Consider the following 57,671-nt stretch of genomic DNA (forward strand, 5'->3'; position numbering starts at 1 on the left):
GACGCTGCGCGAGCCGATGAAGGAGGTGAGCAAGTTGTCGGCGCCGATGGAGGAGATCAGCCAGCTCGGGGGCGATGCGTCGCGCCAGACCGGCCTCATCGCCGTCGGCCTGCTCGGCTGGGGCGTCGTGACGTTCCTCGGCGTCTACTTCGGCGTACAGGCCGGCACCCGCCGCCAGCAGCGCCTGGCGCAGGGAGACAGGGACTCGAGCGCGGGGCCGGCGCCTGCCGAGCCCGCGCCGCGCGTCCTCACCGAGAGCCGGAGCTTCGAGCGCCGGGCCCAGATCAAGTCGATGTGATCGATCTCTGCCGGACGCCTGTCCGGCCGGCGAGCGGCGGAGTCGCCCGCCGCCCGCCGTCACATCACCCACCGATCAACGATACGTATCCCAGTGAGCCGACATGCGATCGGCCTGCCCTGCAGTGAACCCATCCATGCAGGAGTCGTCGGTGTAATCCATGAAGTTCTGGACCGGGTCGAGCCCACCTCCGCGGCAGCTGTCCCTGTTCAGCGGGCAGCCATACGCGGCGCTGCGCTCCGACGCCGTGTCCGCAACGCCATCACCGCTCTTGTGGCAACCGCCTTCGAACGTGTGGAAGAGGCCGAGCCAGTGACCGACCTCATGTGTACCCGTATCTCCCTCGTTGTACGGCGCCGCATTGCCGCCGGGTAACGTGGAATGGAGCAGGACGACGCCGTCGTCGGTCGGACGGGCCGCGTAGCTCGAGGGGAACGTCGCCCAGCCCAGCAGACCGCCGCCCGGATTGGCCGTGTAGAGATTGAGGTGGTCTGGCCCACCAATGCGGAGCGCTGCCTTGGCCTGCCGCTCGGCCGAAGAGCCCGACGACATGGTGTACCAGGTCGCGTTCCTCGTCCGATCGACGGAGGCCAGCGTGAAGCTGAAGCGGGTGTTCGCGTACGCCTCGTTGAGCACCTCGATCTGCTCCGCGATCATCCGGTCCGTCACGTCGCCGTTCGAAACGCCGATGCCCTTGTTGATGACGTGGACGTGCACGGGGATCTCGACCGCCGCGCCCACCGAGAACCCGAGCGCCATCTGTCTGCGGACGGACTGCTCGACGGCTTCCTTCTCAACGTCGCTCAGCTCGACGGTCGCGCAGCCGCGCCGCAGGGGCGCCGGCGCCGCCTCGACCTGCTCGGGCTCGACGTCGACGACGGCCGGCGCATCCTCCGCGGGGGTCGAGGGGTCGGCGCCGCACGCGACGCCCAAGGCAGCGATCAAGACTAAGGCAAATACTTCCGCGCACGTCCGAGCTCGCATGGACACTCTCCTTGGTTCATTTCCCCGCAAAGGAAGCATGAATATATATCCGCGATCACAATCGGTTCAATTCCAAAAGGGCTGATTCCACTCGCGACGACCAAGGAAGATTCCATGTCTTGGTCGTTCTGGTCGTTCTGGTCGTTCTGGTCGTCTTACGAGTCTTGCGCTCTCTCGCCGAACGCCGACAGGCCCCCGGACACGCAGAGCGTTGACGAGGCGCAGCGGCCCGTGTGGAACGGACACGCCGATTGCTCCAACGTGGATCGATCGCTCCATGAGGGAGCACACGTCGAGAGCGGCGCGGACCGAGGGAGCGCCCCTCGACTCGAGATCAGACGATGACGGGGACCTGGCTGTTCCGCCTGTTCCATGTCCTCCGCGCCTTCGGGATCAGGGCCCGCGGAGCTCACCCCGATTTCGAGGCGCTTTCCCGAGGAGCGCCGCGCCGCGCGCCCATCCGCCTGGTCTGTGCAGCTCGAGCGACGCTCGAAGCCAGGTGCACGACGTTATCCAAACTCTCCGCCTGCCACATCCTCTCGGAGCCGGGTCGGCGCTCGCCGCCGCCAGCCCTCTCGTCGGAGCCGCGCCGGGCACGCGCACACGCGGTCCGAGCGAGGGCAGACGCTGCGTCTCGCTGGCGGTGGCGCGACGAGTTCGGCGGCGTTCCTGCGATCTCGCTCACACTGGCGCGCGGCCGACCCGGGCGCTGCGCGGCCGACGGCGCGATGCATCGTGATTGCGGTACTCTCCTGGCGACGGTAGATGTCTGGCATGGCGCGTACGAAAGCAGGTCAGTCCGCGGAGGAGCTCCGTGAGCAGATCCGGGCGGCCGGCCTGCGGGCCACCTCGCCGCGCATCGCGGTGCTGCAGAGCCTCGGCCGCTCGCGGACGCCCGTCAGCCACGCGGAGCTCGCTGCTGAGCTCGCCCCCAAAGGGTGGGATCGCGCCACCATCTACCGGAACCTGATCGACTTGACCAACGCCGGGCTCGTGCGCCGCACCGACATGGGCGACCACCTCTGGCGGTTCGAGCTGCGGGAGTCCACCGGAGCCCACACGGCGGACGAGCACCCGCACTTCATGTGCGACACATGTGGCGATGTGCTCTGCCTCCCTGACGAGAGCATCGAAATCAAGGCGGCGCGCGGCGCGCCGCGCGCGTTGCGGCGCAAGGGACTCCAGATCCAGATCAAGGGCCGCTGCGATCGGTGCGTGCAGGCCTGAGCGGCGGAGCAGCCCCGGGCCACCGGCGGCCCCCGGCCAACGGGAGCCCCGTGCCGCGTGAATGACGCGGCGCTCGGCGGCCGCAGGCGGCTGTCCGCATCCTGGTTGCAACACCAATTTGATATTGATTAGGCTACGCGGCTCGGGCATAGCCCACCGCGCCCATGCTCGCGCTCGTCGTCGTCCTGTCGATCGCCGGCCTCGCCGCGGGGCCGCTCCTCGTGGCGCTCGGCCGGCGCCAGGCGCTGCCGACGTCGGCGCTCGACGGGCTGACGCTCGGCCTCGTGCCCGCGCTCATCCTCACGCGCCACCTGCCGCACGTCGTCGAGGAGATCGGGGCGCAGGCGCTCCTCTGGGCGGCGCTCGGGTACGCGGCGCTCGGGCTCACGGAGCACCGGCGGCGCGACACCGGCGAGGTGCTGGGGCGGGAGATCGCGTTCTCGGCGCTCGCCGTGCACGGGCTGCTCGACGGCGCCGGGCTCGCGCTGGCCGTGGCCGCGGCCGACAGCGGCGCGGACGGGGTGCTCTTCGCGAGCGCCGTCCTCGTGCACCGGCTGCCCGAGGGGCTGTCGCTCGCGGCGCGCTTCCTGCCCGCCTGGGGCTGGCGGCAGCTCGCCGCGCGCCTCGGGCTCCTCGGGCTGCTCACCGTCCTCGGCGCCCTCCTCGGCCAGGGCGCTGTGGAGAGCCTCCCCCACGAGTCGTTCGAGGTGTTCATCGCGTTCGGCCTCGGCGTCCTCCTGCGGCTCGTGGTCCACACGCACGAGGCGCCGCCCCGGGGGGCGCGCGCGCGGACGGCGAGCGCGATCGCCTTCGCCTCGGGGCTCTGCGTCGCGCTCGCGCTCCCCAGCCCGGAGAGCTCCTTCACGAGCGCGCACGCGTCCGAGCTGTCGTTCGCCGAGTCGCTCGGTCCGCTGTTCATCGAGACGGCGCCCGCCGTGCTCGCCGGGCTCGCCGTGGCGGGGCTCCTGCGCGCGCTGTCTCCGATCGTCCTGCATCGCTCGACCGGCTCGCTGCGCGGCGGCGCGGCGCTGCCCCGGGCCGCCCGCAGCCTGGCGTCCGGGCCGGCGCTGCCCCTCTGCGCCTGCGGCGTTGCGCCGCGCATGCAGCGGCTCTCGCGCGCGAGCGCGCCGGTCGCCGCGGTCGTCGCCGTCGTCCTCTGCGCGCCGGCGCTCGATCCTGCCGGCGCGCTGCTCTCGCTGCGGCTGCTCGGCCTGCCGTTCACCGCGGCGCGCGTCGCGGGCGGCGCGCTCCTCGCCGTGCTGGTCGCGCTCCTCGTCGCCAGGGTGGCCAGGACGCCTGGCTCGAGCGCTGCGCCCTCCGGCGGCGCGCCGCCCGTCGTCGCCCGGACCGTGGCATCGCCGGGCGCGCGGCTCCGCGCCGCCGTCGCCGAGGCCGTCGGTCCAGCGCTCGATCACATGGCCGCCTGGTACGTCGCGGGCCTCCTGCTCGCCGCCGTCCTCGAGGCGGCCATCGCGCCGGCCGCAGCGCGCGCGCTCGGCGCGCCGGACGACGTCCTCGTGAGCGCGCTCCTCGCGGTGCCCGCTCACGTGTGCGCGCACGGCGCGGCGCCGCTCGCCGCGGTGATGATCCACAAGGGGCTCCCGGTCGGCGCCGCGCTCGCGTTCCTCGTGGCGGGGCCGGCGACCCACATCGCGGCGCTCGGCGGCCTGCGTCGGGCGTTCGGAGCGCGCGCCGCCGCGGCCGCCGCGCTCTTCAGCGTCGCCTTCGCCGTCGCGCTCGGCCTCGTCGCGAACGCCTTCGTCCCCCTCGCGGCGATCCCGGACCTCCACGACCTCGCGCCCCAGGAGCACTCCACCGTCGCGTGGGTCTGCGCGGCCGCGCTCGGCGCGCTCCTGCTCTCGAGCTTCATGAGGCTCGGCCCTCGCGCATGGCTCGGCGGCATGCGCGGCGCCGGCGACATCGGTGCGTCCGGGCCGGAGGAGCCGCATGCGCCCTGCGCAGGCGCACATCGCTGCAGCGCGAGCGGCGCACCGGGCGACCACGGCGCGCCGCCCGCGTGACGCCGGGCTCCCCGGAACGTCGTTCCAGGAGCTCACGCTCGCCGCTCTCCCTCGCGCGTCGTCCCGCGGCCTCCACCTCACGCGCCGGAGCTCCGGCGCGGGGCGGCGCGGCGATCACCCTAGCTGGACCGAGCCGTGGTGATCGCAGTGATCGCCGTGCGGATGGTGCAGGTGCGCCCCCACGAGGTAATCGAAATGATCGCCGTGGGGCACGGCCTGATGGCCGCAGCCTGCCCCGTGCGTGTGCGCCTTCTCGTGATCGGCGCATGCATGGCTCGGCGTGCACGCGTCAGGGTTCTCCTTGTCGACCGAGAGCACGTGCTCATCGAAGTGATCGCCGTGCGGGTGATGCAGGTGTCCGTCGTGCAGGTAATCGACATGGTCCTCATGCCGCAACGCCTGATGTCCACATCCCTGCCCATGAACATGGGCGTGCGCTTCATGCGTCTGGTGGTCGTCCATCGACTTGCATCCTTTCCATCAATGCTCGCTTCGAGCTCGGGTGACGGCTCGACGTGGGGCCAACATGGGGCCCCGACGCGCACCGCCGCAAGGAGCAACCTGGCGCGCATGCCGTGGGCGAGCCGACCACGCTCGCTCGCCCTGCGGCGCCGCGGCGCTCAGCGGATCCAGTACCTGCCGATGAGCACGAGCGCCATTGCCCAGAGCACCACCCCGATGCCCGCCGCGACGAGCATGGCCTTTGGCAGGCGCCTGCCGTGCTGCACGAGCCGTCCCAGCGTCCCGGCGGCGTCGCCGCCCCGCGCCGCCGCGCTCTCCGGCGCGAGGCCGACGTCGCCGCTGAGGCCGATATCCGAGGCGCGCCGCCCCTTCTGTCCCCGGAAGCGCTCGGCGCGCAGCTCGCGGAGAACGGCCTCGAGCTCCTTCGCGAGCGCGTCCGCCGAGGCGATCCGTTCGTCGCGCTCGCGGCGGAGGCACGCTTCGACGAGCTGGCAGAGGTGCTGCGGGAGCCCTGGCCTGCGCGCGGCGATCGGATCGCAGTCCTTGCTCAGGATCCGGACCATCAGCGCGTTGTAGTTCGGCGCCTGATGCGGGGTCGTCCCGGTCAACGCCTCGTACATGACGACGCCCAGCGACCAGATGTCGGCGCGAGCGTCCACGTCCTCGCGCCCCGCGGCCTGCTCGGGCGACATGTACGCCGGCGAGCCGACGACGCAGCCCGTGCGGGTCAGCGAGAAGTTGTGCTCCTTCTCCAGGACCTTGCTGATCCCGAAGTCAAGGATCTTCCCCACGAGCTCGCCCAGGTGGTTGCGATGCACATAGATGTTCGCGGGCTTCAGATCGCGGTGGATGATCCCCTGCTGATGGGCCATGTCGAGCGCCCGCGCGAGGCCGAGGAAGAGCTCGACCAGCACCTCCGGCTCGATGGTGCCCTCGCGCCGCAGCCACTCGTCGAGCCCCTCGCCGACGAGCAGCTCGAACACGAGGAACGGAGAGCCGTCCTCGGCCTGACCGAGGTCGAGGATCTCGACGATGCTCGGGCTCCGCAGGCGCCCGCTCGCCTTCGCCTCGTTGAAGAAGCGCTGGAGCGCGACGGCGTCCCCGGCCACCTCGGGGCTCATCACCTTGAGCGCCACGTCGCGGTCGATGAGCACGTTCTTCGCGGCCCACACCGACCCGCTGGCGCCTTGGCCCAGGAGCTTCACGAGCCGGTAGCGAGACTGGATGAGATCGCCGGGGTTCACTGCTGCGCCGAGGTGTCGCTGGGGAGCTGAAGGAACTGAGGGAACCGAGGATAGGGACGAACCGGCGGGCCAGAGGACCGCGGAACCGAGGAACCGAGGAGGAGCTGGCTTTACGCCGCCCCCGTCGGATCCGGACCGCAGGATAACCCGAGCCATGGACGAGCGGTACCGCGGTGCGGCGCGCTCCAGCAGGAAGCAAAAGTTCGCGGCGCGAGGGGCGACAACCCGCCTCGCCACCCCCGGGGGCGCAGAGATCCGTGGATTTCCGATACCGCGACGCTTCGACTCGGCGTCATCGGCGCTCGCCGAGCACGACGGCGAGCGATGAAGAGGCTGGGCAGCGAGGGGCACAGCGCAATTTTCTTGTGCGCCGGCCCCTGCGCTGCCCTCGGGGTGGGCGATCAGACGTCGTAGTAGAGGAAGAACTCGTGCGGGACCGGGCGGAGCCGGACCGCGTCGACCTCGCGCTCGCGCTTGTAGTCGAGCCAGGTCTTGAGGATGTCGCGGGTGAAGACGTCGCCGCGGAGCAGGAACTCGTGGTCGCGCTCGAGGGCGCCGAGGGCCTCGTCGAGCGAACCCGGCATGTGCGGCACTTCCTTGAGCTCCTCGGGCGAGAGCGCGTAGATGTCCTTGTCGAGCGGGTCGCCCGGATCGATCCGGTTCTGGACGCCGTCGAGGCCGGCCATCATCATGGCGGCGAAGGCGAGGTACGGATTGCAGCTCGCGTCCGGGAAGCGGACCTCGATGCGGCGGCCCTTCGGGCTATTGCCTGGGGCCAGCGGGATGCGGATCGACGCCGAGCGGTTGCGGCTCGAGTACGCGAGGTTCACGGGCGCCTCGTAACCCGGGACGAGCCGGCGATAGCTGTTCGTCGTCGGGTTGGTGAGCGCGGCGAGCGCCTTCGCGTGCTTCAGGATGCCGCCGATGTACCAGAGGCCCGTGTCGGACATCCCGGCATAGCCGTCGCCGGCGAAGAGCGGCTTGCCCTCCTTCCAGAGCGACTGGTGGCAGTGCATGCCGCTGCCGTTGTCGCCGAAGAGCGGCTTCGGCATGAACGTCACCGACTTGCCGTTCTTGCGGCCGACGTTCTTGATGACGTACTTGAACCACATGAGGTTGTCGGCCATCGCCGTCAGCGTCGAGAACTTGATGCCGATCTCGCACTGGCCGGCCGACGCCACCTCGTGGTGGCCGACCTCGACCCCGATGCCGGTCTCGATCAGCGTGGACATCATCTGCCCGCGCAGATCGCCGAGCGTGTCGGTCGGCGCGACGGGGAAGTAGCCCTCCTTCGACCGGATCTTGTGCCCGAGGTTCGGGCCGGCCTTGCCGGAGTTCCAGACCGCTTCGTCGCTGTCGATCTCGTAGAAGGCGCCGCGCTGCGAGCTCTCGTAGCGGACCGAGTCGAAGACGAAGAACTCGGCCTCGGGCCCGAAGTAGGAGGTGTCGGCGATGCCGCTCGCGCGGAGGTGGTTCTCGGCCTTCTGGGCGATGTAGCGCGGGTCGCGGCCGTAGGGCTGGCCGGTCACCGGATCGCTGATCTTACAGATCATGCTCAGCGTCTTCTGGGCATGGAACGGGTCGAGCTTCGCCGTCGACGGATCGGGCGTCATCAGCATGTCGCTCGCGTTGATCGGCTGCCATCCGCGCACCGACGAGCCGTCGAAGCCGATCCCCTCCTCGAAGAGATCCTCGTTCAGGCGGGACGCCGGGATGGTCGTGTGCTGCCAGATGCCGGGCAGATCGATGAACTTGAGATCGACAAATTTTACGTCGTTTTCCTTCGCAAACGCGACGACATCTTTCGCCTTCATGATCTTCTCTACCTCGCTGACTCGCTGCTCTCGCTGTATGTGACTCGACGGTGCGCGGGCTCGTGCTCGCTTCTCGGTTGTCGGTTGCCGATCTGTCGATGCTGTCGATCCTCGAGCCTGTGACCCGCCGCGAATGCCCTGTGACGCTCTGCCGGCGGCGTGCCTCCTAGATGGCGTCCTCGCCGCGCTCCCCCGTGCGGATCCGCACGGCCTCCTCGACGGGGACGACGAAGATCTTGCCGTCGCCGATCCGACCCGTCTTGGCGCTCTTCTCGATGGCGTCGATCACGTCGCTGACCATGCTGTCCGGCACGACGATGTCGACCTTCACCTTCGGCACGAAGTCGACGACATACGCCGACCCTCGATAGACCTCTTTCTTGCCGCCGGTCCGACCGAAGCCCTTTACCTCGGTCACCGTCATGCCCTGAATCCCGACCTCGGCGAGGGCGTCCTTGACCTCGTCGAGCTTGAACGGCTTGATGATCGCCTCGACCTTTTTCATTGCGCACGCCTGTGGTGACCGGGTGCCCGCCAGGGTGGAAGACCCGAGCGCTCACCCGAAAGGCCCCGCCGGAGCAGAGCTGGTAAAGGGGGGACACCTCCGCCGGCGGCCTCCCATCGATGTGCCGGGCGCCGCCCGGCTTCCGATCCGTGACGGGGTCGGCCCGATCCACCGAGCCTTGCCCGCCACTGTCAACGACTCAGGGACCCATCCAGCGGAGCCGGATCGGCGACCCTTCACCCCGGACGCTGGCGCGCGACCGAAGGTCCAGGCTGGTGTACCCAAGCTCATGTTTCCGGAATGTTTCGCGCACCGCGCGAGCGTGAGAAAAGTGCATCGGACGTCAGGAAATCGGAGCCCGCTTACTTTTTTCACAGCTCCACCTGGGCAAGGCAGAGCTCGCTTGCGCGGCGGCGCGCCGGGGGGTGAGAATTCGCTTACGCACCGCGACGCCGGAGGTGGGGCCCCGCCTTATGAAGTATGCCGTCCCGGGGTGGAATCCGTTTTCACGGTGCCGTTCCGGAACCGCTGAGCTCGCTCGCGCGGCGCCAGGGAGAGGATCGGGCCCCTCCCCGACGGTCATGCTGCGCTCGCCATTGTTCTTGTGACGCGGCTCGAATAGGCTGCGCTGGCGAATCCAGTCGCGGGACAGCCCTGCCTGATGGCTTTGCCGAACAAAGCGAAGATCCCGGTAGGCACGGTCCTCGCCGGAAAATACCGCATCACACGCGAGATCGGGCGCGGCGGCATGGCTGCCGTGTACGAGGCCGAGCACATCGACATCGGCAAACGCGTGGCGATCAAGGTGCTCGCCCAGGAGCTGACGACCTCAGCCGTCGTGGTCGAGCGCTTTCTCCGAGAGGCCCGGGCCGCCGCGTCGATCCGCAGCCCCTTCATCTGCGACGTCTACGACTCGGGCAAGCTCGACGACGGGCGGCCCTTCCTGGTGCTCGAGCTCCTCGAAGGCGAGTCGCTGTACGAGCGGATGACCGTCATCAGGTACCTCGACCCCGAGACCACCGTGACGGTGGTGTCCCAGGTGTGTCGAGGGCTCACCAAGGCGCACGCCGCCTCCATCGTCCACCGCGACCTCAAGCCGGAGAACATCTTCCTCACGAAGGATGAGGAGGGCCGGCTCTGCGCGAAGATCCTCGATTTCGGCCTCGCGAAGTTCTACGCGCCGGTCGACGGCGGCGACGCGCAGGCGCGCCTTACCCGCGAGGGCGCGGTCTTCGGAACGCCGGCGTACATGAGCCCGGAGCAGGTGCGCGGCCAGGGAGCGGTCGACCACCGCGCGGATCTCTGGGCGCTCGGCTGCATCACCTACGAGTGCCTCACCGGCCGCACCGTCTGGCAGACCGAGCAGGGCGTCGCGATGACGTTCGCGCAGATCGCCAACGCGCCCCTGCCGCAGCCGGCGGCGCTCCGCCCCGACCTCCCGGCGAGCTTCACCACGTGGTTCGAGAAGGCGCTCGACCGCTCCATCGATCGCCGGTTCCAGACCGCGAGGGAGTTCGCCGACGAGCTGTCGGTCGCGCTCGGCGTCGCCCAGCCGACGCCGCCGCGCGGCGCGGAGCCGTCCCAGGCGGGGCTCGTCATGCCGGGCGGCGACCCGCCGGCCGACCTGTCGTTCGACCCGCCGGGGGTCGTCCGTGTGACCCCCAACGAATCGCGGCGGACCGTCCCGTCGGGTCCGGCGGAGCGCGGGGGAGATCCGTTCGCCGGGCTGGACACCTCGGGCGCGCCCGGCGCCGCGATCGCCGGGCGGATGAGCCAGGGCGCGGGGCAGCAGATCACGTTCTCCGGGGGCTCGGGCGAGACCTCGGTCCCCGATCCGCTGGCGCACGCATCGACGCCGAAGCGAGGCGGCGCGGGACGCGCGCTCGTCGTGTTCGGCGTGCTCGCGCTCGTCGCGGGCGGCGCCTACGCGGGTTACCGCCAGTTCCTCAAGCCGACGGCCCTGCCGCCCGTCTCGTCGAGCAGCGCGGCGCCGTCGGCGACCAGCGCCCCCTCGGCGTCCGCCGGGGCCAACGTGCCGGCGCGCACCGACGCCCGCGTCGAGCCGCCCGCCCTGGCGTGGCCGCCGCTCGTCGCGCAGGCGCAGGAGGCGGTCGCCGCCGGCGATCTCAAGGCCGCGCTCAGGCTGCTGAAGGACGCTCAGGACAAGGGCAACCACCCCGTGCCCCGGACCCTGATCGAGCACGTGCAGGTCGCCCTGAAAGACGCGAGCGGCAAGGCGCCTTGCGCGCTCACCGGCCTCGCGAGGCCGCGCACGCACGATCTGGTGCGCGAGGGCGGCCGCGTCGTCGGGGCCAGCCGGCCCTCGATCGCGCTCGGGCCGCGCGGCGCGGTGGTCACCTGGACGGACTCGCACGAGGGCGGCACCGAGCACGCCTACACGACGACGCTGGACGGCGCGCTGCGGCCGTCGTCGCCGGCGCTCGACGTGACGCCCGAGGGCCGCGCCATCGGGCGCCCCGAGCTGACCTCCGCAGGCGATCGGCTGGTGCTCACGTACTGGGACGGCAAGGGGCCGGAGGCCGGCGTGCACGTGCGCTGGCTCGACGCCAACGGGCGGATCGACGGCCCCGCCGTGATGGTCGCGCCCTTCCCTCGCGGAGGGAACTCGTGGCCCTCGCTCGCGCGCGCCGCCGAGGGGTTCCTGATCACGTGGTCGGACGACGGCGACAACGCCTCCGAGGACCTCTTCATGCGCCGCCTCTCGCCGAACCTCGATCCGGCGGGCGAGATCATCCGGCTGACCGACGTCACCCCGACGGGCCCCTCTAAGCCGCGCGTCCGCTTCCCCTCGGTGGCGGTGGCGAACGACGTGATGCACCTCGCCTTCCGCTTCGATCGCGAGCCGACGCGCGTCATCCAGTACATGCGCCTCCCGCTCGCGAACGCCAACAAGGGGCTCCCGCCGGCCAGCCCCGGCAAGCGCGCCGACCGCGCGCTCGGCGACCTGTCGCTCGTGAACAGCGATCGGATCCGGAGCGACAGCCCCTCGCTCGCCTGCGGCGCGGGCGGCTGCTTCGTCGTCTGGCACGGCGAGGCGCCGCTCGGGGGCGCATCGGCCGCCTACATCGATCCGGCCAAGGGCCAGCCGCTCTGGCGCAAGCGGTTCTCGAAGTCGGGCGCGCGCCCGTCGATCGCGATCGCGCCGAGCGGGCAGGCCCAGCTGGTCTGGTTCGAGGGGGGCCGCCTGCTCACCGCGTCGATCAACCGCGACGGCATCGGCGCGCCAACGAAGTTCGCCCGCATCAGCGGGGATCAGCCGGCGCCCTCGATCAGCCCCGGCGCGAAGCCCGGAGAGTGGTATGTCGCCTGGCTTGACTACGAGGCGGGTCATCTCGAGCCCTACGCCGCCCGCATCCAGTGCCGGTGACCCCATGCTCATCCTCCCACCTCGAAGCGAGGTCCGCGCCCGTCCCATCGAGACCGAGCGGCTGATCCTCGTGCCGATCGACCCGTCCGACGGGCCAGAGCTCTGGCTCGCGGTCAACGGCTCGCGCGCGACCCTCCAGCGGTGGCTTCCCTGGGTGCAGTTCCACACGGATCCGGCCGCGAGCGTGCGCTTCGCCGAGGCGTGCGCCGCCGACTGGGATCACGGCAGGGCGCTGCGCTTCGTCATCCGCGAGCGCGCGCACCGCTCGCTCGCCGGGGTGGTCGGGCTCGAGGCGTGCGTCCACCTGCACCGCTCTTGCGAGCTCGGCTACTGGCTCCGCAAGGAGGCGACCGGGCGCGGGCTCATGACCGAGGCCGCGAGGGCCGCGCTCGGGTTCGCGTTCGGCCACATGGGCGCGCACCGCGTGCGGGTTGCGGCCGCGACGGACAACCATCCTTCCCTCGCGGTCATCAGCCGGCTCGGCTTCCGCTTCGAGGGGATCGCCCGGCAGGCCGAGTGGTGCGACGGCCGCTGGCTCGACCATTCCGTCTTCGCGCTCCTGGCGACCGATCCCAGGTAGAGCCGCCCACGAGGGCGCTCGCTCGCTAGTTCCCTCCGCGCGCCCGAGGTGGCCCGTGCGCCGCCCGAAGCGCGCTAGCATCCTGACTCCGCCGTGGCCCGCCGTCGTCGCCTCATCCGCTGGCCCCGCGGCACGACGCCGCTCGTGCCGCTCGCGCCCGCGATCGTGATCGTCGTGGGGATCGCCACGGCGGTGGCGATCGCGCTGATCGGCATCGGCCAGCTCGCGAAGATGAGCGATCAGTCCGCGAGCCTGCGCGCCGAGGTGCTGGCCGCGACGCTCTCGGCGCGGCTCCGCGGGACCATCGAGGGGGAGCGGGCGGCGTTCCTGCGGGAGGCGGCGCGGCGGGCTGGGTCGGAGATCCTGCTCGTCGATCAGGGCGGCCACGTGCTGATCAACGAGAGCTTCAGCGCGCCGGCCAGGGCCGGCATCGTCCAGATGCTCACCCTGGGCAAGGGCGAGACGACGACCTCGCTCGGCCGCGTCCGGTTCGCAGCGCGCCCGCTGCACCCGCCGCTCTCTCACCTCTCGGTGCTCACCTTCGTCTCGGCGCCGAGCCCGCCGCCCGACTCGATCGCGCTCGGCAACGCCGTCGCGGCGCTCACGGTGCTGCTGCTCGGCGTGGCTGTCGCGGTCGCGCTCTCGTTCACCAAGTCGGCGCGCGACGATGTCGACTACCTGCGCGAGCGCATCACGGCGATGGCGCGCGGACAGGTCCAGAGCGCGCTGCCCACGGACGTGATCCAGGCCGAGCCCGTGCCGATCAGGTCGCTCGACCAGGTCGGCCTCCTGACGGCGGCCTTCAACCTCCTGATCACCCGCTTCGCCGCGGCGGAGCGCACCTACCGGGCGGACCTCCAGCAGGCCTCCGCGATGGACCGCGAGCGCTCGGCGTTCCTCGCAGGGCTGAGCCACGAGCTGCGCACGCCGCTCAACGCCATCCTCGGGTTCGCGCACGTCCTGGAGAGCGAGGTCGACGGCCCGCTCAGCCAGGACGCGCGCGAGGCGCTGTCGGTCATCCGGCAGAGCGGCGAGCACCTGCGCACGCTCATCGACGACATCCTCGACCTCTCGGCGCTCGAGACGGGCAAGCTCCAGCTCTCCCGCCGCGCCGTCAACCTCCGCGCCCTCGTCGATCAGGTGATGCGGGAGGCGTCCGCGGCGGCGCGCGACAAGCCCCTCCAGCTGCGCGTCACCGGGGACCACGCCCTCGTCGCGCACGCCGATCCGCGGAGGGTGCGGCAGATCCTCACCAACCTCGTCTCGAACGCCGTCAAGTTCACGGCGCGCGGCTCGGTGACGGTCAACATCACGGGGCGCGGCCGCTATGCGGCGATCGTCGTCCAGGACACCGGCCCCGGCATCCCGCCGGAGGAGACGTCGGCGGTCTTCGAGGAGTACCGGCAGACCGGCGACGTGCGCTCGCGCCGGGCCGGCACGGGGCTCGGGCTCTCGATCGCGCGGCGCCTCGTGCTGATGCACGGCGGGACGATCCAGCTGGAGAGCGAGCTCGGTCGGGGCTCGACCTTCACGATCACCCTGCCGATGTGGATCGTGCAGCAGCCCCTGTTCGCGCCGACCCCGCCCACGCCCGACGTGGCGGCGCCGCCCGGGAACGACCCCGGCGCCGGCGGCCCCCAGGGGAGGATCGCATGACCGAGGAGCGCATGAGGGACGACGCGATCCACTTCGCGAGGCGCGTGCTCGTCCGCCAGGCGCTGGTCGGCGTCGCCGCGTTCGGGGCGATCGCGGCGCTCGCGCCGAAGCTGCTCATCCTCGAGCAGCGCGTCGCCGCCAGCGTGCTCTCGGTCGGCGCCAAGATCGCGCTCGCCGCGATCTGCGCGACCACGCTGCTGACGCTGCTCCGGCTGCGCACCCACGAGAACCTGCTGCGCTCGCTCGTGATCGGCTCGCGCGACATCGATCACGAGGAGCTCGAGCGGTTCGCCGGGCTCCCGACCTCGCTGGCGCTGCGCTTCGTGCTGGCGAGCTCGACGATCTCGGGCCTCATGATGATCCCCGGGATCAGGCCAGAGAAGCTCGACGACGGCCGCGCGGTCAGCCTGCTCATCCTCGCGATCACGATCCTCAGCGCGTCCGCGATCCCGCACTACGTGCTGACGCGCGCCGCGGCGTTCAGCCTCTTCGAGATCAGCCCGGCCGAGGCGATCGGCGCCTTGCTCGAGACCGCCGAGCTTTACCAGACGCCGCGCCGGCGGGTCACCTCCAAGCTGCTCCTGGCCGTCGCCACGCCGGTGCTGCTCGTCGGCGTCGGGGCGGTGCTCATCGCGAACGCGCATCTCCAGACGTTCATCGAGCGCAGCCGGCGCTCGACCGCGGGGCTCATCGCGCGCACGGCGCTCGACCCGTCGCTCGGGGCCATCGACGCGGCCGGCCGCAACGACGTCGTGGCCGCGGCGGCGGAGTTCGGGTTCCTCGCGCGCCTGGAGCACGACTGCGTGGGCTCGGAGCCCTCCTTCGGCCGCGAGGCCGACGGGCAGATCGCCGTGATCACGCCGCTCGACTACGGCTGCGTCAACACCCGGTTCTCCGCCGACCTCGAGCCCTCTGCCGCGATCTGGGGCGCGCTCGTCGCGCTGCTCGCGGTGCTGGTCGCCGGCGCGCTCGGCAACCTGTTCGGCCGCGTCCTCGCGGCCGATCTCGTGCACGCCACGAAGCAGGTCCGCCTGCTCGGCACGGACAGCGTGCTGCGCGGCGCCACCCAGATCGCGCGCCCCGCCCGGTTCGCCGTCGTCGCCCGGCTCGGGCACGCCATCGAGGACCTCGCCGAGCGCTTCCGCGTCTTCGCCGCCGCGCAGGAGCGCGCCCTCGAGTCCCGCGAAGCGGCGCAGCGCATGCGCGGCCTCCTGTTCGCGAGCGTGAGCCACGACCTCAAGAGCCCGCTGAACGCCATCCTCGGGTTCGCCGAGCTCGTGGGCCAGGAGGATCTGACCCCCGCGCAGCGCGAGAGCCTGGAGCTCATCGCGACGCGCGGCCGGGAGCTCCTTGGCCTCATCGAATCGATCCTCGACGCCGCCCGCGTCGAGGCCGGGCAGCTCACGCTCGAGCCTCAGCCGACGTCCGTCGGCTGGCTCATCGCGGGCGCGCTCCGCAAGGCGCGCGAGCTCGCGAGCGACGCCGGCGGCGAGGTCGTCATCGAGGTCGGCGACACCCTGCCGCTGATCCCGGTCGATCAAGCCTACGCGACGCGCGCGATCGCGGTCATCGTCGCGCACGCGCTCCGGACGGGCGCGGCCGACCCGTCGGCGCGCCTCGTGCGCCTCACGGCGACGATGGCCGGCGAGTTCAACAACGAGGTCCGCATCGACATCGAGTACGGCAGCCGCGACGTGCCGCCGGACGAGCTCGAGGCCCTGTTCAGCCGGCAGACCACGGCGCGCGGGCGCGGCCTGACGCTGGGCCTCAGCCACGCGCGATCGGTGATCGAGCTCCACGGCGGCTCTCTCGAGGTGGACGGCGCCCCCGACGGCCGGCCGCTCTGCCGCGCTCGTCTGCCGCGCATCCCGCCCCCCCGCCGTCCCCGCCTGTCCTCTGTCCCTGCGCTCGGCTGACCTCGACCAGCGCCCCGCGGCGACCCACGCCACCGCGCGGATCGCTTCCCTTCGCTGCTTGCACGCGGTACGCCCGTGGCATGCCTGAACGGGCGCTCTCTCCTGCCGAGACAGGCGACGACGATCGCTTCGACCGCCTCTTCCGGCCTGCCTCGCTCGCCGAGTACGTCGGCCAGGCCAAGCACACGGAGAACCTCAAGGTCTTCGTCGAGGCCGCGCGCCGGCGGCGCGAGCCGCTCGACCACATGCTGTTCTGTGGCCCGCCCGGCCTGGGAAAGACGACGCTCGCCCACATCATCGCCCGCGAGATGGGCGTCGCCCTCCATGTCACGAGCGGACCGGCGATCGAGCACAAGGGCGCGCTGGCCGGCCTGCTGACGAAGCTGGAGCGCAACGACGTGCTGTTCATCGACGAGATCCACCGGCTCACGCCGGCGGTCGAGGAGAGCCTCTACCCCGCGATCGAGTCGTTCAACATCGACATCATGACCGGTGACGGCCCCTACGCGACGACGATCCAGCTCGCGCTGAAGCCCTTCACGCTCGTGGGCGCGACGACCCGCACCGGGCTGCTCACCGCGCCGCTGCTGTCGCGCTTCGGCCACGTCGTCCGCCTCGACTTCTACCCCGTCGAGGAGCTCGAGCGCATCGTGCAGCGCAGCGCCGGCCTGATCGACGTGCCGATCGACGCCGGCGGAGCGCGCGAGATCGCGGCGCGCGCGCGGGGGACGCCGCGCGTCGCCAACCGCCTCCTGCGCCGCGTCCGCGACTTCGCCGAGGTGCTGGGCGACGGCGCGATCACGATGGAGATCGCGCGGAAGACCGCGGAGCGGCTCGAGATCGACGCGGCCGGCCTCGACGAGATGGATCGCCGGCTGCTGCGCGTCATCGTCGATCACTACGACGGCGGCCCTGTGGGCATCGACACCCTGGCCGCGGCGCTCAGTGAGCCGCGCGACACGATCGAGGACGTGTACGAGCCGTTCCTGCTCCAGCAGGGCTTCGTCGGCCGCACGCCGCGCGGCAGGGTCGCGACCCGCCGCGCCTACGAGCACCTGGGCCTCGCGGCTCCTGCGACGAAGCAGGGGGATCTCTTCTCCTGATCCCAGCGCCGCGCGGGCAGCGCAATGCAGTGCGCAACGCCGCGCCAGCGCCGCGCCGACGCCCGGAATTCTCTCAGCGCTCCAGCCTGGAGTCGCTAAGCTTGGCGTGTGCCTCGCCGTGATCCTGTGCTCGTCGTGGACGACGACGCCGTCAGCCGGCAGATGCTGCTGCACGCGCTGGCCGACGCGGGCATCGAGGCCGTCGCGGTCACCTCGGGCGCGGACGCGCTCGCCTGGCTCAAGGCGAGCGTGCCCGCGCTCGTGCTGCTCGACCTCGTGATGCCGCCCCCGAACGGCTACGTGGTCCTCAGCGCCGTGCGGGACGCCCCCCGGACGCAGGACGTCCCCGTGGTCGTGCTGACGGCGCTCGACGCGGACGAGGAGGTCGCCCGCGCCTTCGAGCTCGGCGCGGACGATTTCATCCGCAAGCCGTTCCGCCCTGCCGAGCTCATCGCGCGCATCCGCGGTCAGCTCCGGATCCGGGACTACGTCGACGCGCTCGCGCGCAAAGAGCACGACGCGAAGGTGGTCCTCGAGCTCACGCAGGCGCTCTCCTCGACGCTCGACTTCCGGAACATCCTCTTCACGGTCGTGCGGCGCATCGCCGAGGTGGCGCGCGTCGACCGCTGCAGCATCGTCCTCGTGCGCGACGCGGGCGACGTCGGTTACGTCGTCGCCGCGAGCGACGACAAGGAGCTGCGAGATCTGCCGATCGATCTCGGCAAGTACCCCGAGATCCAGCGCGTCATGCGCACGGGCGACGTGCTCGTGATCGACGACGCGAAGGCGCACCCGCTGTTCGACCTCGTGCGCGCGGAGCTCCCGGAGAACGCGTTCCGCTCGCTGGCGCTCCTGCCGATCTTGTTCGAGGACAAGCCGCTCGGCGTGCTCTTCTTGCGCGGCCGGCAGCCGGTGGCGCCCCACGCGCACGAGCTCTCGCTGGCCCGCACGGTCGCGAGCGCCACCGCGATCGCCCTGCGCAACGCGCGCATCCTGCAGTCGCTCCGCGACCAGACGCAGCAGAGCACCTTCGCACGGTTCGAGGCGGAGCGCCGGCTGAAGGCGCTCCAGCGCTACGCCGACTTCTTCTATTCGACGGCGGACGGCATCGTCGTCGTCGATCCCGACGGTCACATCCTCTTCTCCAACCCGCGCGCGCAGGCGATCACGGGGCGCACGGCGGAGGACCTCGAGAGGGCGAACCTGGCCGATCTCGTCGACGCGCGCGAGCACCCTCTCCTCGAGGAGATCCGGGCCGGCTTCGCCAGGGGATCGTTCCCGCACATGGTGGATTTCACCGTGCGGCGGGGCGAGCACGAGCGGCTCATCCTCAGCTTCAGCTTCAGCAGCGTCCTTCGCGAGGAGAGCGGCGCCGTCCTGGTCAGCTTCCGCGACGTCACCACCGAGCGCGCCACCGAGGCGGAGCTCACCAAGACCAAGGAGTTCCTGGAGCGCGTCATCGACAGCTCGGTCGACGCGATCGTCTCGGCCAACATGGAGGGCGTCGTCCTGCTCTTCAACCGCGCCGCCGAGCGGATCTACGGGTATGACGCGAAGGAGGTCGTCGGCGCGATGAACGCCCGCGCGCTCTACCCCGACCACAACGCCGAGCACATCATGAGGCTCATCCACGCGAAGGAGCACGGCGGTCCCGGCCGGCTCGAGGGCTACCGGACCGAGGTCCTGGCCAGGGACGGGTCACGGATCCCGGTGCACCTCTCCGCGGCGCTGATCTTCGAGAACGGCGTCCCGGTCGGCTCCGTCGGCATCTTCACGGACCTGCGGGAGCGGATGCGGATGGAGGCCCGCCTCACCGAGGCGCAGGAGGAGCTCCGCGCGCGCGAGAAGCAGGCCATCATCGCCGAGCTTGCGGGCGCGGCCGCGCACGAGCTGAACCAGCCGCTCACCAGCGTGCTCGGCTACGCCGAGCTCATCTGCCGCCGGATCGACGACGCGTCCCCCATCAAGGGGGCCGCGACCACGATCCGCAGCGAAGCCGAGCGAATGGCGGAGATCGTCCGCAAGATCGGCAAGATCACCCGCTATGAGACGAAATCCTATGTCGGCGCCGCGAAGATCATCGATCTCGACCGATCGAGCGGCGACGACCCGAACAGGGTGATCGGGTGAGCGGAAAGACCGCGGAGCGCCTGGGGGAGCAGCCATTGTCCGACGCTCCCGTCACGCTCCGGAAGCCCCTCACCCGGGACATCCCGCTCGAGTGGGTGGACAGCCTGCTCATCGCGTCGAGCGAGCTGGATCCGTCGGCCTCCATCGAGCAGCGCGCCTCGACGCTGCTCGGCGCGGCCGCGAAGGTGCTCACGGCCTGCGGGCTCGGCGTCTACATCCCCGGCGCGACGGGGGCGCAGGTGGCCGTCCGGGTCTCGCCGCGCGCTCGCCGCGACGACGGCCGCGATCCGGCGCGGCTCCTCCCGGAGTTCGCCTTCGAGCGCGTCGTGGCGATCGAGCCCGGAGGTCGCTCGACGATGCACATCGCGGCCGACGACGCCGCGTACCTCGACAGCGCGCCTGTACAGGCGCTGGTCGACCGGCTCGTGCTCACCCTGGGCGCGTCGCTCCGCGAGGCGCGCGCGCACGAGTCGCTGCGCGCTCAGGTCATGCAGGCCGAGAAGCTGGCCTCGCTCGGGAAGATGGCCGCGGGCGTCGTGCACGAGCTCAACAACCCGCTCACCTCGATCCTCGCCTACTCCGAGTACCTGCGCCGCAAGGGCGAGCGCGGCGGCTTCGACCCCTCGGACATCGAGCGGCTCGCGAGGATCAACGACGCGGCGGATCGCATCCGCCGGTTCTCGCGCGACCTGATCGCCTACGCGCGGCCGTCCACGGAGAAGCCGGGCGCCGTCTCGCTCCACGACATCATCGAGCGCGCGCTCGTCTTCTGCGAGCACCTCCTCGACCAGACGGGCGTCACCGTCGAGCGGCGCTTCGACGAGATCCCTCCGGTTTGCGGCGTTATCGATCCGCTGACGCAGGTGTTCGTGAACCTGTTCACGAACGCCGCGCACGCGATGAACGAGCGCGGCGGCTGCCTCGGCATCTCGACCGCGATGTCGCCGGAGGACGGCTACATCACGGTGACGATCCGCGACGACGGGCACGGGATCGAGCCCGAGCACCTGCCGAGGATCTTCGACCCCTTCTTCACGACGAAGACCGACGGGACCGGCACCGGGCTCGGCCTGAGCATCGTAAGGAACATCGTTGCCTCGCACGGCGGCAGCATCCGCGCGGAGGCGCGCGCCCCGCGCGGGACGGTCTTCTCTCTGGATCTGCCGATCGCGCTGCCGTCCTCGGCCCGCCGCTGAGCAGGGGCGAGATCCCCTCGACTCAGGGCGCGACCTTGATGCCCAGCACGAGCACGCCGCCCATGTGCTGCTGACCCGCGACGAAGAAGCTCTCGCCGGCCTTGGCGTTCACCTCGAGCAGGGGCAGAAACGAGTTGCCGCCGGGCTTCTGGATGCTCGCGCTGACGACGAAGCGCCTCGGCTCGTCCTTCTTCTTCGCGGCGACCACGTCCTTCAGCGACACCATGAGGACGCTGCCGTTCGGCAGCTTCGTCGTGGTCGGCTTCCCCTTTTGCAGGGTGACCTTCAGCCGTTCGAGGAGCTTGTAGCTGTTGTACGACGAGAACGGCGGCTTCCCGAGCTCGGGCATCTTGCCGATCTTCGGGTCGATGCCTTTCCCATCGTTCGTCGCGTGGAGGATCACGATCTCGGACGTGACCTCGGCGTCCGACGGCGCCGCTTGCGGGGGGGCCGGCGCCTGCTCTTGCGCGACGGCAGGGGAAGGGCTCACGCCGAGCGCCAGGACCATGGTCGCGGTGATCGCACTCGCAAGAAATCTCATCACTGTCCTCCCGGACCGTCATCGGAGAGCCAGACCACCGTGGTCGTCGGGCCTGAAGCCACGGCCTCCTGCGGGACGTAAAAGATGGTGCCCATGCGTGCCCCGAAGTCGACCGCGGCGATCTCGACGCCGGGCTCGACCTCCCCCTCGGAGCTCGGCGCGGCGTCCGGCTCCTTCGCCGGCGCCGCGAGCGACGCGGAGGGCGCCGCGGGCGGCGGGGCGAGCAACGCGGAGGGCGCCTGCGCCGTCAGCTCCGCGGTGGGCGTCTCCACGCCCATCTTGCCCCAGACCATCAAGGCGGCGGCCGCCGCCACGGCGAGCGCCGTCAGCGCGAAGATCCCGCGCGCGTTGTCGTTCGCCGGCGATCCCTGGAGCCGCGCCCGAGCGCGGGGCGGCTCGCCCGACGGCGGCGCCGCGAGCGGCCGCGCGGCGCCGCCCCCGTCGACACGCGCGGCGCCCGCCTGCCCTTCGAGGATCTTCGCCATCACCCCATCGGCGATGCCGTCGGCCGCGCTGGAGGCCAGCGCGCTGTCCCGGACCATGTCGCCCGTGGTGACGAGCGCTGCGACCTTCGCCCGGCAGCGTGGGTCGTGGAGCACGTACTCCTCCACCTGTCGGTGGCGAGCCTCATCGAGCTCACCGTCGGCATAGAGCATCAGCTCCAGATCCGTCGGCGGGGCGCTCGCTTCCCCGTGATTCGCCTTGCTGCTGTTGGCGGTGCTCACGCGATCTCCTCCGGGTCCTCTGCTGGGGCCTTGCCCTCTTCCTCCGCGTAACAGTCGGCGAGGGCGCGCTGAAGCTTCTGACGGGCGTGGAACAGGCGGCTCATGATCGTCCCCTTCGAGACCCCCATGGCCTGAGCCATCTCCTCGTACGACATGCCCTCCACCTCCCGCATCAGGATCACGCCTCGGTGGTAGGGCGGCAGCGCGTCGAGCGCCGCCTGGATGCGCCCGGCGATCTCCCGGCGCCGGACGACGTTGAGGGGGTCCGCGCCGTCGATCCGAGCGACGAGCGGGAAGTCGGACTGCTCGTCCGCCGCCTGGTTCTCCTGGAGCTCGAGGTCGCGGCGTCCCGGCTTCCGCATGAGGTCGATCGCCAGGTTCGTGACGATCCTGTAGAGCCAGGTGAAGAACGAGGAGCCCCCCTGAAAGGAGCCGAGGCCCTTGTAGACCCGGAGGAAGGCGTCCTGCACGAGCTCGCGCGCGTCGTTCTCGTCGCGGACGAGCCCCATCGCGATCGCGAACGCCCTGCGCTGGTGCCGTTCCACGAGCGAGCGGAAAGCCGCCTGGTCCCCCTTCTGCGCTCGCTCGATGAGCTCACGATCTTCCTCCGCTTCCCGCCGTCGCGCCTCGCGATTGGACGCACGGGCGGGAGCGCTATTCAGGCGCGGGTGGAGCTGCTTCGTTTCGGGGTGGTCGCCCTCCGCGGACAGGTCGTCGCCTTCCGCATCGCCCTCGCCGGGATCACCGGGAGGTGCGACCGGCTCGAGCTCGTCCGGGTGAGAAGGTGCAATGGCCACGGGGTCAGCTTACCTGAGGAGGCTGGGGGACGAGGGAGGTCGCGGAGCAGGCGGCCACGCACGGCGCGCGGCAACCAACGGACGTGCCGGGCGGCAGACGGCGGCCGTTCGGCTCACGGCTCATCGGACTCGTCGCTGAGCTCGGGTAGCTCGCCCAGCGTGAGGCGGACATCGAAGACCCGCTCCAGCCGCGCGACGCGGAGCGTAACGACCTTGTTCACCCCGGCGATGCTCGCCATCCACCGGAGCTCGTTCGGGTCGGAAATCGTCTTTCCTTCGAAGCCGATGATCACATCGTCCGGCGCGATGCCAGCCCGGTCCGCGGGTCCCCCCGCCACCACGGTCTTCACCCACGCCCCCTTTCGATCGGGGCGCTTGAGCCGCCCCGCCTCGATCGAGTTCAGGACGTCGACGATCACCCCGACCTGGCTGCGCCGGATCTTGCCGTCGCGCAGCAGCATCGGGAGCAGCTGCCGCACCATGTTGATCGGGATCGCAAACCCGATGTTGTTCGCGTTGGCGCGCACGGCCGCGTTGATGCCGACCACCTCGCCCTTGAGGTTCAGGAGCGGGCCGCCGGAGTTGCCGGGGTTGATGCTCGCGTCCGTCTGGAGGAAGTTGAAGTAGCCGCTCGGGTCGAGCCCCTTCACGTCGTCCCGGGTGCGGCCCTTGGCGGAGAGGATGCCCGCCGAGACCGTGTGGGAGAGGCCGAAGGGGTTGCCGATCGCGACCACCCAGTCGCCGACCTCAATGGTGTCCGAGTCGCCCAGGGGGAGCGACGGGAGCCCCTTCTCGTCGACCTTCAGCACGGCGACGTCCGTGTGCTTGTCGCGGCCGATGACGGTCGCCTTGATGTCGCGGCCGTCGACGAAGCTCACGAGGATGTCGGTCGCGCCCTCGATCACGTGGTTGTTCGTCAGCAGGAAGCCCTCTGGATCATAGACGAAGGCGGTCCCGAGCCCCTCGGCGACCGTGCGGCGGCGGCCGCCCGGTTGCTGCTGCCGCTCGACGCGCGCCTTGACCGTCGCGACCGCTGGATCGGCCCTGCGCGCGAGCGGCGCGAAGGAGCCGGGCATGCCCTCGGAGCGGACGATCGGAGGAGGAGGCGGCGCGGACGGAGGCGGCGCGATCGCCACCGGCACGGCGCCCGAGGGGACGGTGGCGCTGCTTGCGCTGGAAGAGTGGCCAGGAGAGGCCTTGCTGCACGAGGCGACCAGCGAGGCGAGGAGGACCCACAGGAGAGCCCTGGCGCCAACGGTCACGATCGTTTCGAGACCTCGAGGTAGCGCATCCGCAGATCGTAGAGCGCCTGCTCGAGCAACCTCTCCTCGTCGCCCGAGAGGTTCCCCTTCGTCTTCTCCTGGAGGAGCGACAGCAAATCGATGTCCTGATGCGCGAGGATCAGGTTCTGCTCTTCCCTGCCGTCGGGGCTCGGCGCGTCGCCGAGGTGCACGTACGCGGAGCCGATGATCGACAGCACGAAGGTCGAGAAGTCGAGCGTCGGCAGCTCCGGGGGGCTCCCCGGCGGAGGGAGCTCTTCCCGATTCTTCGCGTCGCTCACTCTGCCCCTTCGTCGTCGAGCTCGGGCTCGATCCGCGACCCATGCGCTGACGCGCCGAGCGCCGGCTGATCGACGGCGATCCCCTCGGCGTGCTCCTCCAGGTCCTGCAAGCCCGCGAGGTGCGCCTCGATGGTCCCCGCGCTGAGCGTCCCGCTCGCCAGGAGGCGCTCGCGCACCCGGCGATCGAGCTGCAGCTCCGTCAGCTTGCCCTTCTCACCTACGGTCATGATGTGATCTCCTCGGACAACCCACCAGTTCGCGGTGGGCTTATGACGACTTCTTCGAGAGCGTCACGAGCACCCCACCATCGCCGTGCTCGTGATGGTGGCTGTGATCATGGTCGTGGTCGTGGTCGTGACCGCAGCAGCCCTCGCCTTCGGAATCCTCGATGCGCTCCTCCAGCTCGGCCTGAGCCTGCGCGATCTCCTCCTCGCTGGCGGCGCGCACGTCCTTGACCTGAACCTGAAAGCGCACCTTCTGGCCCGCCAGAGGGTGATTCGTGTCCACCCGGAACCCCTCGGGGAGGATCTCGATGACCCGGAGCGCGATCGGCGAACCGTCCGGGCCCTGGGCGACGAACTCGTCGCCGACCTCGACAGCGCCCCCATCGGGGAAATCCGCCTTGTCCACCTCGAAGACGCCGGCGTCATCGCGCTCGCCGAACGCATCTTCCGGCTCGACGGTGATCTCGCGCTGCTCGCCGGCGCGCAGCCCTTCCAGCGCGCGCTCCAGGCCAGGCACGATCTGAGCATATCCGTGCGTGTAGACGAGCGGCTCCGCGGTCGATGCCTCATCCACCGTCTCTCCGCTTTCGTTGAAGAGGACGTAGGACAGCGTGACGACCGTATCCGTTGCGATGGGCAGCGACTCCATGGGGCGGCGGTTGGTCTGCCACGGCGGTTCCGCGGTTTCAAGCGAGGCGCGCTCGCGCGGCAGCATGCTATGAGGACGTCCGATGGCCGACTCCATGGCTCGGGCGACCGGTCGCGACCCCCTCGACGCGCCGCCCCCTGCTGCGCAGGCCACCACGGAAACGGAGCGCCTCCGTCCCGGAGAGGCGGCGCCGGGCGAGACGCGACCGGCCTCGACCGCGCCGGCGCCGCCCGGCGGCGCGGCAGCCCGGGGCCTGCGTGAGGGCGGACCGCGTCCTCGACGTGGGGGAGAGAGCCTGGAGCAGGAGCTCTCCCGGGTAGGCACGAAGCGCTGGCTCGCTCGCCTCGGCGTCCTCGCGACGATCGCAGCGCTCGTCGCGGGGATCGTCGTCTGGCGGATCCGGACGAGGCCCCCGCCGCCGCCGCGCTACGTCACGGGCGACATCACCACGGGCGACGTGCTCGAAGTGGTCCAGTCGACGGGGCAGGTCAAGCCGCTCACCGAGGTGCAGATCGGCGCCCAGGTCTCGGGGCGAATCACCAAGGTCTACGTGGACTTCAACAGCATCGTGAAGGCCGGCGACGTGCTGGCCGAGATCGATCCGACGCTCTTCGGGGCGCAGATCGACTCGAACCAGGCGCAGATCGCGGCGGCGAGCGCGAGCGTCGTGCGCTCGGAGGCGTCGCTGGGGACCGCCAAGCAGCGGCTCGAGCGCGCGAGGAAGATGGTCGCGGAGGGGGTGGGCTCGCAGGCCGATCTGGACACGGCGCAGGGCGCCTACGACGTCGCGCTCGCCGACCTCGCGGCCTCGAAGGCGCAGGTGGCGCAGCTCAGGGCGGTGCTCCGCTCCTCCACGACGAACCTCCAGTACACGCGCATCTTCTCGCCCATCGACGGGGTCGTCATCAGCCGCGCGATCGACCCCGGGCAGACCGTGGCGGCGAGCTTCCAGGCGCCGACCCTCTTCGTGATCGCCCAGGATCTCCGCAAGATGCGCGTGCTCGCCGACATCGACGAGGCGGACGTCGGGCGGCTCCGCGAGGGCATGACGGCGGACGTGAGCGTCGATGCGTTCCCGGGCGAGACGTTCCGAGGGACGGTGAGCCAGGTGCGCTACAGCCCGTTGAGCCAGTCCGGCGTCGTCACGTACGCGGCGGTCGTCGAGGTCGACAACCCCGACGTCAAGCTCCGGCCGGGGATGACGGCGACGGTGAGCGTCCGGTCCGCCGAGGCCAAGGGGGTGCGGCGGCTGCCGAACGCGGCGCTCCGGTTCAAGCCCGCCCCGGCGCGGGACAAGGACGGCAAGGAGATCAAGGCGCCGCCGCTCGAGCCGCTCCCGCCGAAGAAGGGCCGGATCTACGTGCTGACCGACGCGACCCCCGGGGCGGAGAAGATCGAGCCGCGCGTCGTCGACGTCGGGATCACCGACGGCATCTTCACGGCGCTCGGGTCCGATCTCGGGCCGCTCAAGGTCGTCACCGACGAGAACGACGATCCATCAGCGAGCGGCAGGGGGCGCGGCCCTCGGCTGTTCTGAGGCGTGATGCTGCCCCAGAGCCAAGACGTCGCCGCGGCGCCCCGAGACGTGCCGCTCATCGAGCTCTCGAGCGTCGGCAAGGACTACACGACCGAGGCCGTCATCGTGAGGGCGCTCCGGCACGTGGATCTGACCATCCAGCACGGCGATTTCGTCGCGATCGTCGGGCAGAGCGGCTCGGGCAAGAGCACCCTGATGAACATCATCGGGTGCCTGGACCGGCCGACGCATGGCACGTACCGGCTCGACGGCCTCGACGTCACCTGGCGCAGCAACGACGCGCGCGCGATCGTCAGGAACCGCCTTATCGGGTTCGTCTTCCAGGGCTTCAACCTGCTGCCGCGCACCACGGCGCTCGAGAACGTCGAGCTGCCGCTGGTCTACCGGGGCGTCGGCGCCGCGGAGCGGCGCGAGCGGGCGCTCGAGGCGCTCGGCGCGGTCGGGCTGGCCGAGCGCCTGCACCACACGCCGAACCAGCTCTCGGGCGGGCAGCAGCAGCGCGTCGCCATCGCGCGGGCGCTCGTCACCTCACCGCCGCTGCTCCTCGCCGACGAGCCCACGGGCAACCTCGACACGCGCACGAGCTACGAGGTGCTCGGGCTGCTGCAGCGGCTCAACCGGGGCGGGATCACGATCGTCCTCGTGACGCACGAGCCGGACATCGCCGCCTGCGCGAGCCGCGTGATCACGATGCGCGACGGCGAGATCCGCAGCGATCTCAGGAACGATCGCCCCGTCGATGCGGCCGCGGCGCTGGCCGCGCTGCCGCTCTCCGCGGCGGAGAGCGACGAGCTCTCGCCATGAGCGGCTACCTCGCCGCCGTCCGGATCGCGCTGCGCGCCATCGTCCGCTCGAAGCTCCGCGCCGCCCTGACGGTGCTCGGCATCCTGATCGGGGTCTCGGCCGTGGTGATCGTCGTGGCGCTCGGGACGGGCGTGCGCAACCGCGTCCTGGGCGAGATCTCGGGCATGGGGGCGAGCTCGATCTACATCTTCCCGCAGTCGACGCAGGCGTCGGGGCTGAAGCGCCGCGAGAACGCGAGGATGTCGGAGGCCGACGGGATCGCGATCCTGAAGGAGTCGACGAGCGTGGCCGCGCTGAGCCCGTTCAGCTCGACGTCGACGCAGGTCGTGGCTGGAGAGGCCAACGTCGCGACCCAGGTCATGGGCGTGACCCGGAGCTACCTCTCGATCCTCTCGTACAGCGTCGGGACGGGCGAGGGCTGGACCGAGGCCGACGAGCAGCTCAAGGCGAAGGTCTGCCTGATCGGCGAGACCGTCCGGGAGAACCTGTTCGGCTCGGGCGAGGCCGTTGGCCGGTACATCCGGATCGGCAAGCACCCGTTCCGGGTGATCGGGGTGCTCGCGAAGAAGGGGCAATCGCCCTTCGGCGAGGACCAGGATGACCGGCTGCTCATGCCGATCGGCAGCTTCCGGTCGCGGATCGTGCCGAGCGCGCCGGGCAGGGTGCAGATGCTCGTCGCCGCCGCCACGAGCGAGCGGACCGTCGATCGCGCGGTCGAGCAGATCGACAGGATCCTCCGGCAGCGCCACGAGATCGCGCCGGACGACGAGCCGAACTTCGTGATCCGCACGCAGGCGGAGTTCCGCGCGTCCCAGGAGCGGATCCTGGACACCTTGACGATGCTCCTGTCCTCGATCGCCGCGGTGTCGCTCCTCGTCGGCGGGATCGGCGTCATGAACATCATGCTGGTCAGCGTCACCGAGCGGACGCGCGAGATCGGCATCCGCATGGCCATCGGCGCCTCCGAGGGAGACATCCTCGTCCAGTTCCTCGTCGAGGCCATCACCCTGTCGCTCATCGGCGGCGTGCTCGGGCTCGGCGCGGGGCTCGGCGTCATCAAGGCCCTCGCCGCGACGCTCGGCTGGAACATGACGTTGCCGGCCAGCGCGGTCGTCGTCGCGGTGGGGACGAGCGCGACGATCGGGATCGTCTTCGGGTTCTTCCCGGCCCGCCGCGCGGCCCGTCAGGATCCCATCGCCGCCCTGAGGCACGAATGAGCGCCACGCTCACCCGGGTGTTCTCGGCGGTCGTGATCGCGCTGCGCGCCGTCCGCCGGAACAAGCTCCGCGCCGGGCTCACGATCCTGGGGATCACGATCGGCGTCGCGGCCGTCGTCACCGTCACGGCGCTGGCGAGCGGCGCGCGCGCCAACGTCAACGCGCAGATCTCGAACCTCGGCTCCAACTCGCTCATCGTCTTCGCCCGCTCCGCCCGCGCCTCGGGCGTCCGCAGCACCGCGGGCGCCAAGCTCTCGGAGCTCGACGGCCAGGCGCTCGCGCGCGAGTCGACGAGCATCCGGCTCGTGGCGCCGTTCCTCAGGTCGAGCGCCCAGGTCATCCACGAGGGCCAGAACGCGAGCCCGACGCTCGTCGGGACGCGCCTGAACTACTTCGAGATCCGGAGCTGGAAGGTCGCGCAGGGAGAGCCGTGGAGCCCCGCCTCGGAGAACCTCTCCGAGAAGGTCGTCGTGATCGGGGCTCAGACCGCGCGCGATCTGTTCGGATCGCTCGATCCGGTCGGCCGGATGGTGCGGATCGGCCGCCAGATGTACCGCGTGCTCGGCGTGCTGGAGGAGAAGGGGGCGTCGCCCTTCGGGCAGAGCCAGGACGAGATCGTGCTGATGCCCATCACCACGATGCGGTCGCACGTCATCGCCACGCGGCCCGGGGAGGTTCACGCCATCTTGCTGAGCTCGACGTCGGCCGAGACGTCGGAGCGCGCCAGGCGGCAGGCCGAGGCGATCCTCCGCCAGCGGCACCGCATCGGCGAGAACGACGAGGACGACTTCGCCGTCCGGAGCCAGGCGGAGTTCCAGGCCATGCAGGACGCGATCTTCGCGGCGCTCTCGGCGTTGCTCGTCAGCATCGCGGCGGTGTCGCTCGTCGTGGGCGGCATCGGCGTCATGAACATCATGCTGGTCAGCGTCACCGAGCGCACCCGGGAGATCGGCATCCGGATGGCTATCGGCGCCCGGGAAATCGACATCCTGCTGCAGTTCCTGCTCGAGGCGCTCGTGCTCGCCACGCTGGGCGGCGTCGTCGGAAGCGCGCTCGGGTACGGCGTCATCCTCGGGTTCTCGCGCGCGTTCGGCTGGCCGATGAGGCTCGAGCCGGGTGCGCTCGCGGTCGCGCTCGGGGTGAGCACGGCGATCGGGATCGTCTTCGGGTTCTTCCCGGCGCGGCGGGCCGCGCGCATGGATCCCGTGAACGCGCTGGGGCGCGAGTAGCGCGGAGCGCGCCGGACCGCGGGCGGTGGCTGGAGGAGGAGGGAGGCGGAGGCGCCGCCGCACGGGCGGCGCGCGCCTCCCCGGGATCAGCTCTTCTTCATCAGGTCGGCGAACGTGCCGAACTTGGCCTCGCGCGCGACCCCCGCGCGGTACTGCTGGTACGCCTGCTTCTCGGCGTCCTCCTTGAGGGCGCGGATCGACAGCTTGGCCTCGCCCCGGCGCGGATCCACCTCGATGACCTTCGCGTCGAGCTGGGTCCCGATGGGGAACTCCTTCCGGAGGTCGGTGCCACGCTGGGTGCCGGTGTGGCCGGCCGGAATGAAGCCGCGAGCCGCTCGCCCCGTGGTGCCGAGCACCCGGACGACGAGCCCCCCTTCGGTCACCTGCGTGACGGACACCTTCACCGCCTTGCCCTGCTGAACGCGCTGGCGCGGCTCGCTCTCCTCGCCCTCGGGCGGAGCAGGGTGGAGCCCGATGCGCCGGCCCGCGGCGTCGCAGGTCGCGACGACAACGTCGACGTCGTCACCGACCTTCACGACCTCGTCCGGGTGCTGGATCGGCTTCATCGAGAGGTCGGCCGTGTGGATGAGCCCATCGATGCCCGGCTCGAGCTCGATGAACGCGCCGAACGGCTGCAGGCGAGCGACCTTGCCCTTGTGGCGCGTGCCGACCGCGTACTTCTCCTTCACCGCATCCCACGGGTCGACCGTGGCGGCCTTGCGGCTCAGCCAGAGCTTGCCCTTGTCGTCGACGCGGAGGACCTTCACGTCGATCTCCGCGCCCGGCTTGAACAGGTCGGCCAGCTTGGCGCCGCGGTCGTGGCTCGCCTCGCTCATGTGGACCAGCCCCTCGACGCCGCCGGCGTCGGGGAGCGCGACGAACACGCCCCACGCGACGACCTTGCGCACGATGCCCTTGTGCAGCGAGCCGGGCTCGATCGACGTGAGCGCCTCGGTGCGCGCCTTCCGGCTCTCCTCCTCGAGCATCTTGCGGCGGGACACGACGATGTCGCGCCCCTTCTTCGCGAACTGGGTCACGCCGAAGTCGAGCCGCTGGCCCACGAGGTAGTTGAGGTCGGCACCGTGGCGCAGATCGACGTGCGATGCCGGCGCGAAGGCGCGGAGGCCGCCGAGGTCGACCTCGAGCCCGCCCTTCACCGCCCCGGTCACGAACCCCTCGATCGACTCGCCGCTCTGGAGCGCAGCCTCGGCGCGCGCGCGCGCCTGATCGAGCTGCACCGGCGCCCTCGACAGGAGGAGCATGCCTCCGCGCACGCCGGTGCTCGCCACCGTCGCGATGAACTGATCCCCCTCGACGGGCGGCTCCTCCTCGAGGATCTCGCGACGGTCGAACAGCCCCGTCGCCTTCCCGGCGATGTCGATCCAGATGGCATGGTCGGTGATCTTGCTGACCTTGCCGAACACTTCCTCGCCGATGCTGAAGGCCGGGCGCTCGCGCGGCGGCGGCGCGCCTTGCCCCTTGCGCCGCTTGCGCTTCTCGCCACCAGGCTGCGGCTGCCCGCCTGCCTCGTCGGCCGCCTGCTCCTCCTCGCCCTCGTCTTCTTCTGCCGCGTCGGCCGCCTCCGCGCCGCTGGCCTCGGCCGCCTCAGCTGCCTCGCCCTCGGGCTGGCCGGCCTCCTCCGCGCCCTTGCGGCGACGGCGGCGACGGCGCTTCTTTCCAGCGCCACCCTCGGTCTGCGCGGCCGCACCGGCCTCTCCGGCCGGCGCGGGCTTCACGGCCGGCGCGGGCTTCGCGGCCGGCGCCGGCTTCGCGGCCGCCGGAGCGGTCCGCTTGCCAGGCGAGAACCCCGGCTTGCGGTTGCCGATATCATCCCGCGGCAGGCCTGGAACGCGGTTGCCGATGTTGTCGCCCGGCTGCTCTTCCCACTCGTCGTCGGCAGCGCTCGCCGGGGCGGCGGTCGCCGCCGCGACCGGTGTCGCCTCGGACTGGGCCGAGCTCGCCTGCGACGACGCTTCTGCGCCGGGCTCGTGGCTCGCTTCGGTTGGGGGGGTGGACCCCCCTTCATGGGCTTGGGCTGCTTGCTCGGGCGCAGCGTTCGACGACTCGAGCGGGCCGCCCTGGTCGGCCGGAGCTCCCGGCGCGTCCGCCGGCGTGGTGGTATTTTCGTGGGTATTCATCCGCGCCTCGCGCGACAACGCATGCCGATGGGGGCGAAACGTGCTCGCGTTCTCTCCAGCGGCCCCCTCGGTTGAATGGGGGGAAGGGGCCGGAACCATATCGTATCCGGGACGTTTACGCGAGAGCCTACCGCATGATGGGCAGGTGCTTGTTGGTCCCCCCGCTCCGATCGATGCGGAGGCCGCCCCCGCTCGCGAGGTTGTGGGCGCTGACCTGGCCGGCCAGCCGCTCCGCCACATCCACGAAAGCGCGCGCGATCGGGCTGCTCGGGGCGGCCTGTACGACCGGCGTGCCGGCGTCGCCCCACTCCCGGATGGCCGGATCCATCGGGATCTGGCCGAGCAGCGGCGCCTCGGCGAACTCGGCGATCTTCTGCCCGCCGCCGGCCCCGAAGAGCTCGTGCCGCTTGCTGCACCCGTCGCACACGAAGTAGCTCTCGTTCTCGACCACGCCGAGCAGGGCGATCCCGACTTTCTGGGCCATCGAGACCGATTTGTACACGTCCTGGAGGGCCACCTCCTGCGGCGTGGTCACGACGATCGCGCCCGTGGTCCTCATCTTCTGGGAAATCGTCAGCGCGATGTCGCCGGTACCGGGCGGAAGATCCAGCACGAGGTAGTCGAGCTCACCCCATTCCACGTCGCGCATGAACTGGATCAGGGCGTTCTGGAGCATCGGCCCGCGCCAGACGACCGCCGATCTCGGATCTTCCAGCAGGAAGCCGATCGACATGAGCTTCACGCCGAAGCGCTCGAGCGGCAGGAACTTCTGTCCATCGGCCGACGTCGGGCGGCCCATCACGCCGAGCATGGTCGGGACGCTCGGCCCGTACATGTCCGCGTCGAGGAGGCCGACCTTGGCCCCCTCGCGGCTGAGCGCCAGGGTGAGGTTCGCGGCGACCGTGCTCTTGCCGACGCCGCCCTTGCCGCTCATCACGAGGATGATGTTCCGCACGCCCGGGGACGGGTCGTCCTGAAGGATGGTGCGCGTGGGGATGCCGACGTCCCACGCGATCCGGACGCCCTTCGCGCCGGCGCCCTTCAGAGCCGCCTCGATGTCCGCCGCGAGCCGCTGCTTGAAGTAGCTGGTCAGCTCGACGGTGAGCGAGACGGCCTCGCCCTCGACCGAGAGCTCCCGGACGCGACCGAGGTCGGTGATGGGGCGCTGGAGGTCCGGCGCGATGACCTTTGCCAGCGCGGCGAGCGCGGCGTCCTTCGTGATGGGCATGGGGCGAAGGAGTTAGGACTGCTCGGGATTCCCGTCAACCGGCGAGCGCGGCGTCAGCGCGGGCGCTCGCTCCGGCCTGGCCGGGCGCGGCGCGACACAGGCCGTTCGTGCGCCCGGCCGGCGCCGTCACCAGCAGGTGGAGACGCTTGAATCGGGGTCGCCGCGATCGAGCTGGCGCGACGGCAGGTAGCACCGCGAGTCCACGCAGTCCCCGCCCGAGCTCTGCTCGACGCACACACACGCGCCGACGAGCCCGCTGGGCGACTTCGGGCAGACCTCAGCCGCGTTCTCCGCGGTGCACCGGATGGGGAGCGCCGCGTCCAGGCACGCCCGCTCGCCGCGCAGCGTGGTGGTGCACTCCATCGTGGAGTCCGCGTCGCCGCAGTCGGTGTCGTTGCGGCACGGCTCGCAGAAGTTGCCCTTGCCGGTGCAGGCGCCGAACCGCGGGATGCACGCGCCCTCGTCGCACCGGTAGTCCAGGTCGCAGTCGGAGTCCTCGCTGCAGGACCTGGCGCACCGGCGCTCGCCGTCGATCGCGACGCAGCGCTGCTCTGCGGCGAACGAGCAGTCGAAATCGGTGCTGCACGGCGCGCACTGGGCGCGCTTGACGCAGGTGCTGCGGAGCAGGCACACCGGGCCCTCGACATAGGTGTTGCCGTCCCCGAACGTGGACGGGTCGATGCACTCCTCGTCGGTCTCACCGCAGAAGCCGTCATCCCCCTTGTCCGTGCCGCAGATCGCGTGAGGATCGCGGGACACGGCGCACTCGAAGCCGCCGGGGCAGTCCGCATCGCCCATGCAGTGCGGCATCGTGCAGTAGGCCTCGGCGTCGCCCTGCCCCTTGCCAAGGCACTCCAGGCCGAGCGAGGTGCACTGGTCGGGAGAGCAGGCCGGGACGACGCAGGCGCTGCCGTCGCTGCACTTGCCGGCGGAGCAGGCGGGATCGTCGCCGCACCGCTCCGTGTCGCGCTTGCACTCGCCTGGGTTCCCGTTGCATTGGATCGGGTTGCACGGCGTCTCGTCGGGGCAGCGCCCGAACTGGCCGCACTCGGTGCCGAATGGACAGGGCGCACCGAAGCCCACCATCTTCTCCTTCTGCGTGCAGACCAGGATCTCGGCCTTCGTGTCGTCCTCCTCGGCCGGCGCGCAGTCCTGGATGCCTGGGATACATTCGCGGTGGCTGCTGCACGTGAGCACGCAGCGGTTGCCGACGCAGGTGTTGCCCTCCAGGCAGAGCTCTGGCTTGCACTTGCCCTCGCAGACGCCGTCGACGATGACCCCCCCGAAGCATTTGTCCTGTGGCGTACCCGACGAGCATGCGCCGCTCGCGATGGCCGCCCCGCTCGCCAGGCAGCACAGCATCAGGAAGGCGTGGATACTACGGAGACGGGGCCGACGGGCGCTGTGAGAAGCGACAACCTGCTGCATAGGACCTCAGCGCGGGAAACACCCGCGGATCGGGGCAGGCACGGCGGGCCTGGCCGGAGATTGCGGAAACGCGCTCCCGAGCGAAGCGGCGACGCCAAGGTTGCCCTTGACGCCCCCCGTGCCGCCCAGAAGAATGAGCACTCCTACACCATACTTCAGGCGGTGGCATCATGCGAATCGACGCGGTTCTCGGTGGGATGGGCCTTTTCGTCGTGGCGGCTCTAGGGCTCGTCGGCTGCGCAGAAGAGGATCCCATTCCTGCTCCTCCTTTTCCCGAGGGGACGGGTCAAGCTGCGAACGCTCGATATCCGGCTGGGCCGTATGGGGTGAGCCTCCACCGGGTGATCGCGAACTATCAGTTCGTCGGGTACGCCAACGCCGCCGAACACAACGACACGATGCAGCCGATTCAGCTCGCCGATTTCTACAACCCGACCGGGACGGAGGTCTTTCCGGAAGGCTCGCTTTACGGCGCGGGAGAGCCGAAGCCGAAGGTGCTGCTGATCGACGTCTCGTCCGTATGGTGCGGCCCCTGCAAAATCGAGGCAGAGTCCGTCCTGCCCGAGCTCTACAAGAAGTATCAACCTCAGGGCGGCGAGTTCCTTGTTCAGCTCGCAGACGGAAGGACCCCGGGCGAGGCGGCGGTCCCGAACGACCTGTACCGCTGGACGACCCGATACGACGTGCAGTACCCGTCGGCGATCGACCCTTCGTACAAGCTCGGCGCGCTCTTCCAGGCCGACGCGTTCCCGGCGAACATGATCGTCAGGACGCAGGACATGACGATCATGGAGATCGTCGCTGGCGTGCCCGAGGAAAACAGCAATTTCTGGCGAACCTTTGAGAAGATCATGAACGGCGAGCTCTGAACGAGCTTCGCCGTGGGCGCGTCGTCGAACCACCGGTCGGCGCGCGTGTAGGGAGAATCTGCCAGGGCGCCGCAGAGGGCGCTCGCGACGTTGAGCCCTTATGCCGGTCGGGCGCTCAGGCCGACCCCTTCGCGACGGAAACCCAATGAACAGAAAAACCCGCTGCGCGCTCTCGCTCGCGTTGATTGTCCTCGGCCTCGCCGCCGCCTCGTGCGGAGCGGCCTCAGGCGGCTCATCGGCGAGCCCGGCCCCGGATTTCTCGCTCCCCGCCCTCGACGGCAAGACGGTCAGGCTCTCGGACTATGCCGGCAAGAGCGTGGTGCTGATCGACTTCTGGTCGACCACCTGCGATCCGTGCCTGGCGGAGATGCCCCACCTCGTCGAGCTCTACAAGAAGCACAGGGACAAGGGGTTCGTCGTGCTCGCCGTGTCGCTCGACGGACCGGAGTCGCGGGCGCAGGTGAGCAGCACGGTCCACGACAGGGAGATGATCTTCCCTGTGCTCCTCGACGAGGAGACGACCGTGGCCGCCAGGTACAATCCGAAGCGCGAGCTTCCGTTCTCCGTGCTCATCGGCCGAGACGGCTCGATTCTCCACAAGCGCGGCGGGTACCAGCCCGGCGACGAGGCGGCACTCACCGAGCAGGTCGAGAAGGCGCTTGGCCTGTAGCGCCGGGGCGGCCGTCCGGCGCGCCTTCTCGGCGCGATCGACGGCTCGCTCGCTCCACGGCGGCGAGGTCCATGGTAGAGATCGGGCGGTGCGCAGCCCGCTCCTCTTCGTCCGTTCCTGCCTGACAGCGACGCTCCTCCTCGCGGCCTCGCCGGCGGCGGCGGTCGATCTCCCGAACGTCGGCGGCGAACCGCTCTCGCTCGATGTCGTGAACACCGCGGCCGTCAGCTACCACTTCGACAATCGCAACGACGATCGCCGCTATCCCGCACGCTATCTCGACGACAACTACGGAGAGATCGTCGATCGGGTCGACGCTCAGCTCAACTGGTGGCGCCTCCAGCTCGGGACGCGGCTCAACGCCTCTTTCTACCTGGCCAGGCCCTCGGCGACCAGCTTCGAGCTGCAACAGAAGGTCGTCAACGACGAGGTCTCGTTCAATCTGAACGACGCCACGCGGGAGGTTCACTCCCGCTATTTGACGACCGTCTATCCAGCGAAGCTCTGGCTCACCTACACGCAGCCGGGCATCGAGGCAACAGCAGGCGACTTTTACGCCCAACTCGGACGCGGCCTCGTTTTCAGCGTGCGGAAGATGGACGAGCTCGCCATCGACACGACCGTGAGGGGCGGCAGGCTCGTGCTCGACAAGGATTTCCAGCTATTCAGGCTCGAAGCCACCGCCTTCGCCGGGCAGATGAACCCGCTGCGCGTCGATGACGCGAGCGGCAGGCGGCTCCATGGCGACGGGTCGCCGCTCTTCTTCGGCTTCCCTGGCGCCGACGACCTTGTCACGCGCGAGACGACGGTGGATGCGCAGGGAAACCCTCGCACCCGCGATGTCACCGAAGGGGCACGGCCGAACTACCTGGAGGACACTGTGCTCGGCGGACGCCTGGAGGCGAGCCTGAAGGGCGTGGAGATCGCGGCGAACGGCGCGCTGCTGCTGCGCAAGACATACACCGAAGAGTTCAACCGATGCCTGGACGAAGGCGGCGCGGATCTTCAGGTCGCGCTGCGCCTGTGCGGCGGAAAATTCCCGGAGTTCAATGTCGTCAGCGCCTCCCCTGCGCGGCAGCACAACACGATCCGCACGTTCAGCGGCTCGGTGAGCATTCCGTCCATCGCGGAGCGCGGGGACGTTTACGTCGAGGTTGCCGGTCAGCAGCTCCGTGGCGGTCATCTCGACCGTGATGACGTGCCGGCAAAGGACGTGTCCGGCTATGCGGTCTATCTGGCGGCGAACGGGCGCGGCGGTCCGCTCGCCGTCGCCGTCGAAGGGAAGCACTACCGGCGATTCTTCCCGCTCTCGGCCAACATCGACGTCTCTTCGCTGTCGAACCCGGGGTTCAATGCGCCGGAGTTCGAGGGTGTGGCGTACAACCAGCCTCCGACGGCGGAGCCCATCTACGTCGAGCCGATCGGAGCGCCCAACGTCTGCGTGACCGGCGGGCGCGGGCGCGTCGACTATCGCTTCACCCGGAGCGCGGCCGTTTATGCCTGGCTCGGTCGCTACGTGAGCTTCTCCGAGCGCCAGGCGAACGATGATTGCAAGACGGACGACACGAACAGGACCGACACCTGGGACACCGCGGCAGGCACCGAGATCGATTTCGACGGCAGCCGCTCGCACGTGCGCGCCTGGGCTGGAGTCCGGCAATCCGATGAAGCCGACACTGGCCACGTCTTCTATAGCGAGGGCTACGTCCGCTACGACGTCGTGAAGCACCTCGCCGGCGCGTTCTCGATCCAGGCGCAAGGCAACAGCCGTCGCCGTTACAGGCCAGAGAACTTCGAATCTTCCTGGGTCGAAGGGGACAACTACCTCGCGCTCCAGTGGTCGCCCCACCTCGCGGCGATGTTCGGCTACGAGTACACCTCACAGCCTGGGTGTGAGCCTGGCAAGGACACCGAGCTCTGCCATTTCTTCAACGGGGGGCTGCAGTGGAAGGCCGGGTCGAGGAGGACGACGCTCGACCGGATCGTCGATACCGCACAGCTCTTCGTGGGCCAGCGGCGCGGGGGCCTGCGATGCGTTTCGGGCGTGTGCCGGTTCTTCCCACCGTTCGAGGGCGCACGGCTCGAGCTCGTCTCCAGGTTCTAGCGACCGGACCACCTCGGACGCAGCCTCGGCAACGCTCAGAACGCCTCGAGGATCTCGCAGGCCACCGAGTTCCTGACCTGGGGCTCGGCGTCGGCGAGGAGCGATGCAGCGCGCGGGATCTCGCCCAGCGCGACCAGGCCCGCCCCCGCCGCCTCGCGCACCGGGATCTCGCGGGATCGGACGTCGCGCTCCAGCAGCGGCACGACCGCGCGGATCCCTGCACGTGCGAGGACTCCCCGCGCGAGCACTGCGCGCGTCGACGTCCCCGCGGCGAGCTTCATCAGCCAAGCGACGGCCGCGGAGCGCTCGCGCGCCGCGACGTCCCGCGGCGCGGCGTCGACGTGGCGGCTATGCACGGCGAACACCACGGCCTCATCCGGATCGCCCTGCGCCTCGATGAGCGCAGATCGCACCGCCGCGTCCTGGAGCGGCGCGGAGAGGATGGCGTAGACGCGATCCCGGCTCTGGCTGGAGCGGATGGAGTCGATGAGGACGGAGACCGCTTCGCCGGCGCCCTCGCCTCCCGCGCGGACCAGCGCGCGCGCGGCGGCGATCGCGGGCGCGCCGCGCTGGGTGGAGATCGCCCAGCGCAGCTGCGCGCGTCCGCCGCTGTCCAGCGCGCGCGGCGTCGCCCACGCTTCGGCGATCGCCTCGCGCCCGGGTTCATCCGAGAGGGTCCAGACATCGCGCAGCGCCAGCACGAGATCCTGACCGCCGAGCGCCCCGGCGGCGCGGATCGCCAGCGTCCGCGCGAGCGGGTAAGGATCGAGCCGCGCCGCCTCGAGCAGCGCTTCCCGATCGCTCGGGTCCGCCGCCGCGGCGGCGGCGCGAAGCGCCGAGATGCGGACCTCCTGATCTCCGTCGAGCATCCGCGAGCGGCGCACCGCGCCGTCCTCGGCTGTGACGAGCGCCCGCGTCTCCAGCGCGCGGAGCGCCGTGTCCTTGCCGGGGTATCGCCCCGCCGCCGCGTCGCTTGCGTACCGCTTCACGCTCTCCGGGTCGGTGAGCCCCGCCTCGAGGAGGATCATCGCCGCGGCGGTCGCGATCGCGTCCGAGCCCGCGGCGCGCTCGGCGAGCGCGTCCTCCAGCGCGCGCGCGCATGTCCGGAGCTCGCGCAGCCGATCGGCCCCCGAGGGCGGCGTCGCGCGCGCGATCTCCCCCTGCGCGACCGCGCGGGCGATCGCTCGTGCGTCGTCGCTGTCCAGCGTGCCGCGGCGAAGCTCATCGCTCAACGTGCGCCGCAGCTCGTCGAACCTGCCCGCCTCGGCTGCGCGTAGGGAGGCCGAGCTCGCGCATCCGGTGACGGCGGCGAACGAGAGGAGGCCGGCGAGGATCGACCGGGAGAGCACGCGGCGCATGACGCGCCTCTTACCGCGCCGAAGTTCGCGTTCGAAGCCCCTTCGGCTCGACCACCCAGGGAATCCGTTTTATAGGGCGGTCACGTTCCGGCACCATGCGTATCGACGTCATCGTCAACACCACGGCGCGCCGGTACCGGGCGAGGCCGTCGCTCATCGACCGCATGGCGGCCGCGTGCGCTGGCGCGGCGGAGCTCCACCCGACCTCGAACGTCACGGAGCTCGCGGAGATCTGCGAGCGGCTCGCCCGGCGAGGCACGGATCTCGTCGCGCTCTCGGGCGGCGACGGCAGCTTCATGGCCGGCGTCACGGCCCTCGCGCGCGCCTTCGGCGATCGCTCGCTGCCGCCTCTCGCCCTGCTGCCAGGCGGCACCGTGGCGACCGTCGCGCGGAACTGGGGCATGACCGGCGATCCGGCTGCGCTCCTCGCGCGGACGGTCAGCGAGGTTCGCGGCCTCCCGAGCGGCGCGGCCATCCCGAGCGCCGTCCGCCGGCCCACCCTGCGTGTGCGCGCGACGACCCGCAGCGGCGTCGAGGAGCGCATCGGCTTCATCTTCGGCACCGGGCTCGTGGCCAGCTTCTTCGATGTCTACTACGAGCGCGGAGGCGACGGCTACGGCGCCGCTGCGCGCATCGTGGCGCGGGTGTTCATCGAGTCCTTCTACGGCGGCGCCTACGCGCGCCGCGTCCTCGACCCGCTGCCGTGCACGATCGAGGTGGAGGGGCGGCAGCTCGCCCCACGCGCCTGGTCGCTCATCTGCTCGTCTGCAGTGCGTGACCTCGGGATCCACATGCTGGTCACCTACCGGGCAGGGGAGGATCTCGATCGCCCTCACCTCGTCGCCAGCGCCCTGCCCCCGCGAGAGCTCGGGCCGCGCGCTCCGCTCGTCCTCGCGGGCCGCCGGATCGGCGGCAAGGACCACTTCGACGACCTCGTCCAAGATTTCACGGTCCGGTTCGGCGCCGAGGCCAGCGCGACCTCGATCGGCGACGGCCCCTACATCCTCGACGGCGATCCCCTCCGAGCGAGCGAGATCCGGGTCTCGGCCGGGCCAGCCATCGACGTCCTCTCCCTGCGCCCCTGAGATCGCGCGCTCGTCGACGCCCTGCGCCGATCCGTCGGCGAGCCGGCTGCCGCATCGCATGACGGAATCATGACCAGCGTCGTGAGCCCCAGTGACGGGCGTGCTCGATGCTCCATCCACTTTGGAACCCATGACGCAAGCGCCTGCATCGAGCCCTACACGGGTCGTCGTACCGAAACCTGGCCCCAGCCTCGGCCAGATCTTCAACGTGCTGGGGATCACTGCGATCCACGTGGGCACCGTGGTCGCCATCCTCCGAGGTGCCACGTGGAAGCTCGCGGCGCTCGCCGCGGCCACGTACGTCGTCCGGATGTTCGCGATCACGGCGGTCTACCACCGGTACTTCTCGCACCGCAGCTACAAGACGAGCCGCGGCCTGCAATTCCTGCTCGCGCTGCTCGGCACCACGGCGACCCAGAAGGGCCCGCTGTGGTGGGGGGGGACGCACCGCGTCCACCACAAGTACTCGGACACCGAGCGCGACGTCCACAGCCCGCTCCGCAGGGGGTTCTGGTACGCGCACATGGGCTGGTGGCTCGGCCGCGAGCACGAGGAGCTCGACCTGAAGCGCATCCCTGACTTCGCGGGTTTCCCTGAGCTCCGCTGGCTGGACCGCTACCACGTGGTCGGGCCGCTCGGCATGATGGCGCTGCTCTTCGCGGTGGGCGGCTACGACGCGTTCCTGTGGGGCTATGTCGTGTCGACGTGCGCGCTCATGCACGGCACGTTCACGATCAACTCCCTCGCGCACGTGTTTGGCTCGCGGCGCTACGCAACGACCGACACGAGCCGCAACAACTTCTGGCTCGCGCTGATCACCCTCGGCGAGGGCTGGCACAACAACCACCACCACTACATGAGCAGCGCGAACCAGGGCTTCTTCTGGTGGGAGATCGACGTCAGCTTCTACGTCCTGCGCGCGATGGAGAAGCTCGGCCTGATCTGGGAGCTCAGGACCGCGCCGGCGCACGTGCTGCAGCGGAACCTGATCAAGGAGGTCGGTGAGCGTTCGCCGCTCCTCGCCCCTCAGGCCACGAGCGCCGAGCCCCTTGACGCCCCGCCGCTGGGCCGGCCGAGCCTCGGCGACGTCTGATCGCGCGCAGCGTTCGTCGTCGATGAGCTGTGGATGGAGGCTGCAGGGCCGCCTTCATCCGCAAGAGCTCGCGACAAGACCCTCGACGACCATCGCAGCGCCGCCCGTCTCGCCGTCGATGCGGCGGCCAGAGACCCTCCCTCGGGAGCTCTGGCGCCGGCTGCTAGAGCGCAGGCGCATCTTCGTGCGCTGCGCGCTCATCCGCGTCGTTCGGCTCGCTGCGGCGTAGCTTCGTACGCGTTACTCGCCCGCCTAGCGACCGAGCCCGTAGCGCACGCACCTGTGCACCCCGCTCTAGTTGACGGACGAGGCAGCTTGCTGGGTGTGCGCGGCGGCGGAATCGCCGGGCTTCGGCTTCTCGGCCTTGTTGCGCTCGCGTTGGCGCTCCAGACCGGCGCGCACGAAGCGCGCGAAGAGCGGGTGCGCGCTATGGGGGCGGCTCTTGAACTCGGGATGGAACTGACAGCCCACGAAGTACGGGTGCTCGCGCAACTCGATCATCTCGACGAGGCGCTGGTCGGGCGACGTCCCGGAGAGCACGAGCCCCTTCTGCACCATCGCCTCGCGGTACTTGTTCGACACCTCGTACCGATGCCGGTGCCGCTCGCTGATGCTCGTCTGCCCGTACGCCTCCGCGGCGATCGACCCCTTGTCCAGGACGCACGGGTACGCGCCGAGGCGCATCGTCCCGCCCTTCTCGACGACCCCCTTCTGGTCGGGCATCAGATCGATCACCGGGTCGGCCGCGTTGCGATCGAACTCGACGGAGTTGGCTCCCGTCATGCCGCAGACGTGGCGCGCGTACTCGACGACCGCGAGCTGCATGCCGAGACAGATCCCGAAGAACGGGATCTTCTCCTCGCGCGCGTAGCGGATGGCTTCGATCTTCCCCTCGGTCCCGCGATCGCCGAAGCCGCCGGGCACGAGGATGGCGTCCAAATTTGACAGCAGCTCGGGCGCGCCGCGCGCCTCGATCTGCTCGGAATCGATGTACTCGAGCTCGACCCGCACGTCGTTGTGGAGCCCGCCGTGGACGAGCGCCTCGTGCAGTGACTTGTAGGAGTCGCGCAGGTGCACGTACTTGCCGACGACGCCGATCTTCACGATGCCGCGGGACGGCTTCTTGAATCGCTCGACAATGCGCTGCCACGGCGACAGGTCCGGCTGCCTCGCCCAGATGTTGAGCAGCTCCGTGATCTTCTCGTCGATCCCCTCGGCGTGGAGCACGAGGGGGAGCTCGTAGATGCAGTCGACGTCGACGGCCGCGATCACGCAGTCGACGGCGACGTTCGAGAAGAGGGAGATCTTCTCCTTCATGCTGCGCGGGAGCGGCCGATCGCAGCGACAGAGGAGGATGTCCGGCTGAATGCCGATCTCGCGCATCTCCTTCACCGAGTGCTGGGTGGGCTTCGTCTTCAGCTCGCCCGCCGTCGCGATGAACGGCACCAGCGTGACGTGCACCGAGATCGCGTTCTGCGCGCCCGACTCCACCTTGAGCTGGCGGATCGCCTCGATGAACGGAAGCGACTCGATGTCACCCACGGTGCCGCCGACCTCGACAATCGCGACGTCAGCCCCGTCCGCAGCAGAACGGATGCGCAGCTTGATCTCGTCCGTGACGTGCGGGATCACCTGCACCGTCGCCCCGAGGTACTCGCCGCGGCGCTCCTTCGAGATGACCGCCTCGTAGACGCGGCCGGTGGTGAAGTTGTTCTGGCGGCTCATCCGGGCGAGCGTGAAGCGCTCGTAGTGCCCGAGATCGAGATCGGTCTCCGCTCCATCGTCTGTGACGAAGACCTCGCCGTGCTGGTAGGGGGACATCGTGCCGGGATCGACATTGATGTACGGGTCCAGCTTGAGGTGGGTGACCTTCAACCCACGGGACTCCATCAGCGCCCCGATCGAGGCCGCAGCCAGTCCCTTGCCGATCGACGATACGACTCCGCCTGTGACGAAGACGAACTTGGTCCGCTTGCTCATGACCCATCGCTCCGCTGCGCCGTGTGCGCGCCTGTAACCAGTCCCTCGAGCGGCGCTCCAAGATGAGCGCCGCCAAGGGTCGGCTGTCCACGGCAAATACCTTGCCCGGCTTACAAGCCGCACGGCCCCGTCAGCAGGACCGAAGCCGGAGGAAACCCCGCGACGGGGAACCCCGCGCCGGCAACAGAACCTGACCTGCCGTACGAGCCCATCTGCAACCGGCAGGGACCCACGGCAAGCCTGCGCGACGTGATGCCGCTCTGAATCCGCCGGCATTCTAGGCCGCTCTCCCAGCGCGTCAATGCAAAGGACAATCCGATGTCCCAAGAAGGGTCGAGTCCCTCGGGATCGGACGCCGACCGCCGGCCGCAGGCGTAGCCGCTGGGGGCTCCGCCGGCCTGAGAGCGTCGGCGGACCGGGATGGTACGCTCCGCCGGCGCCCGGCGGGCCTGGTCACGCCATGAGAATCGCGCACGTGCTCCAGCTCGCGACGTCCACCCCGATCGTAGCGCTCGAACGGGACGGGGCGCTCTACGACGTCGCGGAGCTAGAGCGCCACTTCGGGACGAAGCTCGCGGACATCCGCGGCGTGTCGGACTTCCACACGCGCGTGGTGGCGCTCCGTTGCGCCGGCCTTCACGCGCTGGATGATCGGCTGCTCAGCGGAGATCGTCCCGCGTCGACGCACCTGCACCCAGCCACGATCTTGTGGCTGCCTCCCTGCGCCACCGATCGCGCGGCGTACATCCAGCTCGGCCCCTACGCGCACGGCGCCGAGCGCCCCTGGTATCGGTTCGGCAACAGCCGCGCGCTGCTCGGACACGCGGCCGAGATCCCCTTCCCCGCGCTCGAGGACAGGCCCGACTACGAGCTGAACCTCGCGGTGGTCCTCGGCGAGGATCTGCGGCGCGCCGCCCCGGAGGAGGTGGAGCGCGCGATCGCTGGCTACACCGTGCTGAACGACTGGACCGCGCGCAGCCTGGAGGCGCGGTCGCTGGTGCGCGGGCTCCCGCCGTCGGAGGCGAAGGACTTTGCAACGCAGCTCGGCCCGGTGCTCGTCACGCCCGACGAGCTCGGCTCGGTCGAGGCGCTGCGGACCCAGGTCCGCGTCGACGCCGAGACGCGCTCCTGTTCGCGCGTTGGCGAGTGGACCTTCTCGCTGGCGGAGTCCGTCGCGTACATCAGCAACCACGTCGAGCTGCGCGCGGGCGACGTGATCGGAGCAGGCCGCGTCTTCGGTGGGAGCGCTGATCAGCGCGTACCGTACGGCGCCAGCGTCGAGCTGATGATCGAGCGCATCGGACGGATGATCGGCAAGCCCGTCTGCGGCCCCGCGCTGTTGCCATGGCGCCGCCGGTGAGCGGGCGTCGGCGCATCACCGCGCGGCCCGCGTGGTTCTCGGTAGCTCAGAACGTGCCGACGACGCCGATGCCCATGCCGGTCGCGGTGATCACCGGGGCCGGCCGCACCGTCAGCGCCGCAGGGGTCGAAGGCTGCGCCGAGCGCGCCTCCGTGGTCATGAAGATCCCTTCGCCGACGAGACCCAGACCGGCGAGCTGCGCGAGCCCACCGATGGCGGTGAGAGCCCCGCGAACGTACAGCGTCGCTCCGCAGTCCGGATCGTCCGCGGCGCAGCCGTTCTTGGCGAGCGCGAGCCATGGACCGGCGATCGGGATCTTCAGCTCGCTCGCCCCAGGGACCTCTGGCCATGACGATGCGGCGAGGAACGCCGCGCCGTAGGCGAGCGCCGTCACGGCCACCCCGCCGACGATGACCTTCACGCGTGCCGAGGACGGCGGGTACCGCGGAGGCGCCGCCGGCTCCTCCGCGCCGGCGGAGGCGGCGGCCAACCCCAGCGCGGCGACGACGGCGATTGAGGCGAGCTTCATGGCGTCTTCGTTCCGGAAGCTCCCGCGCCCGACTTCTTGGACGGCAGCTTCACGGTGTACGGGACCTCGAGCGGATCGCCATCGAACGGCAGCACGATCTCTCCGACGAAGGCGCGCTTCACGCAGGATTCGGCGGGCGTCCCTGCGAAGGGCGGCCCGACCAACACGTCGGTCACGCGTCCCTTCTGGCCGTCGAACACGACCTTGACCTCTCCCTCGCCCGTCGGCGCGTTGGACACCACCTCGGCGCAGTTCGCCGCCTTGTCCCCTCCGCGTCGCAGGGCGATCTCCATCTGCTTCTTCTGATCGGAGTTGAGCCCGCCCCCGCTGTCCGCCGACGCGCCCGCCTCGGAGCCGGAGCTCCCCGCCTCGGAGTCGGAGCTCCCCGTCTCGGCGGGTGCGGCAACATCAGACGGTGCCTGATCGAAGTTGTAGTCTTCCCCTGCCTGCTTGGGCTTGGCGCCGGAGCATGCTGCGGCCGCGAGGATGATGAGCGGCAAGAGCGCGCGGGTCGAATGCTGCTGGGACACGGTGTCCTCCCTTCGAACAGAGCGTGAAGGAGCGTCTGCGCGCACCCTAGCAAGCTCTCCTTTCCGAGGACAACCCCGAGCGCACACGCGCGCACCGATGAGCGACGCCGGGCTGCTACGACCGGTCGACCGGAGGAGGCGTCCGCGGTGGAGGCGTTGTAGAGGCGGAGAGATCTCATGCCTCGACATCCCCGCCGTACAGTCTCCGCGGTCGCGCTCGTGCTCTCGTCCCTCCTCGCCCGCCCCGGCGGCTCCCAGCCGCTCGACAGCGGCGCCGCTCCCGCTGACCGCTCGACCCCCACAGCGAGGCCGACCCAGGGAGCCCCCGTCTCGCCGAGCGCGCCTCCAGCGCCCCTCGCGTCGCACGGACCTCGAAAAATCGACCCTGAGCGCGCTCGAGCGCAGGTCGATACGCTCGTTACCGACGTGCGCCGCCTGGGGGGACGGGTCGGCGTGCTCGCCCTCGACGTCGCCAACGGCGCGACGCTCGCGGCCTTCGATCAGCGCGGCCTGTACAACCCTGCATCCAACGCGAAGCTCTTCACGGCAGCCGCCGCGCTTCGCCTGCTCGGGCCGAGCTACCGCTACCTGACCGGCCTCTACGGGGACGCGTCGAACGGAGCCGTCGCCGAGCTCGTGCTCCGGGGTTCGGGCGATCCCTCCCTCAGAACGCGCGATCTCTGGGAGATGGCGCGCGCCCTGAGGGCGTCCGGCGTCCGGAAGGTCGCGGCGATCGCGATCGACCAGGGCTACTTCGACACGCGCTACGTGCCTCCGGCCTTCGAACAGCAGCCGGAGGAGTGGGCGGCCTTTCGCGCCCCGGTCGCGGCAGCCTCGCTGAACGCGAACGCCTTGCTCTTCACCGTGCGCCCGTCGAAGGCAGGGCAGGCTGCCTCCGTCGCGATCGATCCCCCGGGCTTCACGGTGCTCCAGGGCACGGTGACCACCGCGAGGCGCGGCACACCAGAGAAGCTCGGGGTCCGGCTCGAGCCGAACGGCCAGCGCCTCGTCGCGCACCTCAGCGGGCACATCCCAGAGGGCGGCCGCGCGGTGAGCCTGGCGAGGCGCGTCGACGATCCCCGCCTGGTCGTAGCGTATGCGCTCAAGGAGATGCTGCTGGAGGTGGGCGTCGACGTCTCCGGCGAGGTGCGGCTCGGCGGTGAGCGCCAGAAGCGGCTCCTCGTGGCTCACCGCTCGGCGCCGCTCGGCGAGCTCCTCTCCGCCCTCGGGAAGGACAGCGACAACTTCTACGCGGAGACGATCTTCAAGACGCTCGCCGCAGAGAAGCGCGGGCGCCCCGGCACAGCCGAGGGTGCCGCGGAGGTGGTCGGCGAGACCCTCAGGGAGCTCGATGCGTTCGGACAAGACGTCGTCTTGAGGAACGGCTCGGGCTTGTTCGACGCCGCTCGCGCATCGCCGGAGGCCATCGTCCGGCTGCTGCGCGCCGCGCTTCTCGATCCGGCGCTCGGCGCAGATTTCACCGCGCAGCTCGCGATCGGCGGTGTCGACGGCACCTTGCGCAGCCGCTTCCGCGGGTGGTCGAAGGAGCGCGCCATCCGTGCCAAGACGGGAACGCTCGCCTCGGTGGTGGCCCTGTCTGGCTATGTCCTCGCGCCCCCTGGTCGTTCCCCGATCGCCTTCGCCGTGCTCGCCTCCGACGTCCCAGGGAAGATCGACCCCGCACGAAGGGCCATCGACCACTTCGTCGAGTCGCTCGCCGACGAGCTCTGGAAGGACGCACGCACGCCGTGAGAGCGCGGGTTGTCTCGTGTCGGCCCGCTGCGCTGCGCTCCGGCCCCGCTCACGTCTGCGCGCCCCCACGCAGCTGCGTGCTCGGGCGGCTCAAACAAAGCGGCCGCGCAGCATGACGCCGCGCGGCCGCTTCACCGACTCGTGCTGAGCTCGTCGCTCAGTAGTCGCGCATCTGCTTGCGGATCTTCCCGAGCGCCTGCTCCTGGAGCTGACGGATGCGCTCGCGCGACAGGTTGTACTTGTCGCCGATCTCCTTGAGCGTGAGCTCGTCCTCGTCGTCGAGGCCGAAGCGCCAGCGGATGATCCGCGACTCGATCGGCGTGAGCGTGGTCAGGAGACGCCGGACCTCGTCGCTCCACTTCCTGTTGGCCAGGTGATCGAACGGCGACAGCGCGTTCTCCTCCTGGAGGAAGTCGATGAACTTGCGTCCATCCTCGTCACCGACCGGACGATCGAGCGAGAAGGGCGTCTCCGCGTAGAAGTCCTTCACCTTGTCGAGCTTCTCGCGCGGAACCCCCGTCTCCTTCTCGAGCTCCTCGATGGTCGGCTCATGCCCCGTGCGCGCGATGATCGCCTGCGTCGCCCGCGCCACGCGGTTGTACGTATCGAGCATGTGGACCGGGATGCGGACCGCGCGGCCCTTGTCGGCCAAGGCGCGGCTGATCGCATGCCTGATCCACCACGATGCATACGTCGAGAAGCGGTAGCCACGGCTGTGGTCGAAGCGCTCCACCGCCTTCATCAGGCCGATGTTGCCTTCCTGGATCAGATCGATGAGCGGCAGGCGCCCGCGGTTGTAGCGCCGCGCGATCGACACGACGAGCCGCAGGTTGGCCTTCACAAAGCGGTTCTTCGCGTCGTGCTGCGCCTGGAAGGATCGCTCGACCCGATCGAGGTAACGGCGGTAGGAGCCAGACATCGGGAGCCTCGGCCGCGTGGGGCGGGTCTCCTCGGGATCGCTCACGTCGTCCTCGAAGTCGGGCTCGCGCACGAGATCGCGCGCGATGGTGAAGGCACGCGCCATCCAGAGGCGATCCGAGTCAGGCAGGCGGACAGCCGCCGCGAGCTCCTCGGAGAGCTGGGTCCACGGCTTCTCCTGCTCGGCGAGCAGCTTTCCCTTCTGCTTCTTCGCCAGGCGAACGAGCTTCTGCAGCTCCGCGATCTGAGGAGCCTTCACCTCGTCCTCACCCGCCTTGGCGACATCCTCCTCGAGCGCGGTGAGGATGTACTCGGCCGCAGGCAGGTAGGAGAGGAGAGCCACCCAGTGCTCCACCTCCGTGCGCTCGACCGCCCGCGCGGTGTCGAGCTCCTCGTCCGGCCCCATGACGGGGTGGAGCGCCATGTCGCGGAAATAGCGGGCGAGCATCGAGTCACCGCCCCCGTCCTCGACATCCTTCAGCTCCCGATCCTGGTTCCTCGCGCGCTCGGGCTGAGGCAGCCGATCGAGCGGTCCGAGGTCCAGATCGATGAAGTCAGCCGCCCGCTCCTCATCGAGGATCTCGGCCGGGCGGGGTCGCACAGCCGTCTCCTCCGTCTGGTCATCTTCCAGAAGGCCGAGCGCTGCGATTTCCGGCGTGGCCGTCCCACCCTGAGCGAGCGGGTCGCCCTTCACTACAGTGGCGTTGCTCTTGGTCGACCTCATGGCGGCTCCCTCCACGGTGGTAGCTCCTTGAAAGTGCGAGCGCGGCGACTGGTTGTCCCCGAAATCTTCGACCTCGGAGACCTCCACCTCGGTGGTCTGCGATGCCCCCCGCCGGGGAGCCGATGCGGTCTCGGCCCCCTGCGAGCTCTTGGATGCCGCGAGCCGCGCAGAGGCACCTACAGCAGAGGACTTGGCGGTTCTCCGCGCAGTTTCTGGACGGCGGGCGGTCGACGTGCTCATCTTGGTCTTTGTGTCGGCGTTCACTTCTAAACGGCTGACCTTGCGAGATTGAAATGTCTCGCCACCTTTTGACGGCGGGCGAGACGATTTCGTGCCAAACAGAGGGGAGGAGCTGACCGAAGGAGCCCCTGTTGAAACTGGCAACCGCTGGTGCTTTCTTTTGATTCCGGTCGAACTCTTCTCACCTGAGGCAGGTCTGCTCTTGCAGAATGATGCTCCTGCGCCAGTCCCCGGTAGCAGCTCAGCTCCCGAAGCAAAAACAGTGCCTTTTTTAGCGTGCGTTCCCGCTTCTCCCGTTTGAGAGCTCGACCTGGGTGCGCTATGTAGAGCGGAAGGCGCTGTCCATGTCCTGTCGAGCGAGACGTTTCGCTGCGACCGAGCCGAACGGCATGGCTGGGTACGCTTCCGGGGACGCAACAACATCGGCAACCTGCTCTCCTTAGGGACACCTCGAGTTCGCCAGCGTTCCGCGGTTCGGTGGGTCCGCCCTCGCAGCCTAGGCAAGGGAATTTCGCTGTCTTATCCAGCGTGTAGGAGCCCGTACCTAGCCGCTGAGGCCGTTCTCTCAGTGAGCTTCGATGTTTCCTGAACCTGGGCCTCCCGATGGCAATGTCGAGCCCTCACCCGACGGACGAAGGCGGAGAAGGTTATTTTTCGCGACAGACCGCCTGGAAAGTTGGAAATTCCGGCAACAATTTCAGTCTCAGCGCAATTAATCGCTAAGTCTGTCCCCGGGGAGGGGACCGGGATCACGCCCTAGGTTGGTCAGGCCTCGGCTGGGGACGCAGGGCCTCTTGAAAGACAACGATCGGTCGGCCAGTCGCTGGCGGACTGAGCTGGGTCGGAGTTTACCCTGATCACACGATCATAGGGTGCCATCGGCGGTGCATAGCAGGTGCGCACGAAATGCACGCTGCGCATCTGCTCGGTGCCTAATCGCCTCACACTGCCGATGCTGATCAGCGTCAGCGACGGCAGCCGCACGTCCCCGCCTGAGGGATGAGCCCGAACTCTACGTCTGCGATGCAACCCGCGGGATCGCTCGCAGCGGAGGCGAGTCAAAAATACAAAATACTACGATAATCGGGCACTTGCGAGGGAAGGGGGCGGCCTTGGCCAGTTTCGGCCGTTCCGCATCGGGGTGGTCGAACGGCGGGCCGAAGACCACCCCGCGGAGCCGTCACTTCGCCGCGGCGGGCGAAGCGAGCTTCGCCACAGCGCCGAACGACGCAGGATCGTGGATCGCGATCTCCGAGAGGATCTTCCGATCGAGGGCGATGCCTGCCTTCTTGAGCCCGCTGACGAGGCGGGAGTAAGTCGTGCCGTTGAGGCGCGCGGCAGCGTTGATCCTGGTGATCCAGAGGCGACGGAAATCCCGCTTCTTGAGCTTGCGGCTGATGTAGCCGTACTCCCAGGCGTGGCGGAGCACCTCGACCGCCTGGCGGAAGCGGTTCTTTCGGCCGAGGAAGTAGCCCTCGGTCTGGTTGAGGACACGGTTGCGACGGCGACGGGCCTTGAAGCCTCTCTTTACACGCGGCATCGGTAATTTACCTCACTGCTCCAGGGTCAGCCGTAGGGAAGAAGCAGCTTGACGCGCTTCTCCATCGCCGAGTCGACCATGTCGTTCTTGCGGAGACGACGCAGACGCTTCTTGCTCTTCTCCTGCATGCAGTGGTTGAGCCCGCCCTTGCTGCGGCGAATGCGGCCGGAGCCGGTCACCTTGAAGCGCTTGGCCGCGGCGCGGTTGGTCTTCATCTTCGGCATGATGCCCTCGATCCGAATGCCTATCGCTCCCGGCGGCCACCGCTCCGAACCACCGGAGAGGCTGTTCTGCGCCGCAGGGATGCGTAGAAGGGGCGCTTTATGGCGATCCGGCGTGGGGTTGTCAAGTGTCCAGGCAGCGGCTAGGGGCCGGTCGGCGCGCCGGAGGGCCGGGGGTCAGGGCGTCGCTCAGTCGCTCACTCAGGCGCTCACTTTCCGAACACCACCCGCTGACCGAAGACGCGGTCCGCCGTCTCGCAGAACGTTCGGAAGGCCATGTACTCGGACGGCTTGATCCGGGACTTCGTGAGGGAGATCTGACTGCGGACGACGATCTTCCCCGCGGTCTGCTCGACCGAGAGCGAGAACTTGCCGAAGGGGGTGTCCACGTCCTGGGGCAGCGGCGCCCTCGTGACACGCCACCCGGCAGGGATCCGCAGGGTCCATTCATCCCGGCGCGTGGTCAGCGCGGGGATGATCACGTCGCGGGTGCGCGCCGAGAGGGACGCGAACTCGGTGGCGAGGCGCTGCGTGGGGACAGCCGGGACCGACAGGCTGTCGCCCTCCCTTCGAGCGAGCGCGACGGCTCTTCCCCGAGCCCGCAGCTTCGCCGGCTGCTCGATGTCCTCGAGATCGTTCACCTCGACCCCGGCCTTCCCAGGGGCCAGCTCGACCGCCCCGAAGTCCGTGGCGAGGTCACGAGCAGCGCGGTCGCGGCGCGTCCCCTCCGCCATGTAGCGGGTCCGCCACTCCGGCGCGGATGCGCCGGACACCTGGATGTCGACCCCGAGCTGAGCCGATCCGTCAGCGCTGACGGCGATGTCGACGGTCCGGTGCACGACCGAGGTCTCGGGAGCAGGCTCCGGGAGACGAACGAGCTTCGGCTTGCCTTCGTTGATCTGAAGCGCCATCGCTCCGCGATCCATGATCGGAAGCTCGGTCGAGCCCGAGTGCTCCGCCGTTCCGTCGAGGTAAAGGTCGAGCGACGGCACGTACGCGATCGCGTGGTCGAACGGCGCAAGGCTCGCGGGCTCCGGCCCGATGTCGCCTCGCATGCGGGTGCGCACGAGCACGATCGTCGCTGGGATGCCGATCTCGCGGAGCATCGTGACGATCAGCGTCGCCTTGTCCTTGCAGTCGCCCCACCCACGAGCGAGCGTCTGCGCACACCTCCTCGGGCGAATCCCCTCGATGCCGAACTCGAGCGCCACGTAGCGCGTCTCGGTCGCGTACTTGTAAATCGCGCGGACCTTGCTCCGATCGTCGGCAAGGTTCTTCGTGATCTCGCGCACCCGCTTGCGCACCTCATCATCCACGTCGAACTGCTCACGCGCGAGGCCCCAGTACCAGGAGCCGACCTCGTCCCAGGTCTTGAAGGTCGAGACGTGGACGTGCGCGAGGATCTCGGACCACGCGGGCATCGCCGGCTCGGGCGCCACCGGCGGCACCGAGGCGGCAGAGAAGCGGAAGATGCGCCGCTCGGCGTCCTCCTTGGTCTCGCGCACGAGGCCAGGGAGGTCGGACGCGAAGAGGTGGAACTGCCTCGTCTTCGGGGTGATCAGCACGTACTCGCTGCTGGCGATCGGCTCATCCCCCTGGAGGAACTCGATCTCGCCGAAGTGATCGGCGATCTCGTTGCGAGGGCTGACGTCATCGACGCGGTAGCGCAGCTCGACGACGTCGCCGGCGTTGAGCCGCGGGAAGCTGACGTAGAACGTGCGCGCCGATGTGTACATCGCGAGCGCCGGGTTGTTCGCCCCTGATTCGCCGCTCTCGATCGCCCCGTCGACCTTGCCGTCTGCTCGGTAGACCTTCGCGGCACGGAGGCTCACGGTCTGGCGATCGGCCTGGTACTCGAACGCGTACTGCCGGGCGCTCGCCGCAGCCTCGTCCGTCAGCGGCTGGAAGACGACCTGCCGGAACCGGCTCGCCAGGCCGTTCGGGAAGACGGTGGTGACCGTCAGGTTGCGCAGCGTGCGCTTGGGATACTGCCGGTCAGCGTTGCGCCGCATCGGGAGGAAGCGGTCGGGCGCCCAGGCGTAAGCCTCGTCGGCGCGCGGCTTCGGCGGCTCGATGTGCTCGATGTACTCGCGCACATCCTTCGCCTGAGGGCTGATCGCCAGGATCTGCTGCAGCATCTCCAGCTGCGCTTCTCGGTTTCCCTCCTCGCCGTAGAGGTCCGAGAGCGCGCGCAGCGTTCCGATGTCTTCCGGCGCCATGGCGAGCGCGCGCTGATGGGCCGCGAGGGCGCGATCGCCCTGGCCGAGCGCGCGGTACGTGCGCGCCGCGACCGTGCGGGCCCAGACGGAGTCCGGCTCGCTGCGGAGGAAGCGCTCGATCCAGCGCTCCGCGCCGGCAGGATCGCGGCGCGCTACCGCGAGCTCGACCTGCTGGTGAAGGAAGCTCGAGTCGTCGAACCGCAGCGCGGCGTAGCGCGCCTCCATCTCGGCGGCCTCCGTGTCGCGCCCGAGCGCGCGCAGCTGCGCCGCCGAGGCGCGGAGGAGCGAGACGCTGCTCGGCTGGCGCGCGAGCGCCCGCTCCAGCGTGGCGAGCGCGGTGCGCTTCAGCCCAGCCTCCACGTAGAGGTCCACGAGCCCGAGGACGGCCACGACATGATCGGGATCGGAGGCCAGGATGCGCTCGTAGATCGGAGCCGCCTCCCGCCAGTTCGGGCTCGTCTGCGCGAGCCGAGCCTGCGAGAGCAGGACGTCGATGTCCTCACGACCGCCCGCGAGCGCGGCGGCGCGCTCGATCCACGCGCGCTGCTGGTTCCTGTCCTCGGAGAGTTGACCGGCGAGAAGGTAGCGACGCACGCTCGGCTCGGCCTCGGCGGAGCGCCGCGCGAGATCGCGCGCTCTGTGCTCCCCCTCGGCGTCGCCGCCGGTGAGCATGAGGTACCGCGCGAACGCCTCCAGCACGGCGGGCGAAGGCCGAGCGGCGCTCGCGGCTCGCTCGAACGCCTGCATCGGCCCCTCGATCGCAGCCGCGCGCGCGGCGAGCTTCGCGCCGGAGGTTGGCCCTCCGGCCTGCGCCCGCGCCCCGCCCGCGCGCCTCGCGTCAGCGACTTCCCCCTGAGGCGCCGTGACCTGGGTTCCGATGTCCGAGGTCACATCCAGATCGAGATCCGGCGCCCCCTTCTCGTTGCCGATGCGCAGCGCGAACTTGGGCGCCGACGCGCCTCCGCAGACCTTGACCGTCAGGCGGTTGTAGCCGGGCCGCAGCGTCACCGGCGCGGCGAACCGATCGATGTCGAGCTCGCGGTACCCCGGATCGGCCAGGACCTTCGCGCCGTTCCAGAACAGCTTGAACGCCCCGTCTGCCCCGACCCAGATCGAGATCGGCCGGGGAGCGCGCGTCCCGGCCTTTGCGCGGACGAACGTCGTCGCGTAGCCGCAGACGCTCTCCACCGGACGAATGAAGTCGCCGAAATCAAACCACCCGTACTGCGGCGCCTCGGGGGGCACGCGCCAGCGGACCGCGCGCGCCTTGCCGTCGTACGTCCTGCCCGCAGCCATCGGCTGCTCGAGATCTTCCTCGGGCCCGAACGCCCGCTCGAAGCCCCCCTTGTTCTCGTTGTCGAACGGTCCGATCGTCGCCCAGCGGCCGATGAACCCGAGCTTCTGGATCCTCGCGACCGCTCCGTCGAGATCACCTCGACGCCTGCGCGCGTACGCCGAGAGGAGCTCCGCATAGACCTGGGTGGGCGCGCTGGTCGCGCCGGCCTCAGCGATCGACGCGATCGCCTCCTCGACCTGGGTCGGGTCCGCGCGGTCCCACGTGCGCCAGAGCTCACGTAACGCGGCGTAGACCTCGGGGCCCCTCGCCGCGCGGACAGCCGCGTGCGCGGAGAGCACCTCAGGGTGAACCGCGCCGAGCTCCGCGCGCGCGTCGGCGCCGAGCGACATGGCGCACGCCAAAACCGCCGTCCCCACGGTGAGCGCGCAGAAGGAGCGCCCCCTCGTCGTCCCCGGGTTGAGCTCGATCTCACGGGGCTCGGCCCGGCTGAGCACGTCACGCATCCGAGGCGCTATCCCGTGGCCGAAGCCATCGGTCAAGCACAAGCCATGGCTGCAGACGCGTCGCACCGGCCGAGGTCAAGGGGGAGCTGCCCACGAGCCGGCGGAACGCACGCCGGCAGGAGGTCGTCCCCCGGGCCGCGTTCATCGGGCCGCACCTTCATGAGCTCGCCGCGCCGCGCGCGCCGATCCCGCGAATTTTGTCGATCTTCTGCCGGGTACAGAGCGATGACACGCAGCGCGCCCCACACCAGCGCCCCCGGAGGAGGGCGCAGCGCCGCCCGACCGCATTCAACAACAGAAAACAATAGCAATTTTCGATATTTACCATGCAGGCCTTCTGGGAGACCGGGGCAGACAGGCGCCTGGAAAAGGTCCGGAACCAAGCCTCCCCTGGGGGCAGGGGGAGCGAGCTCCGTCGGGGTCCGGCAAGGCTCGGCGAGGTTCGGCTGTGCGATCCTCCAACTTCCAGAAAGGGCCGCCTTGCTCCGCCGCACCTGCTTCGGATAGAAACGTCCCAAGATGTACGGGTGCACGGTCGAGGAGCAGCCGCACTGCGCGCTGCGAACCAGCCATGCAAGTCCCAAGGCAGCGAGCGTCACGCCGCGAACGTGGTACCGGTGGTAAGGCAAGCCCGCGCAGCGGGAAGCCAGTTGGATGACGATGGTCGGGGACCGCACGTGCGGCGCCCGGTGATGACAAGGGCGACAGAGCCCGCAATGCCCAGGGCCCCATCGCGAGAGCGCTGGCGGAGGAACGATGGTCAACCCTCAGATGGTGATGTACGAGGAGGAATTCAATCAGATCCAGAGCGTGGTGGATCGCCTCGTCAAGGACGCCAATGCGAAGGTCGTCTTCATCGTTGACAAAAACGGGCAACTGATCGCCGCGAGCGGAGACGTCGACAACCTCGACACCACGTCGCTCGCCTCGCTGACGGCGGGGAACATCGCCGCTACGGGCGGGATGGCGAAGCTCCTCAAGGAGAACGAGTTCGCCACTCAGTTCCACGAGGGTGAAAAGGCGAACATCCACATCCAGCTGGTCGGGAACCGCGTCATCCTCGTGGTGATCTTCGACTCAAAGTCGAGCCTCGGGTTGGTGAGGCTCCGGGTGCGAAAGGCGAGCGAGGAGCTCAACCACATCTTCGAAGCGCTGCTCAAGAAGGTGCAGGAGCCGGGCGCCGACTCGCCGTTCGCCGAGATCACCGACGAGGACATCGACAACCTCTTCAACGACTAGGAGCGCGGTCGATGAGCTTCATCAATTACATGGCGCGCGAGATCAACTGCAAGATCGTCTATTACGGCCCGGGTCTCTGCGGCAAGACGACGAACCTGCAGTACATCTATGAGCGCACCAACCCGGACGCGAAGGGGAAGATGATCTCCCTCGCCACGGAGACCGACCGGACACTCTTCTTCGACTTCCTCCCGCTCGCGCTGGGCGAGATCCGCGGCTTCAAGACGCGGTTCCACCTGTACACGGTGCCGGGGCAGGTCTTCTACGACGCGAGCCGCAAGCTCATCCTGAAAGGCGTCGACGGCGTGGTCTTCGTGGCAGACTCTCAGCTCGGCCGCATCGAGGCGAACCAGGAGTCGGTGGAGAACCTCCGCACGAACCTGGCCGAGCAGGGCTACTCGCTGGACAAGATCCCGTACGTCATCCAGTACAACAAGCGGGATCTGCCGGAGATCGGCACCGTCGAGGAGCTCCGCTCGCTGCTCAACCCGACGAACGTCCCCGATTTCGAGGGGGTCGCGCGGACCGGCGTCGGGGTGTTCGACACGCTCAAGGCGGTCGCCAAGCTGGTGCTGACCGAGCTGAAGAAGGGCGGCCCCTAGGTTCCAAGGGCCGGCCCCAAAGATTGGCTCGAAGAACGCGCAGCGAGCGAGTCCGTGGACTCGCTCGCGCTCGGCGCAACAATCAGGCGCGCTGGTAGATGCGGTTGCGCCGGTTGCGGTTCTTCGCCTTCAGCTTGGACCGGTGGCGCTTCGACTTGGAGCGCGTGGTCTTCCGAGGACCTTTCGACAACATGAGGAACATGAACAGGCTCCGTTGAGGCGCCCGGCGCGGGGGC

46 protein-coding genes (1 of these 46 running past the window's edge) are annotated in these 57,671 nt (G+C 70.0%); 23 read left to right on the plus strand and 23 right to left on the minus strand.

All coding sequences use genetic code 11. The features are described from left to right. Positions 1 to 298, plus strand: partial view of a hypothetical protein gene (locus WME97_RS38395; RefSeq protein WP_437545067.1) — the 3' portion only. The gene continues 470 nt to the left of window position 1, outside the view; 298 of the gene's 768 nt are visible here — the last part of the coding sequence; the start codon falls outside the window, past its left edge; its stop codon occupies positions 296 to 298. A 75-nt stretch (positions 299 to 373) separates the two neighbouring features. On the opposite strand, the gene WME97_RS38400 is transcribed toward WME97_RS38395, so the two are convergent. Continuing rightward, on the minus strand, positions 374 to 1,282 hold the full coding sequence (locus WME97_RS38400) for a zinc metalloprotease (RefSeq protein ID WP_437545068.1): 909 nt from the start codon (positions 1,280 to 1,282) through the stop codon (positions 374 to 376). A gap of 774 nt (positions 1,283 to 2,056) precedes the next feature. Here WME97_RS38400 and WME97_RS38405 point away from each other — a divergent pair. Next, positions 2,057 to 2,509 carry a Fur family transcriptional regulator gene (locus WME97_RS38405; protein ID WP_437545069.1) on the plus strand — a complete coding sequence of 151 codons (453 nt, stop codon included), beginning with the start codon at positions 2,057 to 2,059 and terminating at the stop codon, positions 2,507 to 2,509. Between the two features lie 164 nt (positions 2,510 to 2,673). Continuing rightward, on the plus strand, positions 2,674 to 4,530 hold the full coding sequence (locus WME97_RS38410) for a permease (protein WP_437545070.1): 1,857 nt from the start codon (positions 2,674 to 2,676) through the stop codon (positions 4,528 to 4,530). 114 nt (positions 4,531 to 4,644) lie between these two features. Here the strand turns inward: WME97_RS38410 and WME97_RS38415 are convergent, their stop codons facing one another. From WME97_RS38415 to WME97_RS38430, 4 genes are all read right to left on the minus strand, one after another. Next, the gene (locus WME97_RS38415; protein ID WP_437545071.1) at positions 4,645 to 4,992 is read right to left on the minus strand and encodes a hypothetical protein; all 348 of its coding nucleotides are present in this window, start codon (positions 4,990 to 4,992) and stop codon (positions 4,645 to 4,647) included. 158 nt (positions 4,993 to 5,150) lie between these two features. Then, entirely contained in the window at positions 5,151 to 6,236 is a 1,086-nt protein-coding gene (locus tag WME97_RS38420) for a serine/threonine-protein kinase (protein WP_437545072.1), read from the minus strand. Positions 6,237 to 6,637: 401 nt separating this feature from the next. Next, positions 6,638 to 8,050, minus strand: coding sequence for a type I glutamate--ammonia ligase (glnA, locus tag WME97_RS38425; RefSeq protein WP_437545073.1), 1,413 nt, complete (start codon positions 8,048 to 8,050; stop codon positions 6,638 to 6,640). A gap of 166 nt (positions 8,051 to 8,216) precedes the next feature. After that, the gene (locus WME97_RS38430; RefSeq protein WP_012239819.1) at positions 8,217 to 8,555 is read right to left on the minus strand and encodes a P-II family nitrogen regulator; all 339 of its coding nucleotides are present in this window, start codon (positions 8,553 to 8,555) and stop codon (positions 8,217 to 8,219) included. Positions 8,556 to 9,216: 661 nt separating this feature from the next. Between WME97_RS38430 and WME97_RS38435 the strand changes: the two genes are divergently transcribed. The 7 genes from WME97_RS38435 to WME97_RS38465 all read left to right on the plus strand — a co-directional run bounded on the left by WME97_RS38435 (position 9,217) and on the right by WME97_RS38465 (position 20,524). Continuing rightward, positions 9,217 to 11,943, plus strand: coding sequence for a serine/threonine-protein kinase (locus tag WME97_RS38435; protein ID WP_437545074.1), 2,727 nt, complete (start codon positions 9,217 to 9,219; stop codon positions 11,941 to 11,943). A 4-nt stretch (positions 11,944 to 11,947) separates the two neighbouring features. Then, positions 11,948 to 12,523 (plus strand): GNAT family N-acetyltransferase, encoded by a 576-nt coding sequence (locus WME97_RS38440; RefSeq protein WP_437545075.1) that lies wholly within the window; start codon positions 11,948 to 11,950, stop codon positions 12,521 to 12,523. Between the two features lie 93 nt (positions 12,524 to 12,616). Then, positions 12,617 to 14,179 (plus strand): sensor histidine kinase, encoded by a 1,563-nt coding sequence (locus WME97_RS38445; RefSeq protein ID WP_437545076.1) that lies wholly within the window; start codon positions 12,617 to 12,619, stop codon positions 14,177 to 14,179. Next, positions 14,176 to 16,095, plus strand: coding sequence for a sensor histidine kinase (locus tag WME97_RS38450; RefSeq protein WP_437545077.1), 1,920 nt, complete (start codon positions 14,176 to 14,178; stop codon positions 16,093 to 16,095). The genes WME97_RS38445 and WME97_RS38450 overlap by 4 nt, the downstream gene beginning before the upstream one ends. An 80-nt stretch (positions 16,096 to 16,175) precedes the next feature. Then, entirely contained in the window at positions 16,176 to 17,198 is a 1,023-nt protein-coding gene (gene ruvB / locus WME97_RS38455; RefSeq protein WP_437545078.1) for a Holliday junction branch migration DNA helicase RuvB, read from the plus strand. Between the two features lie 108 nt (positions 17,199 to 17,306). Then, a complete protein-coding gene (locus WME97_RS38460; RefSeq protein WP_437545079.1) occupies positions 17,307 to 19,328 on the plus strand; it encodes a PAS domain S-box protein in 2,022 nt (673 codons plus the stop codon). Beyond that, positions 19,325 to 20,524 carry a sensor histidine kinase gene (locus WME97_RS38465; RefSeq protein ID WP_437545080.1) on the plus strand — a complete coding sequence of 400 codons (1,200 nt, stop codon included), beginning with the start codon at positions 19,325 to 19,327 and terminating at the stop codon, positions 20,522 to 20,524. Before WME97_RS38460 ends, WME97_RS38465 begins: the two co-directional genes overlap by 4 nt. A 22-nt stretch (positions 20,525 to 20,546) precedes the next feature. Here WME97_RS38465 and WME97_RS38470 read toward each other — a convergent pair whose 3' ends face one another. The 7 genes from WME97_RS38470 to WME97_RS38500 all read right to left on the minus strand — a co-directional run bounded on the left by WME97_RS38470 (position 20,547) and on the right by WME97_RS38500 (position 25,021). Beyond that, a complete protein-coding gene (locus WME97_RS38470; protein ID WP_437545081.1) occupies positions 20,547 to 21,065 on the minus strand; it encodes a hypothetical protein in 519 nt (172 codons plus the stop codon). Then, positions 21,065 to 21,790 (minus strand): anti-sigma factor family protein, encoded by a 726-nt coding sequence (locus WME97_RS38475; protein ID WP_437545082.1) that lies wholly within the window; start codon positions 21,788 to 21,790, stop codon positions 21,065 to 21,067. Before WME97_RS38475 ends, WME97_RS38470 begins: the two co-directional genes overlap by 1 nt. Beyond that, positions 21,787 to 22,587: a sigma-70 family RNA polymerase sigma factor gene (locus WME97_RS38480; RefSeq protein ID WP_437545083.1), complete on the minus strand. Its 801-nt coding sequence runs from the start codon at positions 22,585 to 22,587 to the stop codon at positions 21,787 to 21,789. Before WME97_RS38480 ends, WME97_RS38475 begins: the two co-directional genes overlap by 4 nt. A gap of 113 nt (positions 22,588 to 22,700) precedes the next feature. Continuing rightward, a complete protein-coding gene (locus tag WME97_RS38485; RefSeq protein ID WP_437545084.1) occupies positions 22,701 to 23,849 on the minus strand; it encodes a S1C family serine protease in 1,149 nt (382 codons plus the stop codon). Further along, positions 23,846 to 24,148 (minus strand): DUF1844 domain-containing protein, encoded by a 303-nt coding sequence (locus tag WME97_RS38490; RefSeq protein WP_012239831.1) that lies wholly within the window; start codon positions 24,146 to 24,148, stop codon positions 23,846 to 23,848. The genes WME97_RS38485 and WME97_RS38490 overlap by 4 nt, the downstream gene beginning before the upstream one ends. Beyond that, positions 24,145 to 24,375 carry a hypothetical protein gene (locus tag WME97_RS38495; RefSeq protein WP_437545085.1) on the minus strand — a complete coding sequence of 77 codons (231 nt, stop codon included), beginning with the start codon at positions 24,373 to 24,375 and terminating at the stop codon, positions 24,145 to 24,147. Before WME97_RS38495 ends, WME97_RS38490 begins: the two co-directional genes overlap by 4 nt. Before the next feature lie 40 nt (positions 24,376 to 24,415). Next, positions 24,416 to 25,021, minus strand: coding sequence for an FKBP-type peptidyl-prolyl cis-trans isomerase (locus WME97_RS38500; RefSeq protein ID WP_437545087.1), 606 nt, complete (start codon positions 25,019 to 25,021; stop codon positions 24,416 to 24,418). 82 nt (positions 25,022 to 25,103) lie between these two features. Here WME97_RS38500 and WME97_RS38505 point away from each other — a divergent pair, with 82 nt between their 5' ends. The 4 genes from WME97_RS38505 to WME97_RS38520 are packed head-to-tail and all read left to right on the plus strand — an operon-like array spanning position 25,104 to position 29,808. After that, positions 25,104 to 26,558: an efflux RND transporter periplasmic adaptor subunit gene (locus WME97_RS38505; RefSeq protein WP_437545088.1), complete on the plus strand. Its 1,455-nt coding sequence runs from the start codon at positions 25,104 to 25,106 to the stop codon at positions 26,556 to 26,558. A 6-nt stretch (positions 26,559 to 26,564) separates the two neighbouring features. Beyond that, positions 26,565 to 27,362: an ABC transporter ATP-binding protein gene (locus WME97_RS38510; RefSeq protein WP_437545089.1), complete on the plus strand. Its 798-nt coding sequence runs from the start codon at positions 26,565 to 26,567 to the stop codon at positions 27,360 to 27,362. Beyond that, positions 27,359 to 28,579, plus strand: a complete 1,221-nt coding sequence (locus WME97_RS38515) for an ABC transporter permease (RefSeq protein WP_437545090.1) — start codon at positions 27,359 to 27,361, stop codon at positions 28,577 to 28,579. The genes WME97_RS38510 and WME97_RS38515 overlap by 4 nt, the downstream gene beginning before the upstream one ends. Then, positions 28,576 to 29,808, plus strand: a complete 1,233-nt coding sequence (locus WME97_RS38520; RefSeq protein ID WP_437545091.1) for an ABC transporter permease — start codon at positions 28,576 to 28,578, stop codon at positions 29,806 to 29,808. Before WME97_RS38515 ends, WME97_RS38520 begins: the two co-directional genes overlap by 4 nt. Before the next feature lie 86 nt (positions 29,809 to 29,894). Here WME97_RS38520 and WME97_RS38525 read toward each other — a convergent pair whose 3' ends face one another. From WME97_RS38525 to WME97_RS38535, 3 genes are all read right to left on the minus strand, one after another. Continuing rightward, positions 29,895 to 31,946, minus strand: a complete 2,052-nt coding sequence (locus WME97_RS38525) for a S1 RNA-binding domain-containing protein (RefSeq protein ID WP_437545092.1) — start codon at positions 31,944 to 31,946, stop codon at positions 29,895 to 29,897. 127 nt (positions 31,947 to 32,073) lie between these two features. After that, positions 32,074 to 33,174: a P-loop NTPase gene (locus WME97_RS38530; RefSeq protein WP_437545093.1), complete on the minus strand. Its 1,101-nt coding sequence runs from the start codon at positions 33,172 to 33,174 to the stop codon at positions 32,074 to 32,076. Positions 33,175 to 33,300: 126 nt separating this feature from the next. Continuing rightward, positions 33,301 to 34,536, minus strand: a complete 1,236-nt coding sequence (locus WME97_RS38535; protein ID WP_437545094.1) for a hypothetical protein — start codon at positions 34,534 to 34,536, stop codon at positions 33,301 to 33,303. A gap of 392 nt (positions 34,537 to 34,928) precedes the next feature. Between WME97_RS38535 and WME97_RS38540 the strand changes: the two genes are divergently transcribed. From WME97_RS38540 to WME97_RS38550, 3 genes are all read left to right on the plus strand, one after another. After that, positions 34,929 to 35,471: a TlpA disulfide reductase family protein gene (locus WME97_RS38540; protein ID WP_437545095.1), complete on the plus strand. Its 543-nt coding sequence runs from the start codon at positions 34,929 to 34,931 to the stop codon at positions 35,469 to 35,471. 145 nt (positions 35,472 to 35,616) lie between these two features. Further along, entirely contained in the window at positions 35,617 to 36,141 is a 525-nt protein-coding gene (locus tag WME97_RS38545; RefSeq protein WP_437545097.1) for a TlpA disulfide reductase family protein, read from the plus strand. An 88-nt stretch (positions 36,142 to 36,229) separates the two neighbouring features. Further along, complete coding sequence (locus tag WME97_RS38550) at positions 36,230 to 38,245, plus strand: DUF6029 family protein (RefSeq protein WP_437545098.1); 2,016 nt, start codon at positions 36,230 to 36,232, stop codon at positions 38,243 to 38,245. 35 nt (positions 38,246 to 38,280) lie between these two features. Here the strand turns inward: WME97_RS38550 and WME97_RS38555 are convergent, their stop codons facing one another. Beyond that, positions 38,281 to 39,603, minus strand: a complete 1,323-nt coding sequence (locus WME97_RS38555; protein ID WP_437545099.1) for a hypothetical protein — start codon at positions 39,601 to 39,603, stop codon at positions 38,281 to 38,283. A gap of 95 nt (positions 39,604 to 39,698) precedes the next feature. On the opposite strand from WME97_RS38555, the gene WME97_RS38560 reads away from it, so the two are divergent. Together WME97_RS38560 and WME97_RS38565 are read left to right on the plus strand one after the other, a co-directional pair. Next, complete coding sequence (locus WME97_RS38560; RefSeq protein WP_437545100.1) at positions 39,699 to 40,688, plus strand: diacylglycerol/lipid kinase family protein; 990 nt, start codon at positions 39,699 to 39,701, stop codon at positions 40,686 to 40,688. Between the two features lie 130 nt (positions 40,689 to 40,818). Continuing rightward, the gene (locus WME97_RS38565) at positions 40,819 to 41,781 is read left to right on the plus strand and encodes an acyl-CoA desaturase (RefSeq protein WP_437545101.1); all 963 of its coding nucleotides are present in this window, start codon (positions 40,819 to 40,821) and stop codon (positions 41,779 to 41,781) included. A 294-nt stretch (positions 41,782 to 42,075) separates the two neighbouring features. Here WME97_RS38565 and WME97_RS38570 read toward each other — a convergent pair whose 3' ends face one another. Continuing rightward, entirely contained in the window at positions 42,076 to 43,761 is a 1,686-nt protein-coding gene (locus tag WME97_RS38570; RefSeq protein ID WP_437545102.1) for a CTP synthase, read from the minus strand. A 460-nt stretch (positions 43,762 to 44,221) separates the two neighbouring features. On the opposite strand from WME97_RS38570, the gene WME97_RS38575 reads away from it, so the two are divergent. Beyond that, the gene (locus tag WME97_RS38575) at positions 44,222 to 45,121 is read left to right on the plus strand and encodes a fumarylacetoacetate hydrolase family protein (protein WP_437545103.1); all 900 of its coding nucleotides are present in this window, start codon (positions 44,222 to 44,224) and stop codon (positions 45,119 to 45,121) included. A gap of 46 nt (positions 45,122 to 45,167) precedes the next feature. Here the strand turns inward: WME97_RS38575 and WME97_RS38580 are convergent, their stop codons facing one another. Further along, entirely contained in the window at positions 45,168 to 45,650 is a 483-nt protein-coding gene (locus WME97_RS38580) for a hypothetical protein (protein ID WP_437545104.1), read from the minus strand. Continuing rightward, positions 45,647 to 46,180, minus strand: coding sequence for a hypothetical protein (locus tag WME97_RS38585; RefSeq protein ID WP_437545105.1), 534 nt, complete (start codon positions 46,178 to 46,180; stop codon positions 45,647 to 45,649). The genes WME97_RS38580 and WME97_RS38585 overlap by 4 nt, the downstream gene beginning before the upstream one ends. A gap of 177 nt (positions 46,181 to 46,357) precedes the next feature. On the opposite strand from WME97_RS38585, the gene dacB reads away from it, so the two are divergent. Next, positions 46,358 to 47,932 (plus strand): D-alanyl-D-alanine carboxypeptidase/D-alanyl-D-alanine endopeptidase, encoded by a 1,575-nt coding sequence (gene dacB / locus WME97_RS38590; RefSeq protein WP_437545106.1) that lies wholly within the window; start codon positions 46,358 to 46,360, stop codon positions 47,930 to 47,932. A gap of 157 nt (positions 47,933 to 48,089) precedes the next feature. On the opposite strand, the gene WME97_RS38595 is transcribed toward dacB, so the two are convergent. The 4 genes from WME97_RS38595 to WME97_RS38610 all read right to left on the minus strand — a co-directional run bounded on the left by WME97_RS38595 (position 48,090) and on the right by WME97_RS38610 (position 55,594). After that, positions 48,090 to 49,574, minus strand: a complete 1,485-nt coding sequence (locus tag WME97_RS38595) for a sigma-70 family RNA polymerase sigma factor (RefSeq protein ID WP_437545108.1) — start codon at positions 49,572 to 49,574, stop codon at positions 48,090 to 48,092. Between the two features lie 1,420 nt (positions 49,575 to 50,994). Then, a complete protein-coding gene (rplT, locus tag WME97_RS38600) occupies positions 50,995 to 51,354 on the minus strand; it encodes a 50S ribosomal protein L20 (protein ID WP_012239853.1) in 360 nt (119 codons plus the stop codon). Positions 51,355 to 51,380: 26 nt separating this feature from the next. Beyond that, a complete protein-coding gene (rpmI, locus tag WME97_RS38605; protein WP_012239854.1) occupies positions 51,381 to 51,578 on the minus strand; it encodes a 50S ribosomal protein L35 in 198 nt (65 codons plus the stop codon). Positions 51,579 to 51,784: 206 nt separating this feature from the next. Further along, the gene (locus tag WME97_RS38610) at positions 51,785 to 55,594 is read right to left on the minus strand and encodes a DUF3857 domain-containing protein (protein ID WP_437545110.1); all 3,810 of its coding nucleotides are present in this window, start codon (positions 55,592 to 55,594) and stop codon (positions 51,785 to 51,787) included. 756 nt (positions 55,595 to 56,350) lie between these two features. Here WME97_RS38610 and WME97_RS38615 point away from each other — a divergent pair. Beyond that, positions 56,351 to 56,833 (plus strand): roadblock/LC7 domain-containing protein, encoded by a 483-nt coding sequence (locus tag WME97_RS38615; protein WP_012239856.1) that lies wholly within the window; start codon positions 56,351 to 56,353, stop codon positions 56,831 to 56,833. Positions 56,834 to 56,844: 11 nt separating this feature from the next. Then, entirely contained in the window at positions 56,845 to 57,435 is a 591-nt protein-coding gene (locus WME97_RS38620) for a GTP-binding protein (RefSeq protein ID WP_012239857.1), read from the plus strand. The last annotated feature ends 236 nt before the right edge of the window (positions 57,436 to 57,671 follow it).

Origin of the sequence: Sorangium sp. So ce367 (assembly GCF_051520455.1) — a bacterium.
In the GTDB taxonomy this organism is placed as follows: Bacteria; Myxococcota_A; Polyangia; order Polyangiales; family Polyangiaceae; genus Sorangium; species Sorangium cellulosum_B.

Bases quoted from the DNA above. Each gene is read 5' to 3' on its own strand.
- WME97_RS38400 (WP_437545068.1), bottom strand. From the start codon at position 1,282: ATGCGAGCTCGGACGTGCGCGGAAGTATTTGCCTTAGTCTTGATCGCT.
- WME97_RS38405 (WP_437545069.1), top strand. From the start codon at position 2,057: ATGGCGCGTACGAAAGCAGGTCAGTCCGCGGAGGAGCTCCGTGAGCAG.
- WME97_RS38410 (WP_437545070.1), top strand. From the start codon at position 2,674: ATGCTCGCGCTCGTCGTCGTCCTGTCGATCGCCGGCCTCGCCGCGGGG.
- WME97_RS38415 (WP_437545071.1), bottom strand. From the start codon at position 4,992: ATGGACGACCACCAGACGCATGAAGCGCACGCCCATGTTCATGGGCAG.
- glnA (WP_437545073.1), bottom strand. From the start codon at position 8,050: ATGAAGGCGAAAGATGTCGTCGCGTTTGCGAAGGAAAACGACGTAAAA.
- WME97_RS38430 (WP_012239819.1), bottom strand. From the start codon at position 8,555: ATGAAAAAGGTCGAGGCGATCATCAAGCCGTTCAAGCTCGACGAGGTC.
- WME97_RS38435 (WP_437545074.1), top strand. From the start codon at position 9,217: ATGGCTTTGCCGAACAAAGCGAAGATCCCGGTAGGCACGGTCCTCGCC.
- WME97_RS38440 (WP_437545075.1), top strand. From the start codon at position 11,948: ATGCTCATCCTCCCACCTCGAAGCGAGGTCCGCGCCCGTCCCATCGAG.
- WME97_RS38450 (WP_437545077.1), top strand. From the start codon at position 14,176: ATGACCGAGGAGCGCATGAGGGACGACGCGATCCACTTCGCGAGGCGC.
- ruvB (WP_437545078.1), top strand. From the start codon at position 16,176: ATGCCTGAACGGGCGCTCTCTCCTGCCGAGACAGGCGACGACGATCGC.
- WME97_RS38470 (WP_437545081.1), bottom strand. From the start codon at position 21,065: ATGAGATTTCTTGCGAGTGCGATCACCGCGACCATGGTCCTGGCGCTC.
- WME97_RS38495 (WP_437545085.1), bottom strand. From the start codon at position 24,375: ATGACCGTAGGTGAGAAGGGCAAGCTGACGGAGCTGCAGCTCGATCGC.
- WME97_RS38500 (WP_437545087.1), bottom strand. From the start codon at position 25,021: ATGGAGTCGCTGCCCATCGCAACGGATACGGTCGTCACGCTGTCCTAC.
- WME97_RS38505 (WP_437545088.1), top strand. From the start codon at position 25,104: ATGGCCGACTCCATGGCTCGGGCGACCGGTCGCGACCCCCTCGACGCG.
- WME97_RS38510 (WP_437545089.1), top strand. From the start codon at position 26,565: ATGCTGCCCCAGAGCCAAGACGTCGCCGCGGCGCCCCGAGACGTGCCG.
- WME97_RS38515 (WP_437545090.1), top strand. From the start codon at position 27,359: ATGAGCGGCTACCTCGCCGCCGTCCGGATCGCGCTGCGCGCCATCGTC.
- WME97_RS38520 (WP_437545091.1), top strand. From the start codon at position 28,576: ATGAGCGCCACGCTCACCCGGGTGTTCTCGGCGGTCGTGATCGCGCTG.
- WME97_RS38525 (WP_437545092.1), bottom strand. From the start codon at position 31,946: ATGAATACCCACGAAAATACCACCACGCCGGCGGACGCGCCGGGAGCT.
- WME97_RS38530 (WP_437545093.1), bottom strand. From the start codon at position 33,174: ATGCCCATCACGAAGGACGCCGCGCTCGCCGCGCTGGCAAAGGTCATC.
- WME97_RS38535 (WP_437545094.1), bottom strand. From the start codon at position 34,536: ATGCTGTGCTGCCTGGCGAGCGGGGCGGCCATCGCGAGCGGCGCATGC.
- WME97_RS38545 (WP_437545097.1), top strand. From the start codon at position 35,617: ATGAACAGAAAAACCCGCTGCGCGCTCTCGCTCGCGTTGATTGTCCTC.
- WME97_RS38555 (WP_437545099.1), bottom strand. From the start codon at position 39,603: ATGCGCCGCGTGCTCTCCCGGTCGATCCTCGCCGGCCTCCTCTCGTTC.
- WME97_RS38560 (WP_437545100.1), top strand. From the start codon at position 39,699: ATGCGTATCGACGTCATCGTCAACACCACGGCGCGCCGGTACCGGGCG.
- WME97_RS38565 (WP_437545101.1), top strand. From the start codon at position 40,819: ATGACGCAAGCGCCTGCATCGAGCCCTACACGGGTCGTCGTACCGAAA.
- WME97_RS38570 (WP_437545102.1), bottom strand. From the start codon at position 43,761: ATGAGCAAGCGGACCAAGTTCGTCTTCGTCACAGGCGGAGTCGTATCG.
- WME97_RS38575 (WP_437545103.1), top strand. From the start codon at position 44,222: ATGAGAATCGCGCACGTGCTCCAGCTCGCGACGTCCACCCCGATCGTA.
- WME97_RS38580 (WP_437545104.1), bottom strand. From the start codon at position 45,650: ATGAAGCTCGCCTCAATCGCCGTCGTCGCCGCGCTGGGGTTGGCCGCC.
- dacB (WP_437545106.1), top strand. From the start codon at position 46,358: ATGCCTCGACATCCCCGCCGTACAGTCTCCGCGGTCGCGCTCGTGCTC.
- WME97_RS38595 (WP_437545108.1), bottom strand. From the start codon at position 49,574: ATGAGGTCGACCAAGAGCAACGCCACTGTAGTGAAGGGCGACCCGCTC.
- rplT (WP_012239853.1), bottom strand. From the start codon at position 51,354: ATGCCGCGTGTAAAGAGAGGCTTCAAGGCCCGTCGCCGTCGCAACCGT.
- rpmI (WP_012239854.1), bottom strand. From the start codon at position 51,578: ATGCCGAAGATGAAGACCAACCGCGCCGCGGCCAAGCGCTTCAAGGTG.
- WME97_RS38610 (WP_437545110.1), bottom strand. From the start codon at position 55,594: ATGCGTGACGTGCTCAGCCGGGCCGAGCCCCGTGAGATCGAGCTCAAC.
- WME97_RS38615 (WP_012239856.1), top strand. From the start codon at position 56,351: ATGGTCAACCCTCAGATGGTGATGTACGAGGAGGAATTCAATCAGATC.
- WME97_RS38620 (WP_012239857.1), top strand. From the start codon at position 56,845: ATGAGCTTCATCAATTACATGGCGCGCGAGATCAACTGCAAGATCGTC.